This window comes from Caulobacter sp. CCNWLW153 (genome assembly GCF_036889365.1).
In the GTDB taxonomy this organism is placed as follows: Bacteria; Pseudomonadota; Alphaproteobacteria; order Caulobacterales; family Caulobacteraceae; genus Caulobacter; species Caulobacter radicis.
Map to the genome: position 1 here is coordinate 1 of NZ_JBAKFV010000013.1, position 55,379 is coordinate 55,379.

Sequence of the window (55,379 nt, forward strand, 5' to 3'; positions counted from 1 at the left end):
ACGGTCAGGAAGATCACCGGGGCGATGACCATCTTCACCAGCTTGATGAAGGCGTCGCCCAGCGGCTTCAGGTCGGCGCCGAACTTGGGCCAGAAGTGGCCGATCAGGGCCCCGGCCACGATGGCGACCAGCACCTGGACGTAGAGGTGGGTGTACCAAGGCCCCTGGCGAGGCGGCGCGCCTCCGGCGGGGTTCGTCTGCGGGATCATCGATGGCCTCCCCGGCCGTCGTCGCCGATCCCGACGCCGCTGCGGCCACGCTCTAGATGTCGCCGCCTCGCCAGGCGGGGCAAGCGTTTTCGGGCGTGGCCGGAGGAGGGCCTACGACTTGGGCTTCTTGGACTTCACGCTGGGCCAGGCGGCGGCGTATTCCTCGGGCGTCAGCTTGCGCATCGCCGAAACGCGATAGCTGCGCGAGGACCCCGTGACCTCGGGCACGATCACCGAGGCGTCGAGCGGCGAGCAGATCCACGAGCCGCCGCGCGACTTGATGCCGATGCGGTTGGCGACGTCCAGGTCGAAGGGCGTGTTCAGCAGGGTCAGCTGGAAGGCTTCCTTGCGGCCGAGATCGACATTGAGCGTGCGGTCGTCGACGACCTGGTAGCCGCGGATCTGGTCGGCGAAGAAGCAGCGGTCGGCTGTGCCGGACTTGGCCTTGCCGGCCGGAGCCGGGGTCTGCGCCAGGGCCGGCGCGGCGAGGCCGGCGGCCAGGCCAAGGGCGCAGGCGAGAAGAACGGAGCGTTGCATGTCGAAGGCCTCCTGATCGGACCGGCCACCACTATAGCGCGACGAGGTCTGCGCTGTATTTCCGTTTGTAGGCCGATTGCGGCGAAATCAGGCGGCCTGGCGCGACAGGTCCTCGATCCAGGCGTCGAGATCGGCCACGGCGCGGCGCACGCCCTGGCGCAGGCGTTCCAGGGGCGCGGCCAGGGGCCTGCCCTCGATGCAGGCGGTCTCCAACTCGGCGGCGTCGCGCGACAGGCGCATGAAGCCGAGGATGCCGGCCGAGCCGGCCAGCCTGTGGGCGTCCTCGCGCAGGGCCTCGGGGCTGTCGTCCAGGAAGCGTTCGACCAGCTGCTGGCGCAGCATGCCGGCCAGGCGCGCGACCCGGGCCGGGCCCATGGCCGCGGCCAGGGCGTCGCGGGCGGCGGCTTCGTCTTCGGCTTCGTCGCCGGGGGCGGCCATGGCGGCGGCGTTGGCCAGGTGCAGGGCCAGGGCCTGGTCGAGGTCGCGTTCGCTGAGCGGCTTCAGCAGGTGGCCGACCATGCCGGCCTCCAGGCAGGCGGCGATCTGCTGGGGCGCGCCGCTGGCGGTGAGGGCCACGATCGGGGCCGTGGTCAGGCCGCGCCGGCGGATCTCGCGCGTGGCCGTCAGGCCGTCGACCACCGGCATGTGCACGTCCATCAGGACGAGATCGAAACCGGCGCGCTCCAGCGCCTTGACCGCCTGGGCGCCGTCGTCGGCCGTCTCGACCACGCAGCCGCGGCGGCCCAGCAGTTCGCGGAACAGCTCGCGGTTCAGCTCGACGTCGTCGACCAGCAGGATCCGGCGGCCGGGGAAGGCGGCGCGTCCGGTCGTCTCGGCCGGCGCGACGGCGGTCGGGGACGCGGCCAGGGGAAGGGCGATCTCGAAGGCGAAGGTCGAACCTTCGCCAAGCTCGCTCTCCACCCAGATGCGGCCCTCCATCAGCTCGACCAGCTCGCGCGAGATCGCCAGTCCCAGTCCGGTGCCGCCGAAGGTGCGGGTGATCGAGCTGTCGGTCTGGGAGAAGCGCTTGAACAGGCGGTCCAGCTTGTCCGGCGAGATGCCGACGCCCTGGTCGACGACGCTGATGCGCAGGCTCGCGCGGCCGTCGGCCTGGCCGAGGACCTCGACCTGGGTGGTCACCGAGCCATGGCGCGTGAACTTCACGGCGTTGGACAGCAGGTTCAGCAGGATCTGGCGCAGGCGGTGGCGATCGCCGACGTACCAGCCGTCGAGGTCTCCGACCATGCGCAGGTCGACCTGGTGCTCGTCGGCCTGGGGCTCGACCATGGCCGTGGTCTCGACCAGCATCTCCTTCAGGGCGAAGGGCGCGCTTTCCAGGGTGACGGCGCGGGCCTCGAGCTTGGAGAAGTCGAGGATGTCGTTGATCAGGGCGTTGAGGGCCTCGCCGGCGCCGCGCACCCGTTCGGCCCGTCTACGGTCCTCGGCGGCGAGGTTCGGGCTCTCGGCCAGGAGGCGCGAGAAGCCGATCACCCCGTTCAGCGGCGTGCGCAGTTCGTGGCTCATATTGGCCAGGAACTCGGCCTTGGCGTGGTTGGCTTCCTCGGCGGCGTCGCGGGCGGAAGCCAGCTGGGTGGCCATGGCCGCCAGTTGCAGGGTCTGGTGCTCGAGGGCTTCCTGGGCCTCGACGCGGGCCGTCTGGTCCTGGACCTGCGCGATGAAGTGCTTGGGCGAGCCGTCGGGCGCGCGGACCAGCGACACCGAAAGGTGGACCCAGACGATGCGGCCCTCCTTGTGGATATAGCGCTTGTCCATGCCGTAGCTGGGGATCTCGCCGGCCAGTAGCTTGCCCAGCAGGGCCAGGTCCTTGTCGAGGTCGGCGGGGTAGGTGATCGTCTGGAAGTCGGTCACCAGCATCTCGGCCTCGTCGTAGCCGACGATGTCGCAGAAGGCGGCGTTGATCTTGTTGAACGCCCCGTCGAGCGTGACCAGGGCCATGCCCACCGAGGCGTGATGGAAGGCGGTCTCGAACTCCTCCATCTGCGCCTTGCGGGCGCTGATGTCGTGCATCAGGGCGGTGAACTGCCAGCCGTCGGCGCTGCGCGCGGCGCTGATCGCCAGTTCGACCGGAAAGACCTCGCCATCACGCCGTTGGGCCGAGATCTCGATGCGCTGGTCGAGCACGGCGCCGCGTCCGGTGGCGAGGAACTGGGTCAGGCCCTCGTCGTGGGCCTGGCGCAAGCCGGCGGGGATGATCAGGTCGGAGAGCCTTCGGCCCTGGGCCTCGGCGGCGGTCCAGCCGAAGGTGCGTTCGGCGAAACGGTTCCAGTCGGTGACCACGCCGGCCTCGTCCATGGTGACGATGGCCTGGTAGGCGTCGGCGATCACCCGCCGGGCGCGGGCCTCGCTGGCCTCCAGCTTGCGGCGCAGGGCGCGTTCGTCGGTGATGTCGCGCAGCACGCCGAAGACGGCGATCACGCGGCCGTCCTCGTCCAGTTCGCAGGTGGCGCGCGAATGACCCTGGCGCACCGAGCCGTCGGCCCGCAGCAGGCGCAGCTCGTGCTCGAGGACCGCGCGCTCGACCACCACCTGGCGGGCGCGGGCCTCGGCGGCCGCCCGATCGTCGGGGTGGTACATCTGCAGCCAGTTCCCGAAGGTCGGCGTGAAGGTCTCCGGGTCGCGGCCGTAGATCCGATAGACCTCGTCCGACCAGCTGATGGTCTGGTTGACGAGGTCGCAGCGCCAGTGCCCGACGCCCGAGATCGCCTCGGTCATGGCCAGCATGCGGCGCTGCTCTACCATGTGACGTTCGGCCCGGCCCTTCTCCATCCGGGCGACCACGGCGTCGGCCAGCATGCGCAGGCGGTCGAGGTCTTCCTCGGAGGGGCGGGGGCGGGGCGCGGTGTCGATGACGCACAGCGTGCCCAGGTTATGGCCGTCGCGGTCGCTGAGCACGGCGCCGGCGTAGAAGCGGATATCCGGCGCGCCGGTGACCAGCGGATTGGCGTTAAAGCGGGGATCGGCGGTGGCGTCCTCGACGACCATCACCGAATGCGGCTCCTGGCGCAGGGCGTGGGCGCAGAAGGCCATTTCGCGCGGAGTGGACTCCGCGGCCAGGCCGTATCGCGACTTGAACCACTGCCGGTGTTCGTCGACCAGCGAGATCAGGGCGATCGGCGCGTCGAACAGCTCGGCGGCGAAGCCGGTCAGCCGGTCGAAGGCCGGCTCGGGAGCCGTGTCGAGGATGCGGTAGGAGGCCAGGGCCGCCAGGCGATCGGTTTCGAGCATGTTCGGGACGCCGCTATCTCAGGTCGATAACCTGACCCGATACGCCTTCACATCTACTGAACGTTGGTATCCGCGCGCTGCGGCCTATTGAAGCAGAGGGTGGCGCACAAACGAAAACGCGCCTCTCCGCGAGGGATGAGGCGCGTGATCGGAAGATCGAAAGAGAAGAGGGCGGTCAGGCCGGTTCGTCGTCGACCATCGCCTTGACCAGGTCGACCACGCGGCGGCGCAGGCGCCGGTCGTTGAGGCGGGGGAACAGGTCGGCCAGTTCCAGGCCCTCGGGCGTGGCCACGAACTGGGTCATGCGCTGGGCGACGCCGTCGTCCTCGCCGTTGTCGGTCTCTTCCAGGCCGTCGAAGAAGTATGAGACGGGCGACTGCAGCAGGCGCGCCGCGTCGTACAGCTTGCTGGCGCTGATGCGATTGGCGCCGCGCTCGTACTTCTGGATCTGCTGGAAGGTGATGCCCAGGGCGTCGGCGAGCTGCGTCTGGCTCAAGCCGAGAACCTTGCGCCGAATCCGCATGCGGGCGCCGACATAGATATCGACGGGGTGAGCGACTTCGGCGGTGGGCTTCTGGGTCATGGTGTTCTCGTCCTCGGCTCCGGTCGGACCGTAGCGGTGCACGTGGCGCGGTTGTTTATGGTCGAGAATAGACCGCTGATCGTATTCCGTCACCTCGCCTCGACGTCGCATGTCGCTAAGACGACACAAATGCCGCACCCTTGCGTCGGTCCGCCGACAGAAAGGCATTCGGACTTGACCTTTCGGCCGCCGGGCGGTGTCTGCCGCCCATGATTTTGCAGTCAGGCGCGCGCGTCGCGATCGCCGGAGCCGGCGCTTTCGGCTCGGCGACGGCGCTGATTCTCTCGCGACTCGGGTTCGCGGTGACGGTGTTCGACCCCGCGCCGCCCGGTGAAAACGCCTCGGGCGTCGCCGCGGGCATGCTGGCGCCCGCCGCCGAGGCGGTGTTCGACAAGGTCTCGCGCAGCCACCTGCCGGTGCTGCGCCGGGCGCGCGAACGCTGGACGGCCTTCGCTCAGGACCTGGGGATCGCGATCGATCGTGGCGGTCTGGCCATCGAGGGAGACGCAGGCTTCCTGGCCGAGGTCGAGGCGGCGCTGGTCGAGGCCGGTGCGCGGTTCGAACGCACGCCGAGCGGCCTGTTCAGCGACGAGGACTGGCGCCTCGACGCGCGCCTGGCGCTGGCGACCCTGCGCGAGGCCGTGATCGCGTCCGGCGCGACGTTCGATGCCCGGGGCGTGGTCGGCTTCTCCGAAGGACGCGCGACCCTGGACGACGGCGAGGTTCTGGCCTTCGACACGCTGGTGGTCGCCACGGGTGGCGGCGGCCGGGGACTGGCGCCGGAGCTTTCGGCGCTGACGCCGATCAAGGGCCAGATCCTGCGCCTGGAGACGCCCATGGCCGGCGGCCCGGTGCTGCGCGGCAAGGGCGTCTATGTCGCGCCCGGTCCGAGACCGGCGGTGGGCGCGACGATGGAGGCGGGGCGCGACGATCGCGAGCCCGATCCAGACGTGGTCGAGCCGCTGCGGATCGCCGCCGAGGCGCTTCGGCCGGAACTGGCGGGCGCGCGGGCCGTGATCGAGGTCGGCGTGCGGGCCTCCACGTCCGATGGCCTGCCGCTGGTGGGCGAGAGCCGGGTTCCGGGCGTGATCCTGGCGGCCGGCGCTCGTCGCAACGGCTGGCTGCTCGCTCCGCTTGTGGCCGACATGGTCGCGGCGTATCTGACGGACGCCGATCCCGGAGAGGACGCGGCCGCCTTCGATCCACGGCGTTTCGAAGGCTAGATAAAGAACGACGAAGCGCAGGGAAGGGACGACATGGCCGGTTTCTGGCTGACCGACGAGCAGGAAGCGATCCGCGAAGGCGTGGCCAAGGTGTGCGCCGCCTTCGACGACGAATACTGGCGACGGACCGACGAGACCGGAAACTTCCCCGAGGAATTCGTCGCCGCCATCGCCGAAGGCGGCTGGCTGGGCGTGGCCATGCCCGAAAGCGTCGGCGGGGCGGGCCTTGGCCTGACCGAGGCGGCCGTGATGATGCAGACCGTGGCCCAGTCGGGCGCGGGCTTCTCCGGCGCCAGCGCCATCCACCTCAACATCTTCGGCCCGATGCCGCTGGTGAAGTTCGGGACCGACGAGCAGCGCGAGCGCCTGCTGCCGCGGATCATCTCGGGCGAGGACAAGATGTGCTTCGCCGTCACCGAGCCCAATTCGGGCCTGGACACCTCGAGCCTGGAGACGAAGGCCGAGAAGGTCGACGGCGGCTATCGCCTGAACGGCCGCAAGATCTGGACGACCGGCGCCCAGCGGGCCAACAAGATCCTGATCATCGCCCGCACCACGCCCAAGGACCAGTGCGCCAAGCCCACCGGGGGCCTGAGCCTGTTCTACACCGACCGCGAGCAGATCGAGGCCAAGCCGATCCCGAAGATGGGGCGCAAGGCGGTCGAGTGTAACATGCTCTTCATCGAGGACCTGTTCGTGCCCCAGGAGGACTTGGTGGGCGAGGAGGGCAAGGGTTTCCAGTACCTGCTGCATGGGCTCAACCCCGAGCGGGTGCTGTTCGCGGTCGAGGCCATCGGCCTGGGACGCGCGGCGCTGGCGAAGGCGGCGACCTACGCCAAGGAGCGCGTGGTGTTCGGCCGCCCGATCGGCCAGAACCAGGGCGTGGCCCATCCGTTGGCCAGGTCATGGGCGGAACTGGAGGCGGCCAACCTGATGGCCTTCAAGGCCGCCGCGCTCTACGACGCCGGCAAGGATTGCGGGGCCGAGGCCAACGCCGCCAAGTACCTGGGCGCTGAGGCCGGCTTCACGGCCTGCGAGGCCTCGGTGCTGGCCCATGGCGGCATGGGCTACGCCAAGGAATACGACGTCGAACGCTACTTCCGCGAGGCGATGATCGCCCGCATCGCGCCGGTCAGCCGCGAGATGATCCTCAACTTCATCGCCGAGCGCGTACTGGGCCTGCCCAAGAGCTACTAACCCCGACGCCCGCCCCCAAGGATACGCAGGGAGCGGGCGTCGGCGGCCGGGTCAGTCGGCGGCGTTGAAGCGGATGGGGATCCTTACCTGCGCGCCGTCGACCGCCTGGCCGTTCTCGAGTTGCGGCTTCATCTTGAAGAACCGCGACAGTTTCAGAGCCGCATTGCCGAAGCCTTCGCTGGCCGGGCTCTCGGCCGCCACCACGCAGTTCTCCACCGTGCCCTTGGCGGTGACCGCGCAGTTCAGCGTCGCCCCGCCCGAGACCCCGCGCCGCTGGGCGCTTTCGGGGTAGTAGCGCGACATGTCGTCGGCGCTGGGCATCCGCAGCCAGGTCGCCCGGGTGATGACCCGGGGCGCGACCGTCGGCGGCGCGGGCGGGGCCGGCGGGCCTTCGTCCAGCGTCACCGGCTCGCTCGGCTTGAACGGGCCGGGATCCTTGGGGATCGGCGTGACCAGCGGCTCGGTCTGCGTCTGGGTCGTGGGGACCGGTTGGCGGACCGGCAGCGGGTTGCTGGCCTTGGGCGGGACCCGTTCGGCCTTTTCCGGCGGCGGAGGAGGCGGGGGCTTGGGCGGGGTGTACGGCGGGCTGATGATGATGTTGCCCGGCTCGATCCGCTCGGGCAGGCCGCCGTACTTCTGAACCGCGACATAGGCCAGCACCGCCACGTGGGCCGCGCCCGACAGCGCCAGGGCGAAGACCAGGCCCTTGGAGAGCTTGCGCTTTTCGTCGCGGTCCAGGCCGGCGATGCGCGGGTTGAAGTCGGCGGGTTGGGCGATCATGGCGACCTCCGTGAAGCGGCGTCGATCGGTGTCGACGTCTTGACGCTGTCACGGAAAATGACGCTCGTAAACAGATAAAATGACGTTCGTAAAATCTACTGTGGTCGGCCGGTCTCCGGCAGCAGGTCGCCCAGGTCGCTCCAGGTCAGGACGGGATGGCGACGGACCTTGCGCATCAAGCCTGCAAGCCACTTCCACGCCGCCTCGTCGTGGTCGAGGTGGTGGGTCAGCAGGCCGATCGGCGCGTCCCAGGTCCCGGCCTTCCGGCGGCGCGCCAGTTGGCGGCGTAGCTGCGAGGTCAGGCGAGCCTTGCCCCTGAAGCGCGGAGCCGGGTTCCAGCGCAGCAGGTCCAGATGGGTGTCGATGCGCGGCGGGGCGGCTTCGGGGGCGACCTCCGACCAGGCGCTCCAGCCGACGTAACGCTCGTTGGCCAGGGCGTCGGTCAGGCGGGGGTGAACCGCGTTCCAGGGTGGGGTGAACAGTTTCAGCGCGCCGGGCAGGGGGGCGAGCCGGGTCCAGCCATCGCGCAGGGCGGCGGCGATCTCGTCGGCGGTGCGCTCGGGCGGAAACTCGAAGGCGCCGCCGCCGGCGCTGCGATCCACGTGGTCGGCGCCGTGCTGCACCACCCGTACGCCGCGCACGGTGGCGAGGCGTTCTGCGAGGTCGGCGCGGTCGCCGTCGGGAATGACCGCCAGGGTCAGGGGGGCGTCGAAGGCCAGGGCGTGGGCCAGCAGCCGCTCCAGCGCCGGGCCGGGCGTGCGGGCGTCGTCGTCGCGCCACCACAGGCGGGCGCGGCGCCCGGCCGCGCGCCAGCGGGCCAGTTCGCGCGACAGCAGCAGGGCTTGAAGCATCAGGCCAGCGGGGAGGTCGAGGCCACGGCCTCGGCGCAGACCGCCGTCGGGTCCTGGACCATCGAGGCCGTGCCGCGCACTTCCAGCTGCATGCGCAGCACCGACAGCAGCGGATAGATCGCCGCCATCAGCGCGATCAGGAAGCCCCAGCCGCCTTCGCGCCAGCCCTGGCGCGAGACGTAGCATTTGTAGAAACGCCGCACGCCGCGGAAGGCGTTGCGGCCCAGGCCCGGCCACTCGCCGGTCTCGGCCAGATCCTTGGCGCGCAGTTCGGTGTAGCGGTCGAGGCGGCGCAGCATGTCGGAGATGTTGTCGTCGACCTCATGGCGGATCGGCGTGCGCAGCGACGGACCGGCCTCGCCGACGAACTTCACCGATGGATGGACGCGCTGGGTTCCCCAGCTCTTGACGCCGCGTCGGAAGAGACGGGCCACCGAAGTGGTGCCGAACGAGCCGCCCCAGCCGTACTTCACCAGTCGCGGGCCGATATAGTTGTCGACGGGGATCTGCCGCCAGTCGCCTTGGCCGGACGCCACGGCGGCGCGCACTTCGGCGGCGAGCTCGGGGCTGACATATTCGTCGGCGTCGATCTCGAGGATCCAGTCGCCGGTTGCGGCGGCGGCGCCGGCCGCGCGGCGGGGGCCCTCCAGCGGAAACGCGCCTTCGACCAGCACCGCGCCGTACTGCTTGGCGATCGCCGCCGAGCCGTCGGTGCAGCGGTCGAGCACGACCACCAATTCATCGGCGAAGGCCAGACGCGACAGGCATTCGGCCAGTCGGGCTTCCTCGTTGTGTACGCAGATCAAGGCCGAGAGTCTGGCCATCGTTTCCCCCGAAAGTTGGCGCGCGGTAACATTGTTGCGTTATGGAAACAATGTTTCTCGCATAATTGGGGCAAGCTTCAGCGTGGCAGTTTGTCGCGGGCGCGAGAGAGGGGCGGGGCGACTTGTCGCGGGCCGGTCCGGCGAACGCGGAAACGTGGTTAAGCCGGCGTTAACCACGCTGGTTCAGACATTCAGGCCATGGCCGTCCAATCCATCCGCAACGTCGTCGAGTCGGCGATCCAGCGCGCGTCGAGCGCGACTGGTGTCGACTTCACGTTCCTGATGGGCACCGCCAAGCGCGAGAGCGGCTACAATCCGGCCGCCAAGGCGCGGACTTCGTCGGCCTCGGGCCTGTTCCAGTTCGTCGACCAGACCTGGCTGGCCACGCTGAAGAAGCACGGCGCCAAGTACGGCTACGCCCGTTATGCCGACCTGATCCAGCAGGGATCCGACGGCAAGTACCGTGTGGCCGGAGACGAGGCCCGCAAGGCCGTTCTGGGCCTCAAGCTCGACCCGCACGCCGCCTCGCTGATGGCCGGCGAGCTGGCGTCGGACCATGCCTCCTATCTTCGCGGCCGGGTGGGGCGCAGCCCGACCTCGGGCGAGCTCTACGCCGCCCACTTCCTGGGCCCGCAAGGCTCGGCTCGACTGATCGAGGCGGCCAACCGCAATCCGGGCGCCAGCGCCGCGTCGATGTTCCCCGAAGCCGCCGCCGCCAACCGCTCGATCTTCTATCGCGACGGTCGCGCCGCCACCGTGGGCGAGGTCTATGCGAACCTGACCAAGAGCGCCGGCGGCAATGGTGGCGTCCCGACCGTGCGCGAGCGTGAACCGGATACCAACGAGGGCTTCCTGCAGTACGCCTCGGGTCGGCGCCTCGACCGCATCGACCAGCAGAAGGCCGTGGTGGACCTCGTGCTGCGCGGGTCGCAGGGCTATGGGGGCGCCTTCAGCGGCACGCGTTCGGACGACGGCGGCGGCGTCAGCCGGGTGGCCAACAGCCTGTTCTCGGCAGAGATGCTGCGCATGCTGTCGGACGCCAACGCCGGTTCGGCCGGCGGCAAGGCGCGCTAGGTCCTCAGGGCCTCGATCTCTTCCTTGGAATAACCGAGCTCGGCCAGGACGGCGGCCGTGTCGGCGCCCAGCGCCGGCGCGGGCGTGCGCGGCGCCTCGTCGATGTCGGAAAAGCGGGCCGGCGCGGCCGGCGAGCGGCGGCCGTCCAATGTCTCGACGAAGCAGCCGGCGGCCTGCGCCTGCGGGTCCTCGACCAGGTCGCGCGGCGTCTGCCAGGGCGCCCAGGTGATGTCGCCCGCGTCGAGGGCGGCGGCGGCGGTTTCGTAGTCCATGGCGCCGAAGGCTTCGTCGAGGATGTCGACCAGGGCGGACGTGTTTTCACGCCGGGCCCGGGCGCCGGAGAAGCGCGGGTCGTCGACCAGTTCGGGCCGGCCGACGGCGGCGGCGATCCTGGGCCAGTCGGTCGCGCCCTGGCGGGCCAGCAGGCAGATCCAGCGGCCATCGCTCGTCTGGAAGAAGTTGGCCAGCGGCTGCACGGCTTCGCGGCGGGGGCGGGTCGAGGCCAGCTTGCCGAAGTGCAGCTGGATGGCGAGGTCCGAGCCGATGGCGTAGGCGCCGGTGCGCAGCAGCGAGGTCTCGACCAGCCGCCCGACGCCGGTGCGGTGACGCTCGTGAATGGCCGCCAGGATCGCCGAGACCGTGGCCAGCGAGGTGACGTGGTCGCCCATGCCAGTGCGGATCGGGAAGGGCTCGGCGCCCTTGGGCGCGGTCAGGGCGCCGACCCCGGCCCGCGACCAGAAGGCGGCGACGTCCATGCCCGGCTTGTCGGCGTCGGGACCGGTGAGGCCGTAGCCGGTGAGGCTGGCGTAGATCAGGCGGGGGAAGGCCGCGCGCAGGGTCTCGTGGTCGAGGCCGGCGCGGCGCAGAGCCGCGGGGCGCACGTTGGTCAGGAAGATGTCGGCGGTGGCGACGAGGCGTTTCAGGGCCTGCGCGCCGGCCGGGGTGCGGATGTCGAGGACGATCGAGCGCTTGCCCCGGTTGTCGAGCTCGAAGACGGGGTTGGCGGCGTGGTCGGAACCGATCGTCTCGAAGAAGCGGCGCATCGGGTCGCCTTCGGGAGACTCGACCTTGACCACGTCGGCGCCCCAGTCGGCCAGGATGCCGGCCGCGCCCGGAGCGGCGATATAGGTGGCCAGCTCGACGACCTTGAGGTCCCGCAGCATCCGCTTCCTCCGCTCTGTTCTTGTCGTTGGCGACAGGATGGGCGGTCAAACGAGCGTTGGGAAGCCTTCTCAGGCCGCGCCGCGCGAAGCCTCCGCGCGCGGTTGGCGGGTAAGGGCGGCGGCGTCGGCCACGGCGCGAGCCACGCCCGCCACGCTGACCGGCTTGCGCAGCACGGTGTCGGCGCCGGCCTCGGTGCACTCGCGGGCTTCGTCGGCGTCGCCGCCGATGACGGCGATGATCGGCATCTGGCCGCTGGCGCCGGGCAGGGCGCGCAGCTCGGCGGCGGTCTGCGGGCCGTCCAGCACCGGCATGCGGCCGTCGAGCATGACGAGGTCGAATTCGCAGACCTTGGCCAGATCGACCGCGCGGCGGCCGTTCTGGGCGTGGACCACCTGGTGGCCGAGTTGTTCGAGGATGGCGCGCAGCATGGCCGCGTTCAGGGCGTCGTCCTCGGCGATCAGCACGCGCAGGCTGCGCTGGACGTCGGGGGCCGGATCGGCGGCGGCCAGGGTCTCCTCGACCGGCTCCTGCGGGCAGGGGCAGGCGACGTCATAGGGCAGAAGCACGGTGAAGCAGCTGCCGACGCCCAGCGCGCTGCTGGTCTCCAGCGAGCCGCCCATCAGCCGGGCCAGCTGGCGCGACAACGACAGGCCAAGGCCCGCGCCGTTGACGCCCGCGCCGGTGCGCTCCACGCGGCGGAAGGGCTCGAAGGCCTGCTCCAGTTCCTCGGCCGACAGGCCAGGGCCTGTGTCGGCGACCTCGATGGCGATGCGGTCGTCGCCGCGCGGCTCGATCCGCACCTCGACCCGGCCGCGGACGGTGTACTTCACCGCGTTGCCGACGAGGTTGGCGATGATCTGGCGGGTGCGCATCGGGTCGGCCATGGCCGCGCCCAGCACCCGGTTCTCCAGCGACGCGTCGACGTGGACGGCCAGTTCCAGGCCCTTGGCCAGGGCGTGCGGGCGTTCCAGCAGGACGAGGTCGCGGACCAGGCGCACCGGCTCGAAGGCCTGGGTCTCGACCGCCAGGCGGCCGGACTCGGCAGTTTCGGCGTCGAGCGTGGCGTTGAGCACCGCGATCAGGTCCTGGGCCGCGTCGAGAGCGGCGTTCAGCTGTTCGCGGGAAGGCGCGGCGCGTCCGCCCTTGCCGGCGGCGGCGGCCAGCACGTGGGTGACGCCGGTCAGGCCGTTGCGGATCTCGTGGCTGAGAGTGGCGACGATGTCGGACTTGGAGCGGGCGGTGCGCTCGGCGCTCTCCAGCACGCGCATCCGTTCCTCGACCAGAGCCTCGTGGGCCACGGCCAGGGCGTGCTGGCGGCGCAGCATGCGGTTGAAGATCAGCGCCATGGCCAGCGCCAGGGCCAGGCCCCCGACGGCCATCAGGCCGGTCTGGCGGCTTTCGGGGCGGCTGAACAGCGCCCATAGCGGTCCCGCCGCCGCCACCGGGGCCACCACGACGAGGCACTGCGGCACGGGGGAGGCGAAGAAGATGCAGACCATGCCGGCGGCCGCGGCCAGCAGCAGCAGGGTCTCGCGGATCGGTCCGGCGGCGTCGGCGAAGGCCGACATCTGGACCACGCCCAGCGCCCACAGGAGGCCGCCCGCGACCTGAAGCCGCAGGCGCATGGTCAGGTCTTCGGCCTTCGGCGTCTTCAGCCAGTTGTTGATCCCGTAGAACACGCCCCAGTTGATGGCGAAGATCGCGAAGCTCAGCGTCATCCACACCGCGTTGCGGGCGAACGAGCCCGCCCAGACGAAGAAGGGCAGGCTTACGGCGAAGACGGCCAGGGCGTAGGGCAGCAGCGCCACCTGCACGCCGAGGGCGAGCGCGGTGTCGGCCCCGGGCCTTTTCACATCGTGGGTTCGGCGCTCAGCGAACAAGAATCGGATCCTCGGGCGTTCAGGCGAGGACGCTAGGCGAGCACGGTTTGCGGGTGGTTACGCGGTATCGTTAATGCACAGGGCTTTCCGGGCAAACAATCGTTAAGCCTAACCGCCCATCCTTTGATTCGACCGTCCATTCGCAGAAGGCCAGGCCCATGGCCACGACCCGCGCCGCGCTGACCAACGACGACATCCGCATGCTCGTGAAGGGCGCGACGCCTGACGAGCGCGCCCTGGCCGCGCACCGGCTGTGCCGCAAGATCGACCGCGCCGAACTTTCCGAGGAAGAGCGCCTGCAGGCCCAGGAAATCCTGCGGGTCATGGCCGCCGACGCCGCCGAGCTGGTGCGCCGGGCCCTGGCCGTGACGCTGAAGACCTCGCCGCTGCTGCCGCCGGACGTGGCCAACCGCCTGGCGCGCGACGTCGAGAGCGTGTCGCTGCCGGTAATCAGCTTCTCGCCGGTGTTCACCGATCACGACCTGGCCGAGATCATCCGCCTGGGCGGCCCGGTCCGCCAGATGGCGGTCGCCCGCCGGCCCAAGCTGTCGAGCAAGGTCACCGGCCTGCTGGTCGACCAGGCCCCTGAAGACGTCGTGGCCGCGGTCTGCGCCAACGACAACGCCCGCTTCTCGGATCTGGCCCTGCAGAAGGCGCTGGACCGCTTCGCCAAGTCCGAGAGCGTGCTTCAGGCCGTCGCGTACCGCGCGGTGCTGCCGCTGTCGGTGACCGAGCGCCTGATCGACATGGTCGGCGACCAGCTGCGCGAGCACATTCTCGACAACCACGCCCTGTCGGCCGAGCGGGCGCTGGAGATCATCGTCGGCGCCAAGGAGCGGGCGACCATCGACCTGGTCGACCAGGCCGGCCGCACCGCCGATCCGAAGGCCTTCGTCACCCACCTGAACCGCGTCGGCCGCCTGACGCCGTCGCTGCTGCTGCGGGCCCTGGCCCATGGCCACATGACCTTCGTCGAATGGGGGCTGGCCGAACTGGCCGGCGTGCCGCATCACCGCACCTGGCTGATGGTGCACGACGCCGGCGCGCTGGGCCTGAAGGCCGTCTACGAGCGGGCCGGCCTGCCATCGCGCCTGTTCCCGGCCTTCCGCGCCGGGGTCGACGCCTATCACGGCATGGAGTTCGACGGTCGTCCGGGCGAGCGCGAACGGTTCCAGGAACACATGCTGCAACGCTTCCTCACGTCCTCCCAGGCGGTGTCGCGCGAAGAGAGCGACTACCTGCTGGACAAGCTGGACCGCCTGGCGGGCTTCAAGGCCCGCGCGGCGGGGTAGGGGCTAGAGAGGCCTTTCCGGCCCTTCGTCCAAGATGCTCCCCCTGAAGGGGGAGCTGTCGCGGAGCGACTGAGGGGGAGGGGGCCTTGGCGTCGGCGGAAGAACTGACCTCAGCAGATACTTCCCCCTCAGGGCCACCTCCCCCTTAAGGGGGAGGGTTTCTGACGCCGCGCCTTACTCCTTCGGCAAACCGGCGCCCGCCGCGTTGATCCAGCCCACCAGGTCGCCGATGACCTTCGCGTTGGCCTGGTCGAAGGCGGCGACGATGGGGCCGACGCGGTTGTCGGCGGCCTTGACCTTGGCTTCGAAGACCTGGTCGCCGACCAGGGCGCGGTCGCCGGTGCGGCTGATGACGCCGCGGACCTGGACGATCACTTCGGGCGGGGCCTTGGGGCCGTCGACATAGGCGGCCTCGAAGGCCCGGACCTCGAGCCGCAGGACCATCTGGGCCTTGGCCACCTCGCCGCGGCCGATCAGGCGGGCGCGGCCGGGATCGGCGTCGAAGGCCCGCGACAGGGCCTCGTCGAACTGCACGCTGGCCGGGGCGATCCAGCGGGCGCCGGCGACATAGGCCGCCTCGCCGCCGGAGCCGGTGGTCAGGATGCGGTCGCCGGCCGAGGGGCGGGTGAAGACCGTCGGGGCCTTGAGCACGCCGAACATAGCGCCCGGCGGACCCTTGGTGGCGGCCGGCGACGTGGTTCCGAAGCGGTACATGCCCGAGGGCTCGGTCTTGGGGAACACGCTGATGCAGCCCGACAGGCTCAGCGCGAGACCGGCCAGGGCCAGGCCCGAGGCGTATTTCTTGAAGGACGCGCTCACGGCTTGATCTCCACTTCCTTGGCCGGGGCCTTGCCCACCAGGCCGCGCGGGTTCTGCTCCACCTCGCCGACCAGACGGTCGAGGGACTCGGCGGCCGACTGCAGCGTGACGATGGCCGAGGACAGCTGCGGCAGGCCGGTGGAGGCGAAGTCGCTGGTCGGGCCCTCGAGGCGGCTGACCATGGTGCGCACGTCCTTGGCGGCCAGCTTGATCTCGTCGGCGGCCGCGCCGAGGTCCTTGATGGCCTTGCGACCGTCGCCGTCGACCACGCCCTGCGTGGAGCGCGAGAGGTTGGCGATCTCCTGGGCGGTGGCGTCGATGCTCTGCAGCGCCTTCTGGGCGTCGGCGATGATCTCCTTGCGCTCGCGCAGTTCGGCGGTGACCGACTGGACGTCGGAGAGGCTGGCGCTGAAGGTCTTGATGTTGCGGTCGGACAGCACGCGGTTGACGCGGTCCAGCGCCTCGATGGTGCGGCTCAGCACCGTGCCGCCGCCTTCCAGCAGGTCGGACAGGGCGCTGCGCTGGCTGCGGATGATCGGCACCTCGCCGCTCTTGACGGTGTCCTTGAGCAGCGGCTTGGTCGAGGTGCCGGCGGTCAGCTGGATGTAGTTGACGCCGGTGATGCCCTGCGGCTCCAGCGTGGCGTAGCTGTCGACGCGGATCGGCACGTCCGAGGTCAGACGGGTGCGGGCGATGACGCGGTTGGGGTCGCTCTTGTCGAGCTCGATCTTGGTGACCTCGCCGACCTTGATGCCGTTGAAGTGCACCTCGCCGCCCTCCGACAGGCCGCGCACCGCCCCGACGAACAGCACGTCGTAGAGGTCGTAGTCCTTGTTGAATTGCAGCTTGGCCAGCCAGACGACGAACACCACCAGACCCATGAACAGGATCAGGCAGGCCGCCCCGACGAGGGCGTAGTTGGCGTTTCTTTCCATCAGCGGCTCCTCGCCGTAGCGGCTTTCCCGGCCGCGCGTCCGCGCGGGCCCAGGAAGTATTCCTTGATCCAGGGGTGGTCGGAGTGCTCGAGTTCCTCGACCGGGGCCTTGGCGATCACCTTCTTGTCGGCCAGCACGGCGACGCGGTCGGTGATGGTGTAGAGGCTGTCCAGGTCGTGGGTGATCATGAACACCGTGAGATCGAGGCTGTCGGACAGGTCCTTGATCAGCTCGTCGAAGGCCGCCGCGCCGATCGGGTCGAGGCCGGCGGTGGGTTCGTCGAGGAACAGAAGCTCGGGGTCCAGCGCCAGGGCGCGGGCCAGGCCCGCCCGCTTGCGCATGCCGCCCGACAGCTCGGCCGGCTTGAGGGCCCCCGCGCGCGGCGGCAGGCCGGTCAGGGCGATCTTCAGGTCGGCCAGTTCGAGGATCTCGCTCTTGGGCAGGCGGGTGTGCTCGAACAGGGGAGCGGCGACGTTCTCGCGCACGGTCAGGTTCGAGAACAGCGCCCCCTGCTGGAACAGCACGCCCCAGCGGCGCTCCAGCGCCGTCCACTTGCGGCGCGAGGCCTCCTGCATGTCCTCGCCAAACAGGCGGATGACGCCGCCGTCGGGGACCTTCAGGCCGATGATGCTGTTGAGCAGCACCGACTTGCCGGTGCCCGAGCCGCCGACCACGCCAAGCACCTCGCCACGCTCGACGGTGAGGTCGAGATTGTCGTGCACGACGTTGTCGCCGAAGCGCGAGACCAGGCCGTCGACCTGGATCGGCGGGGCGGATTCGGCCGGCTTGGGGGGCGGGGCGGGCGCGGGGGAGGCGGCCGTCTTCATACGTTCAGCTCCATGTAGAGCAGGGCGAAGACCGCATCGATCAGGATGATGGCGAAGATGGCGTGGACGACGGCGGCGGTGACGCGGCGGCCCAGCGACTCGACGTCGTTGCCGACCTCCATGCCCTGGCGGCAGCCGATCGCGGCGATGACCATGGCCATCACCGGGGCCTTGGACATGCCGATCCAGAAGTGGGTGGCGCCGACATAGTCGGTCATCCGCTGCAGGAAGAAGCCGGGCGACAGGTCCAGCACCACCCAGACCACGACGATGCCGCCGGCGAGACCGGCGAGCGTGGCCACGAAGGTCAGCAGCGGGATGGTGATCAGCAGGGCCGCGAAGCGGGGCAGCACCAGGGCCTCGTAGGGGTCGACGCCGATGACCTGCATGGCGTCGATCTCCTGGTTCATCTTCATCGAGCCGATCTCGGCCGCGAAGGCCGAGGCCGAGCGGCCGGCCAGCAGGATGGCGGTGATCAGGATGTTGAACTCGCGCAGCACCGACACGCCGATCAGCTCGACGCTGAACACCTGGGCCCCGAAGTCGGTCAGCAGGTTGGCGCCCAGCAGGGCCACGACCGCGCCGATGAAGAAGGTGGTGGTGGCCACGATCGGCATGGCGTCCAGGCCCGCCCGCTCGGACAGCGAGATGATCGGCGCCCAGCGAATCTTGCGCGGGTTGATCGCGCAGCGGGCCAGGGCGGTCAGCAGGTGGCCCAGGAAGATCAGCGTGCCGTAGCCGTCGCGCAGCAGGTCGAACAGGCCCCGGCCGATGCGGTCGAGCAGGGCGACAAAGCCGTGCAGGCGGTTGTCGGGCGGGCATTCGGCCTGGGTGGCCTCGCCGACCAGCTCCAGCAGGCGCAGGGTCTGGGGGCGCGCCTTGATGTTCCCGGCCGTCAGCCGGCCGTCGGCGGCGCGGATGATGGCGTAGGCGCCGGCCGTGTCGCAGCGGTTCATGCCGGTCAGGTCGAGGTCGAACGATTCCGAGCCCTTCATGGCCTCGGCGAGTCGCAGGCCGGCGTCGGCCATGCCGCGCGCCGTCCAGTCCCCGGAAAGCACGACGGACTTGCCGCCGTCCTTGTCGTCCAGGGTGAATTCCGCCGGCACGCCCATCTACTGCGCTTACCCCTCGTTACAACGCACGCCCAGACTAGCAGGGACTGTGTCGCCGGCTCAAACGCTTCAAGGCCCAGCTTGTTGCGTCATGATCATGGCCGAACACGGACGACCAAGCTTGCAGCTTTATGCGGCTCCGCCGCAAAGACGCCGTCAACAGGCGATAATCCAACGCTCGGTTTGTAGCGTCGCCCGGGCGCGCGGCATAGAAGGGCCGCATGGAATTTGCTTCTGTCAGCCGGCGCGGCGCGCTCGGTACGCTGTCTCTCGGAGCCCTGGTGGCCATGCTCCCCCGTCTTGTTGCGGCGCAACCGGCGCCTGTGGAAGGCGAGGCGTTCTCGCCCGACATCCTGCGCGGCCTGGCCGAAAACCTAGCCAAGAAACCCTATCGCGCGCCGGTCGCCAGCGGCGACAAGAGTGGTGGCGGGGGCCTGGCCGGCCTGTCCTACGACGAATATTTCCGCATCCGATTCCGCGGCGAGCACGCCCTGTGGGCCGACCGCGCCGCGCCGTTCCGCGCCGAGTTCTTCCCGCCGGCCTATCTCTATCCGCGCGTCTTCCCGATCTACGAGGTCGAGGGCGGCGTCGCGCGGCCGGTGCCGTTCGATCCGGAGATGTTCGACGTGCCCGGCGAGCACGCCGGCGCGGCCAAGGCCATCGGCGGCTTTTCGGGCCTGCGGCTGCTGTGGCCGCTGAACCGCGCCGACAAGCTGGACGAGATCGCTGTCTTCCAGGGCGCGAGCTATTTCCGCAGCCTGGGTCGAGACCAGTTCTACGGCCTCTCGTCGCGGGGCCTGGCCATCGGCGCGGGCGAGCCGAACGAAGAGTTCCCCAGTTTCGAGCGCTTCTGGCTGGAGCGTCCGGCCGACGGGGCCGAGACGGTGGTGGTCCACGCGCTGATGGACAGCCCAAGCTGCACGGGCGCCTACAGCTTCACGATCCGGCCGGGCCAGGCGGTGACCTTCGACGTCACGGCGACGATCTTCCCGCGCGTGAAGATGACGAAGATGGGCGTGGCCGCGCAGAGCAGCATGTTCCTGTTCAACGTCTCGGACGGGCCGCGGGGCGACGACTTCCGCACCGCCGTGCACGACAGCGACGGCCTGGCCATGCTGACCGGGACCGGCGAGCAGATCTGGCGGCCGCTGACCAACCCGACCGCCCACCGGCTGTCGTACTTCCAGGACGAGAACCCCAGGGGCTTCGGCCTCGTGCAGCGGGCGCGGCGGCTGGAGGACTACGGCGACCTGGAAGCCCGCTACGACCTGCGGCCCAGCCTGTGGGTCGAACCCCTGGGCGCCTGGGGCAAGGGCGCGGTGGTGCTGGCCGAGCTGGCGACCCGCAAGGAGAGCGACGACAACATCGCCGTCTTCTGGCGGCCGGAGCAGGCCTGGGAGGCCGGTTCGCGCGTGGACCTGTCCTACCGCCTGCATTGGGGCGGTGAACGCCTGGGCGACGGCGAGGCGAGGGTGGTGCGCACCCGCACCGGCGCCGATGCGCAGGACGGCCTTCGGATGTTCACCATCGACCTGTCGGGTCCGATGCTGGCCGACGGGCTGGACGGCGTGCGGCTCGACATCGAGGCCAAGGGCGGCGAGACCACCTGGAGCAACATCACGCCCTATCCGCGGGCGGCGACGGTGCGCGCGGCCTTCGGGCTGAAGCCGGTCGGCAAGCAGGCCGAGCTCAGCCTGCGCCTGACCCGCGACGGCAAGCCGATCTCGGAAACCTGGCGCTATCTCTGGACGGCGTGACGGGTCGTCGCAGGGCGGCGGCTTGTACGGCTTTTGCGTAAGAACCCGCCTGGGTTTCAATCTTGGTTAATGAATTGCCGTCACGGCTCTTCCGATCAGGATTCCAGTGACCAGGGGTGGCGGCATGAGCGCGCAGAACCAGCTCGACCAGCGCATGAGCTTCATGCGCTTCGACCACAAGGACCGCGCCGCCCTGCGGGCCGCCAAGCCGGTGATCGACGCCGAGATCAACGGCGCGCTGGACGCGTTCTACGCGCAGGTCCGGGCCTTCCCCGAGACGCGCAAGATGTTCTCCAGCGACGCCCACATCAGCAACGCCCAGGGCCGCCAGGCCTCGCACTGGCGTCGCCTGGCCACCGCCGAGTACGGCGCCGACTATCAGGGCGACGTCGCCCGCATCGGCAAGGCCCATGCCGTCATCGGGCTTGAGCCGCGCTGGTACATCGGCGGCTACGCCCTGGTGGCCGAGAAGCTGATCCGCGCCATGGTCGAAAAGCGCGCCAAGAGCCTGTTCGCCAGCGCCAAGAACGACGCCGAGCTGGCCGACGGCCTGGTGGCGCTGAACAAGGCCGTGATGCTGGACATGGACCTGGCCATCTCGACCTATCTGGAACTGCTGCAGGACGAGCGCGACCAGCTGGAAGCCGAGCGCGCCAGCGCCGAGCAGCGCCAGGCCGACGCCGTGCGCGCCGTGGGCGACGCGCTGTCGCGCCTGGCCGCCGGGGATCTCTCGGCCCGCGTCGACGGCGCCCTGTCGCCCGAGTTCGTCAGCCTGAAGTCCGACTTCGACCAGGCGGCAGCCGCCCTGGCCGAAGCCATGGGCGCGGTCGACCGCGCCACGCGCGGCATCCGCTCGGGCGCCGACGAGATCGCCTCGGCCGCCGACGACCTGGCGATGCGCAGCGAGCAGCAGGCCGCCACCCTGGAACAGACGGCCGCCGCCGTCGAACAGCTGACCTCGACCGTCGCCAAGACCGCCCAGAGCGCCCGCGAGGTCTCTTCGCGAGTCGGCGAGGCCGCCACCGAGGCTCAGCGTTCGGGCGCGGTCGTGACCCGCGCCGCCGAGGCCATGAGCCAGATCGAAAGCTCGTCCAACCAGGTCAACCATATCCTGGGCGTGATCGACGAGATCGCCTTCCAGACCAACCTGCTGGCCCTGAACGCGGGCGTCGAGGCGGCTCGCGCCGGCGACGCCGGCAAGGGCTTCGCGGTCGTGGCGCAGGAAGTGCGGGCCCTGGCCCAGCGCTCGGCCGAGGCCGCCAAGGAGATCAAGAGCCTGATCTCGGACTCCAGCCGCCAGGTGGGCGAGGGTGTCGAGCTGGTCCGCCAGACGGGCGACGCCCTGCGCGGCATCGTCGACAAGGTCGGCGCCATCGACAGCTTGGTCAACGAGATCGCCGCCTCGGCCAACGAGCAGGCCAGCGCCCTGACCGAGGTCAACAGCGCCGTCGGCCAGCTGGACCAGGTCACCCAGCGCAACACCGCCATGGCCCAGCGCTCAACCGACGCCACCCGCGCCCTGCGCGCCGAGGCCGCGGACCTGGCCAACCACGTCGGCGGCTTCCGCATCGGGTCGAGCCAAGCCGCGCCGACCCAGCGCTACGCCGAGCCGGAGCATCCGGTGCATGCTGCCCGGGCCAAGGTCGCCGCGTTCGCGCGGCCGGGCCGCTAAGGCCTTCAGGCTTTAAAGATCGAAAGGGGGCGCGGTCCGTGAGGGCCGCGCCCCTTTTTCGTTCAGTTCAGGCGGGTCAGGGCTTGGGCGCGTCCGAGGCGACGACATAGTCGGTGCTCGTGGGGCCGTAGCCGAAGATGTAGACGCTGGCTGGTCGTGGGTCTGGGCGAAGTGATCCACGCCCGCCGGCTCGGTGTAGAAGCTGCCCGGGGGCAGTTCCTTGACCAGCGGGACCTCGTTCCTGCGTCCGTAGCCGAATAACCAGGTCCCGGAGACCACCACGGCCGTGCGGTCGTCCTTGTGGCTGTGGGCGGCGATGCGGGTATGGGGCGGCACGCGGATCTCGATCGTGTAGGGACCGGCCTTGGTCGGATCGCCGTACAGGGTGGTCGTCCGGATCCCGGCGACGCCGGAGGTGCCGGCCCCCGCGCCGCCCTTGGCCAGGGCCGCGATCTCGGGCGGCGTCAGGCGCAGGTCCTGGGCGTGGAGCGGACCCGCCGCGGCGACGCCCGCCAGGCCCAGAAAGCCGATCGTCAGGCGACGCGCGCTCATGGCCTGGCCGCCGGCTTGGCGTCGAGGAAGTCGTGGACGATCTTCACCGTCGCGGCCGGGTTCTCCTCCATGATCCAGTGGCCGGAGGCGGGGATGACGCCTTCGGTGACGTCGCTGGCCGTGTAGCGCATCACCGCCGCCATGGTCAGGCCGAACGACTTCTCGCCGCCCAGGGCCAGGACCGGCATCGGAAGCTTGCCCTTCTCGGCGAGTATGGCCTTGTCGTCGATGGCGTCCTGGTCGAAGGCGGCGAACTGGGAGAAGCCGGCGTGCATGGCGCCGGGCTGGGCGTAGAGCTTGGCGTAGTGGACGCGGGCGCCTTCCGAGAACTTGGCCGGATCGGCCGAGAACTCGTTCCAGAAGCGGTCGAGATAGATCCGCTCGCGGCCGGCCACCAGCCGCTCCATGTCCGGGCCGCCGAAGCGGAAGTGCCAGAGCAGCGGGTTCTTGGTGATCTCGTCCCAGGGGCCGATCCCGGGCACGGGGGCGTCGATGAGGACGAAGCGGCCCACTCGCTCGGGGCTGCGCATGGCGAAGGCGTAGCCGACCATGTTGCCGATGTCGTGGGTGACGAGGTCGGCCTTGTCGACCTTCAGGGCGTCCAGCACCCCGGCCACGTCGCCGGCTTGGGTCTTCTTGTCGTAGCCGCCGGTCGGGCGCGACGACAGGCCAAGGCCGCGCAGGTCTGGCACGATGACCGTATGGTCGCGGGCCAGGTCGGCGGCCAGCGGCGCCCACATGTCGCCGGTCTCGCCATAGCCGTGCAGCAGCACGACCGCCGGTCCCTTGCCGCCGACCCGAACGTGGATCGTCGCGCCGTTGGTGGTGATCTGGCTGGTCTTGAAGCCGACGGGGAAGGGCGGGGGCTGGGCCAGGCTCGGCGAGGCCGAGGCCAGGCCGGCGGCAAGGACGGCGGCCATTGCGGCGCCGAGGAATGTACGGGTCATCGGTGTTTCTCCGGAGGCGTGCGGCCGGCGTTCGTCGACGCCTCCGCGATTTCCGATGACACTGTTCGTCCGGTGTGCTTGAGCCCTCAATGCCAACCGGGGAGCGAGTGTTTACCCGGATGGGTATGCGGGCGCGGCGCGGTTCGGCGCAGTGTGAGGCTCGGCTTCAGTCCGGCTTCAGGGGGACGCGATGATCGACTGTCGAGGTTCGCGGGCCGCCCTCGCGTTGGCGCTGCTGGCCGCCTTCCTGTTCGCCCCGACAGCGGCGCCGGCGCAGTCCGACGCCCTGTCGATCGCGCAGTTTCGCCATACCGCCTGGCGGGGCGCGGCCTCGGCCCCCGGACGGATCAACGACATCACCCAGACGCGCGACGGCTATCTGTGGATCTCGGGTTCGGACGGCCTGGCGCGGTTCGACGGCGTGACCTTCGACACCTTCTCGCCGGCGAGCGACGATCCCACCGTCTTCTATGGCGTCGCCCAGATGCTGGAGACCCGCACGGGCGAGCTGTGGGTCGGCCGGTTTCAGGGGGAGGGGGTGTCGGTCTTCCGGGATGGTCGGTTCGCCTCGACCGGCATGCCCGATCCCTCGCGCCAGATCACCGAACTGCTGCAGGATCAGGACGGCGTCATCTGGGCGGTCAACGCCAGGGCCACGAACTCGCTGTCGCGGTTCGTCGGCGGGCGCTGGGAGACGCTTGAGGAGAGCTGGGGCGCGCCCGACGGCTGGATCATGTCGGTGGTGGCGGCGCGCGACGGCGTGTTGTGGGTCGCCACGCTGGACAAATTGTTCTTCCTGCGCCGGGGCGCGCGCCGCTTCGAGCTGAGCAACGCCCGGGTCGGCGTGGGCGCGGGGCTGGCCGAGGACGCCGCCGGCCATATCTGGATCTCCGACCAGGAGGGAACGCGCCGGCTGCCCGACTACGCCGCGGGCCAGACCAGCGCGCGCGGCCTGCCCGACTATCCGGCGCCGGGGCGGCGCCTGCGCACCAAGATCGTCTTCGCGCCCGACGGCAGCCTGTGGGGCGCGACCGGTTCGGCCGGCCTGTTCCGCATCACCCATCCCGACGGGGCGGGCGTGATGACGACCTACGGCGTCAAGGACGGCCTGACCGACGACCAGGCGGCGTCGGTGTTCGTCGATCGCGAGGGCACGGTCTGGACCGGCGGCGACCGGGGCCTCAACGCCTTCGTGGCGCCCAGCATCGTCGAGGAGGCGGCGATCCCCGCCGGGGCGGACGAATACTTCGTCGCCGAGGACGGTCGCGGCCTCGTCTATGTCAGCGACAGCGCGGGCCTCTTCGTGATCCGCCCCTACAAGCCGCCCGTCCGGATCCGTGAGGGGCTGACGCGCGACATCGTCCTGTGCGGCGGCGAGGGCGTCGTGTTCCTGCTGCACGACGGCGTCGTGGACGAGATCCGGGACGGCCGCACGGTCCGGTCCTTCGCGATGGACAAGCGCCGGACGCTGTTCCGATGCGCGGTCGGAGCCGGCGGGACGCTCTGGGTCTCGTCCAACGACCACAAGCTGGCGATGCACGACGGCGCCGGCTGGCATGACCGGCGGGCGCTGACCAGCGGCGTCGACGAGCAGTTCGCCATCGACCGCCAGGGGCGACCGATCGTCATCAGCGGCTTTTCCAGCCTGACCCGCATCGAGGGCGGCAAGACCACGACCTGGAGCGGCGCGCAGCTGCGGCTGGGGCGCCTGACCTTCGTCAACGACGGCGCGGCCGGCCTGGTCGTCGGCGGAGCGGCGGGCCTGGCGCGGCTGTCGCCTGGCCGCATCGAGCACATCGACCTGCGTCGCCATCCCTGGCTGCGCAACGTGCGCTACATGCTGGAGACGCCCGACGGCGAGGTCTGGCTGTTCACCTTCTCCAGCATCGTGCGGCTGTCGGCGGCCGACCTGAACCGGGCCTTCGCCCATCCCGACGATCCGATCCCGCATCGCGTCTTCGACGAACTGGACGGCCTGACCAGCGGTTCGGCGCGCTATGACGGCGTGCGCACGGCGCGAGGCGGCGACGGGCGGTTGTGGTTCCTGGGCACGGCCAGCGTCATGCGCATCACGCCCGGCGGCCTGATGCGCAACGACGCGCCGCCGCCGATCCTGATCCGGGCCGCGACGGCGGGCGGGCGGGCGCTGCCGGCGACCGGGGCCGTCACCCTGCCGGTCGGGGTCTCGCGGTTGCAGATCGACTATGTGGCGCTGAGCCTGCGCACGCCGGGACGAGTACGTTTCCGCTATCGGCTGGCGGGGATCGACGAGAGCTGGGTGGAGGCCGGATCGCGCCGCACGGCCTTCTACAACAACCTGCCGCCGGGCCAGTATCGTTTCACGGTGATGGCCGCGAACGACGACGGGGTCTGGAACACCACGGGCGCGTCGCTCGACGTAACCGTGCCGCCGACCTTCTGGCAGTCACGGCTGTTCCTGGTGCTGTGCTTGCTGGTCTTCGCGGCCATGATCTGGGGGCTCTACCGCGTCCGGCTGCGGGCGGTGACAGCGAGAATCCGTACACGGATGAACGAGCGGATCGCCGAGCGCGAACGGATCGCCCGCGAACTGCACGACACGCTGTTGCAGGGCGTGCAGGGGCTGATCCTGCGCTTCCAGCTGATCGTCGAGGACCTGCCGCGCGAGCAGCCCCAGCGGGCGCCGCTGGAACGGGCGCTCGACGCCGCCGACGAGGCGCTGGGCCAGGCCCGCGACCGGGTGCTGGACCTGCGCGCGGCCGATCGCGCCGAAGACCTCGAGGCGGCGCTCTCCAAGCTGACCCAGGCCCGTGGCGGCGAGGGCGGGCCGCCGGTGGGCGTCTTTGTCGAAGGCGCGCCCCGGGCGCTGGACGAGATCGCCGCCGACGAGGTGCTGGCGATCGTCGGCGAGGCCGTGGCCAACGCGCGGGCCCACGCCGGCGCCGGCTGCATCGAGGTTCGCGTCGCGTTCGGATCGCGCCGACTGACCGTGGCGGTCGTCGACGACGGCAGGGGCATGGCGCCCGACATCCTGCGCGAGGGCGGCCGCCACCGCCATTTCGGACTGGCGGGCATGCGCGAGCGGGCGCGCACCCTCAGCGGCAGGCTGGCCATCGAAAGTCCGCCGGGCGGAGGCACGCGCATCGTCGTCACCATTCCGGCGCGGACGGCCTATAGTCCCCGACCTTGGCCGTCGTGGCGCGAGCCGCTCTCGCGGCTTTGGAAGGGGAGGCCCTGGCATGGATGATCCGAGCGTCTCCGCCGGGCTCATCCGGATCCTGGTGGTCGACGACCATCCGATGCTGCGGGACGGCATCGTCGGGCTCGTCGACCGGCAGGCCGACATGCGGGTGGTGGGCGAAGCGGCCGACGGGATCCAGGCGCTGGAGGCCTTCGCCGCGCTGCGGCCGGACGTCACCCTGATGGACATCCAGATGCCGGGCCTGGACGGCGTGGCGGCGATCGAGCGCATCCGGGGCCTGGATCCGCGGGCGGCGGTCATCGTCCTGACCACCTATCCCGGCGACACCCTGGCCCTGCGCGCCCTGAGGGCGGGGGCCAGCGGCTATCTGCTGAAGAACTGCATCCGCAAGGAGCTCTTGGAGACCATCCGCAACGTCCATGCCGGGCGACGGGTGCTGGCGCCGGAGATCGCCCAGGAGATCGCCCTGCACGCGCTGGAGGAGCCGCTGACCGACCGCGAGCGGGTGATCCTGCTGCAGGTGGCCGAGGGGCGGGCCAACAAGGAGATCGCCCGGCGCATGTCGGTGTCGCCCGACACGATCAAGGCCTGCCTCAAGACCATCTACCTCAAGCTGGACGTCGGCGACCGCACCCAGGCCGTCGTCGCCGCCGTGCGCCGGGGCTACATCGGGCTCTAGATTGAGCGCGCCCGGGCGGGTGAGCCGCGCGCACCTAACCCTGGCGCGCTCTAGGGCGCCGGCGGCGGGGCCGTGGACGCGCGGTGGATCAGCTCGAACGGCAAGAGCTCGTCGATCGGCGCGGCCATGGCGCCGGCCGCGCCGCCTTTCACTTGGCCCTTGATCAGCAGCCGCGTGGCCAGTTCGGCCATCTCCACGACCGGCTGGCGCACGGTGGTCAGCTGCGGGCGCGAGAAGCGGGCGCTGGGGCTGTCGTCGAAGCCGGCGACCGAGACCTCGCCGGGCACCAGCACGCCGGCCTCGGCGGCGGCGGCCAGCACGCCCAGCGCCATGTCGTCATTGGAGGCGAAGATGGCGGTGGGGCGGTCGGGCAGGGCCAAGAGGGCCTTGGCCGCGTCGTGGCCCGACTGGAAGGTGAAGTCGCCCTGGCGGATCCAGGCCTCGTCGACGGAGAGGCCGCGGGCCTCCATGGCCGCCAGATAGCCTTGGCGGCGGGCCTGGCTGGCGCCGTGGCGCGGCTCGCCGACCACGAAGCCGATACGCTTGTGGCCAAGGCCTGCCAGGTGCTCGGTGACGTCGCGGGCGGCGGCGAAATTGTCCATGTGGACGCGCGGGCCGGGACCGTCGGTCTCTTCCGGACCCAGGCGCACATAGGGCGTGCCGGACTTGTTCAAAAGCTCCAGCACGATCTCGTTGTCGGAGCTGGGCGGGGTCAGGATCACGCCGTCGGGCTTGAGCGCGGCCAGCAGGGCGCCGACCTCCTGGCGGATCTGCGGGGCCTCGTGGTCGATCAGCTCGACCAGCAGGTGGTAGCCGGCGTCGCGGCACTGCAGCGTGGCGCCCAGCTGGATGCGCGACAGGTAGTCGGCGCCGCGCTCGCTGCGCCAGTGGTCGATGGTCAGGGCCGCGTCGACGAAGACGGCGATGACGAAGCTCTTGGAGCCGGCCAGGCTGCGGGCCGACAGGTTGGGGCTGTAGCCGAGCGCCTGCGCGGCCTCGAGCACGCGCTCGCGCATCATCGGCCGCACGTTAGGCTCGTTGTTCATGACCCGCGAGACGGTCTTGATCGAAACCTCGGCGCGCGCCGCCACGTCGTAGATCGTCACCGAGGCCATCGGTCTGCCGTTTCCCCCGCTACCGGACTCAACCCTTTGTCCGAGCCTAGAGCATTTGTCGTGCCTAGGGCGACCCCGCCAGCGACGAAAAAACTCGGGGACAGGCCTGAAGGCCCCTTGCCGGGGGCTGAAGGCGCGGCGAAGGTCGCCGGGCAGGCGAACGCGGCGGCTTTAATGACCGCGTCGGTTACAGGGAGCAGCCATGTCGCGGAGCGGCGCCAGCCGGCCGGTCGAACCGGTTCGGCCCAGTTTCATCGCCGCCTTCACCTTCGCCCAGATCGGCGCGTTCATCAGCTTCATGCCGCTGATCCAGGTGCTGCTGCCGCTGAAGGCCGCCGCGCTGGATCCCGCCCAGAAGGCCCTGGTTCTCAGCCAGACGGCGTTCTGGGGCGCGCTGACCGCCAGCGTCGCCAACCTGCTGGCCGGGGCGATCAGCGACCGGACGACCTCGCGCTTCGGCCGCCGGCGGCCCTGGCTGCTGATCGGCCTCGTGGGCACGCTCATGGCCTATGTGGCGATCATGCTGGCCGACAGCCGCCTGGAGCTGATCCTGGGCGTCATCGGCTTCCAGCTGGCCTTCAACATGCTGTTCGCCGCTCTGCTGGCCCTGCTGCCCGACCGCGTGCCCGACGCCCAGAAGGGCCGGGTGGCGGCGTTCCTGAGTCTGGGCCACCCCATCGGCGCCGTGGCCGGGGCGGTGCTGGTCGGCGGGCTGCTGGCCTCGGAGGCCTCGCGCTACGCGGCCATCGGCGTCGTGCTGGTGCTGGCCATCGCGCCCTTCGCCCTGCGCCTGAAGGATCCGCCGATCACCGCCGACGCGACCGAGCGCTTCAGCCTGGTGGCGTTCCTGAAAGGACTGTGGGTCGATCCGCGCAAGCATCCGGATTTCGCCCTGGCCTGGGTCAGCCGGTTCATGGTGCTGGTCGCGATCACCCTGACCCAGTGCTACATGCTCTACTACCTTCAGGACGCGCTGAACTATCCGGCGCTGTTCCCCGGCCGGCGGGCCGAGCAGGGGCTGGCCCTGCTGACCACCGTGGCGACCGTGGCCAATGTGGGCTGCGCGATGATCTTCGGCATGCTGAGCGACCGGCTGGGACGGCGGAAGCTGTTCGCGGCGGGCGCGGCGATGATCCTGGCGGCGGCCATGGTGACCTTCTCGCTGACCCCGGGCTGGACGGTGGTGCTGGCCGGCTTCGTGGTCTTCGGCTGCGGGGCGGGCTGCTACTACGCCGTCGACATCGCTCTTGTCAGCCAGGTGCTGCCCTCGCAGGACGACGCGGGCAAGGACCTGGGGGTCATCAACCTGGCCAACACGCTGCCCCAGGCCCTGGCCCCGGTGCTGGCGGTGTGGTTCCTGGGGCCCAGCCGCACGGACTATCATTCGCTGTTCCTGGTGGCGGCGGGGCTGGCCATGGCTGGCGGTCTGGCGATCCTTCCGATACGGGGCGTGCGGTAGAGTCCCAAGCGGAGCCCCCGTGCCGCAGTTCGTCACCATCACCGATCCCGCCGACCCGCGCGTGGCCGCGTATCGCGACATCAAGGAGCGCGACCTGGTCGGCCGGGAAGGGCGGTTCATCGCCGAGGGCGAGACGGTGCTACGGGCGTTCGTGCGAGATGCGCCGGGGCGGGTGGAATCGCTGCTGATCGATCCCAAGCGACGGGACAAGCTGTCGGAGGTGTTCGACGGCCTGCCCGGCGAGACGCCCGTCTATCTGGTCGAGCAGGCGGTGCTGGACGCGCTGGCCGGCTTCCACCTGCATCGCGGCGTACTGGCCGTGGGTCGCAAGCCCGATGCGATCCCGGCCGCCGACCTCTTGGCGGGGCTGCCCGAGCGGGCGGTGGTGGTGGCGCTGTTCGGCATCGCCAACCACGACAATCTGGGCGGCATCTTCCGCAACGCCGCCGCCTTCGGGGCCGACGCGGTGCTGCTGGACGCCGACTGCTGCGATCCGTTCTATCGCAAGGCCATCCGGGTTTCGGTGGGGGCGACGCTGAGCGTGCCTACGGGCTGGATCGGCCGCGACGAGGACGCCGTCGACCTGCTGCGGGGAGCGGGCTTCACGCCGCTGGCCCTGACGCCGTCGGCGGAGCGGACCCTGGCGGAGCTGGAGCCGCCGGCCCGGGCGGCGGCGCTGCTGGGCGCGGAGGGGCCGGGGCTGTCGGCCGACGTCATCGCGCGCGCCGAGGGGATCGGCATACCGATGGCGGGCGGCTTCGACTCGCTGAACGTGGCGACCACCAGCGGGATCGTTCTGCATCACCTGAGGTTCGGCGGCCGCTGAGCTTGTCCACCGGTTACCGGGCGCTCTAAGGTCCGGCCCAACTTGAGTTGGCGCGTGATGGCCGCCGAAACCGCTGACACTTTCGGCTATCACGCTTGCAGTAGAGTTCGGGAGAAACGTCATGCCGCAACTGAACCGCCGGAGCGCCTTCGCCCTGCTGGCAGGGATCACCGCCCTGTCGACCGCGAGCATGGCCAGCGCCGCGCGCAAGCCGGCCGTGCCCGAGCCCAGCGAGGTGCGGCCGCTGTGGCCCAATGACCCGCCGGGCTCGAGCGGCGTGACGGCCCAGGAGACAGTGATCGAGCGCAGCGACGGCAAGGGGCCGCGCGACCGGGCCGTGACCCACACCCGCAAGCCGACGCTGAGCCTTTTCCGCCCGCGCAAGCCCAATGGTGCGGCGGTGATCCTGATCCCCGGCGGCGGCTATGAGCGCGTCGTCATGGACAAGGAAGGCTTCGAGACCGCCCAATGGCTGGCCGACCGCGGCTACACCTGCTTCGTGCTGCTCTATCGCCTGCCGGGCGACGGCTGGGGGGCGGGGCCGGACGCGCCGCTGCAGGACGCCCAGCGGGCGCTGCGCCTGGTGCGTTCGTGGGCGCCGGGCATGAAGTTCGCGCAGAACCGCATCGCCATCATGGGCTTCTCGGCCGGCGGACACCTGGCGGCCAGCCTGACCACCCGCTTCGAGGCCCAGGTCTACGATCGCGTCGACGCCGCCGATGATCTTTCCGCGCGCCCGGACCTGTCGGCCCTGATCTATCCGGTGATCACCATGACAGCCGGGACCACCCACGCCGGCTCGCGCAAGCAACTGCTGGGCGCGTCTCCGTCTTTCGAAGCGGTGCAGGCCTATTCGGCCGAGACCGGCGTTGGCGGCCGCACGCCGCCGGTGTTCCTGGTCCACGCCGCCGACGACAAGGCCGTGCCGGTCGAGAACAGCCTGATGATGTTCGCCGCCTTGAAGGCCAAGGCCATCCCGGCAGAACTGCACGTCTTCGAGGAAGGCGGCCACGGTTTCGGCCTGCGCTCGATCGAAGGCAAGCCGGTGGCGGCCTGGCCGACGCTGTTCGAGACCTATGCGAAGAAGAAGGGGATCTGAGTTCCTTGGCCCTCTCTCTGAGAGAGAGGGAGGGCCCACGCCGTAGGCGTGGGAGGGTGAGAGGTGACAAACTCACCGACTGAGGCAGGGCCGTTCAGCCGCGGGCGGTGGCGGGATGGATCGAGGTTTGCCGACCAGTGGTGAAACCTCTCACCCTCCCACCGCTGCGCGGCGGGCCCCTCCCTCTCTCAAAGAGAGAGGGATTTTACCTACCGCCCCCCGATCGGCGCCATGGTTCCCGAGGCCGGGGCGTAGCTGTAGCCGCCGCGCTTGAGGTCGGCCGAGAGGGTGAGGGGGGCGACGCCGCCGTTGAGGCGTGCGCGGTAGACCATGGTCGTCTCCAGGGTGCGCATCACGTAGTTGCGGGTCTCGCTGAACGGGATGCACTCGATGAAGTCGAGCGGATCTGTGCTGGCGCCGCGCGGGTCGCCGCACAGGGCCGTCCACTGCGGCGGACGGCCGGGGCCGGCGTTATAGGCCGCGGCGGCCATGATGTAGGAGCCGCTGAAGCGGTTGATCATGTCGCCCAGGTACACCGAGCCCAGGCGCATGTTGTAGTCGGGCTCGAACAGGCGATCGACGCTGTGGCTCTCGCCCAGCTTGCGGGCCACGCCGGCGGCGGTGGGCGGCATCAGCTGCATCATGCCGCGCGCCCCGACCGACGAGCGGGCGCGGGGGTCGAAATTGCTCTCCTGGCGCGAAATCGAATAGACGAAGGCCGTCTCGGCCGCGCCCGGAATGGGCGTGAAGTGGTGGTCGAGCAGGGGATAGCCGCGCTCGGGCAGGATGAAGCCGCGCTGGGCGGCGGTGCGGACCGCGCGCATGGCCAGGTCCTGGTCGCCGGTGTTGCGGGCGAAGTCGACCAGCAGGGCCTGCTCCTGGGCCGTCGGCAGCTGGTCGTCGATATAGAGGACCAGGGCGCGGAAGGCGTCGTTGGCGCCGACGTCGCGCAGCAGCTTGGCGGCGCGGATCAGCTCGCGGCTCTCGAAGCGGGCGCGGTCGGCCTGGGTGACCACCGGGTCTTTCTCCAGGCGGATTTCCTTGATCCCGGCCTTCTCGGCGGCCAGCTGGCCGTAGAAGGTGGTGATGTGGCGCGCGCCCTCGGCGTAGAAGGCCTGGGCGGCGATGACGTCGCCCTGCGCCTCGGCCGCGCGGCCCTGCCAGTAGAGGGCGCGGCCGCGGGTGATCGGCGAGGCGCCGATCTCGTTGATGCGGCCAAAGTGGGCGGCCGCCGCGTTGGCGTCCTTCAGGCGCGACAGCGCGATCCAGCCGGCGAAGAACTCGGCCTCGGCCGCGTCGGCGCCGCCAGGCAGGCCGGCGTTGGCGGCGGCGTAGGCGCCGCGGCTGTCGCCGTTCTTGATGGCCGACATGACCAGCTGCTTGCGTTCGCGCCAGATGGGGCCGGCGGTGTCGTCCGACGGCGGGGCGGCGGGGAAGTAGCGCACGAGGTCGAGCGCCATCACGTCCATGCCCTTGCGGCGCAGGTAGGCGGCGCGCTCGAAGGCGACGCCCGGCGAGACCTGCTGAGCCGGGGTGAGGGCGGCCACCAGGTCGTTGGCGTTGCCGGCGTTGGCGCGCAGGGCGATGCGGGCCTGGGCGGTCGCCTGCTGGTCGTAGGGCAGCATGGCGACCATGTCGCGCGCGGCCGGCCCCTGCGGGCCGTACAGCAGCATGTCGGCGCGCTGGGCGTAGTCGTCGGCGGTGAGTATCGCGCCGAAGCGTGCCTGCATGGCGCGCTGGGCGTCGGCCTCGAAGGTCTTGCCGCGCCAGAAGCGACGGATCAGGTTCGTGGCGTCCTGGGCCCGGCCGCTGGCCTGGTAGGCGCCGGCCAGGGCCATGGCGCCCTCGGCCGTCTGCGGCTCGGAGCCGCCGAACCAGGCGATGGTCTGGACCGGGGTGAGGCCGGAGGTCGACAGGGCCTTCTCGGCCGGCAGGTCGCGGCGCGAGCTGCGCGGCCAGCCGTTGAGGTCGCGCCGGGCCTGGTCCAGCTCGAAGAAGCTCATGCTCTCGGCGCCGACGTCGGCCAGGGCCCACAGGGCGATCTTGCGGGCCAGGGGATCGGAGATGCCCATCATCGCCGCGCGCACGGTCGAGGCCGAGCGCTGGCCCATCACCGCCGCGCGCAGGTTGGCCGCGTCGGTGTCCGACAGCGTGCCGGCATAGGCGGTGGGCGGGGTGCTGACGAGGCCGGGACGGGCCGAACCGGTATAGGGCTGGGGCGCGCTCGGCAGGCCTTCCTCGTCCAGCTGCTCTGTCTGGGCGTCGGCGACGCTCGCGACCAGGGTCAGGCTGACGCAACCAAGAAGAAGCCGACGAATCCCAAAAGCCAAAACGCGGTCTCCTTCAGTACCGAGGCGGTGGTCCGAGCCCTTGATGAGGGCGTCTGGCGGCCGATTTTGGGCCGCATGAGCCGTATAGCCCGGTTCGCCGCTTGATCGACCCGCCTTTCAACACCGCAGAGTGACGAAAAGGTCGGAACGACCAGTTGCGGTCGATGGGGGCGGAGACATATTGTCCGCCCCCACGTTTCAGCCGCAACTCTCGCGGCGTCTGCTCACGGCAAATTGCAAGTCATGGTCCATTCCCCTTTCAAGGGCGTCATCCCGGCCCTGGTCACCCCGTTCCTGAACGGCGAGGTCGACGAGAAAGGGTTCGTCGCCCTGGTCGAGCGCCAGATCGCCGGCGGCGTGCACGGCCTGGTGCCGGTCGGCACGACGGGCGAGACCTCGACCCTGTCGCATGACGAGCACAAGCGCGTCGTCGAGCTGTGCGTGAAGACCGCCCGCGGCCGCGTGCCGGTGATCGCCGGCGCGGGGTCGAACTCGACCGACGAGGCCATCGACCTGGCGCGCCACGCCAAGACCGTCGGCGCCGACGCGGCCCTGGTGGTCACGCCGTACTACAATCGTCCGAGCCAGGAAGGCATGTACCAGCACTACAAGGCGATCAACGACGCCGTGGAGCTGCCGGTGTTCGTCTACAACGTGCCGGGCCGCAGCGGCGTCGACATCTCCAACGAAACGCTGGTGCGCCTGTCGAAGCTGCCCAACATCGTCGGCATCAAGGACGCCACCGGCGACCTGACCCGCATCAGCATGCAGCGCATCACCTGCGGCCCGGACTGGGTCATGCTGTCGGGCGATGATCCGACCGCGCTCGGCTACATGGCCCACGGCGGCCACGGCGTGATCTCGGTGACCTCGAACGTCGCGCCGGACGCCTGCGCCACCTTCATGAACGCCTGCGTCGGCAACGACTGGGAGACGGCCCGCTACTGGCAGGACCGCCTGATCAAGCTGCACAAGGCCCTGTTCCTCGACTCGTCGCCGGGTCCGACCAAGTTCGCCCTGGCCCAGCTGGGCCTGTCGACGGAAGACGTGCGCCTGCCGATCACGCCGTGCAGCGAGGCCGTGCGTCCGGCGATCGTGGAAGCCATGCGCGAGGCGGGTCTGGTCTGATGACCAAGCCGATCGCGGAAAACCGGCGCGCCCGGTACGACTACTTCATCGAAGAGACCTTCGAGGCCGGCATCATGCTGACCGGCACCGAGGTTAAGTCGCTGCGCGTCGGCCGGGCCAATATCGCCGAGTCCTATGCATCGGTCGAAGGGCGGGAGATCAAGCTGATCAACGCCGATATCCCGCCCTACGGCCACGCCAACCGCTTCAACCACGAGCCGCGCCGTCACCGGAAGCTGCTGCTGCACCGCAAGCAGATCGAGAAGCTGATCGGAGCGGTGCAGCGCGACGGCCGCACCCTGATCCCGCTCAAGCTCTATTGGAACGAGAAGGGCCTGGCCAAGCTGGAGATCGGCCTGGCCAAGGGCAAGAAGAACCACGACAAGCGCGAGACCGAAGCCGCGCGTGACTGGGCGCGAGACAAGGCCCGCCTGATGAAGGGCGACCGCGGGGACTGATCTGGTCGTTCAGAGAACCTCCCCCCTTGGGGGAGGTGATCGCGAAGCGATCGGTGGGGGCTGACTTCCCATCGCCCCGAAAGCTGAAAACGTCCCCCCACCGGCCTTCGGCCGCCTCCCCCAGGGGGGGAGGATCTTCGTCACAGACGCTCTCCCTGAAGGGGGAGCTGTCGCGGAGCGACTGAGGGGGAAGGGGCTGCGACGGTGGCGGATCTACCGACCTCATCAGGAACTTCCCCCTCCGGCCCTTCGGGCCACCTCCCCCTTCAGGGGGAGGATCTTGACCCTGGCGCCGCTTTTGCTCCTTCCTTTCCGAAGGAGTCCGCCATGTCCGATACTGGTGCAAACACGGCCAAGGTCGCGCGTCCGCTGTCCCGCGGCGGGCCGCTGGATGCGCTGCGGTTCTTCGCGGCCTTCTTCATCGTGGTCTATCACTACGCCGAGCAGGCGCCGGTCTCGCTGTTTTCGATCCACCCGGCGTTCGGGCGGGGCTACCTGGCTACCGACTTCTTCCTGCTGCTGTCGGGCTACGTGCTGGGCCGGGCCTATGGCTCGCGCGTGTCGGACGGCCGGATCCACGACGGCGCCTTCCTGATCAAGCGCATCGGCCGGGTGTGGCCCGCGCACCTGGTCATGATCGCCGCCTTCGTGGCCCTGGTGCTGGGCACCACGGCGCTGGGCATGCAGCCGCGCAATCCGCAATGGTACCAGTGGGACCAGCTGCCCCAGCAGGTGTTCCTCATTCAGACGTGGGGGTTCCAGGGGCCGTCGGGTTGGAACATGCCGACCTGGACCCTTTCGGCGCTGCTGGTCTGCTACGCCCTGTTCCCGACCATGTGGCGGCTGTTCGGCAGGATCGGCTCGCCGTGGATGGCGCTGCTGGTCGGCTGCGCCGTGTTCGTGGCCGTGGACGTGTTCTCGCGCCAGGTGTTCGGCCTGCCGTCGTTCCACCTGCACCTGAAGAACGGCCTTTATCGCGCCATCCCGCTGTTCCTGATGGGCGTGCTGATCGCCCGGCTGGCCCGCGAGGTGGTGATCGGCCCGAAGCTGGCCGACGCCCTGGCCGTGTTCGCGGTGGTCGGCTTCGTGGTGCTGAACGTGATCGGCGAGTTCGCCTATCCGAGCCTGGCCCTGCTGGGCCTGCTGATCTTCGCCGCCAGCGGCTCGGCCCAGAACGGCTGGGGCTGGGCCAAGACCGGCGGTCGGCTGTCGTTCTCGCTCTACCTGACCAACCAGTTCGTCGGCGCGGTGTGGTTCGCCATGCAGCGCCTGCTGGACCAGAAGGTCGCGCTGCCCGAGGCCGCCCACTGGGCGATCTGGGCCATGGCCTTCCCGGCCGCCCTGGTGTTCGCCTGGCTGTTCGAGCGCCTGGTCGACGCGCCGCTTCAGGACTGGCTCAAGCCGCGCCTGGAGAAGGCCACCGCCGGCTGGGGCGGCAAGCGCGAGCGGAACCAGGCGGCTCAGGCGATGGTTACGACCCTGCGCTGAACGGCGCCCCGAAATCGCCTTGCCGATCACGGCGAGATAGGCGACGAGGGATAAAACGCGCGTTCCAAACGCAACGCGCCAAGGGAGTCTAAACCGAATGCTCAGGACCGCCATTCTCGCCGCCGTCGCCAGCGCCGCCTTCGTTGCGCCGGCCATGGCCGCCGACATCTCGGGTCTGTGGCAGACCGAGACCAACGGCGGCCAGGTCGAGATCAGCCGCTGCGGCAACAGCCTGTGCGGCAAGCTGCTGACCTCGGACAACATCAAGAAGAACCCGGCCCTCAAGGACGAGAAGAACAAGGATCCGTCGCTGCGCACGCGCCCGCTGAAGGGCCTGCAACTTCTGTGGGGCTTCAGCGGCGGCCCGACCGAATGGACCGGCGGCAAGGTCTACAAGGCCGACGACGGCAAGACCTATTCGGGCACCATCACCATGACCAACGCCGATACCCTGAAGCTGAAGGGCTGCGTGGTCGCGCCGCTGTGCAAGACCCAGACCTGGACCCGGGTGAAGTAGCTTCTCTCAAAAGCAAGACGCCGCGGCAGCCGACCAGCTGCCGCGGCGTTTTTCGTGGGTGCGACCCCTCATCCGTCAGCTGCGCTGACACCTTCTCCCGCAAGGGGAGAAGGATTAAAGCGGCGCGCACACCCCTTCCAGCCAGGCGCGGACCTCCGGCTCGACGCGCGGGCCGATCTCTTTCAGCACTCGGGCGTGGTAGGCGTCGAACTGGGCGACTTCCTCGGCGGTGAGCAGCGCCTTGTCGACCAGGCGGCGGTCGATGGGGGCCAGGGTCAGGGCCTCGAAGCGGTGCATCGGGCGGTCGCCGCCGGCCACGGGTTCGGCCGGCATGACGACTTCCAGGTTCTCGATGCGGATGCCGTATTCGCCGTCCTTGTAGTAGCCGGGCTCGTTGGAGACGATCATGCCAGGCTGCAGGGCGATGGTGTTGGGCGCCTTGGAGATCCGCTGCGGACCCTCGTGAACGCCCAGATAGACGCCGACGCCGTGGCCGGTGCCGTGGTCGTAGTCCAGCCCGTGGGCCCAAAGCGCCATGCGCGCCAGCGCATCGATGGCCGAGCCGGTGGTGCCGGCCGGGAAGCGCAGGCGGGCGATGGCCAGGTGGCCCTTCAGGACCAGCGTGTTGCGCGTGACCATCTCGGCCGAGGGCTCGCCGATGGCCACGGTGCGGGTGACGTCGGTGGTGCCGTCCAGGTACTGGCCGCCGCTGTCGACCAGCAGCAGCGAGCCCAGCGCCGCACGCTCGTTGGAGCGTTCGGTCGGGCGGTAGTGGGGCAGGGCGCCGTGGCCGTTGGCCGCGCCGATGGTGTCGAAGCTGAGGTCCTTCAGCACGCCGGTGGCTTCGCGGAAGCCCTCCAGCTTGGCGACGGCCTCCTTCTCGTCCGGCGGGCTCGTCTGGCCCTCGGTGGCCAGCCAGTGCAGGAAGCGGGTCAGGGCGGCGCCGTCGCGGCGGTGGGCTTCGCGCGTGCCGTCCAGTTCGACGCCGTTCTTGCAGGCGCGGGGCAGGGTGCAGGGGTCCATGCCCCGCACGACCTTGGCACCGGCGGCGACCAGGGTGTCGAAGTACCAGGCCGACGACTGGGCCGGGTCGACCAGCACGCTCTTGCCGGAGAGCTCGGCCAGGGCGCCTTCCAGCGCTTCGGGCGCTTCGAGCGAGACCTCGTTACCGAGCCAGGCGGGCAGGTCCTCGGTGACCTTGGCCGGGTCGAGGAACAGGCGGGCGCTGCCGTCGGCGCGCAGGACGGCCTGGGCCAGCGGCAGGGGCGTGCGGATGACGTCGCCGCCGCGGATGTTGAACAGCCAGGCGATCGAGGAGGGGGCGGTGATCACCGCCGCATCGGCGCCCAAGGTCGAGGCGAGGCCCGAACCGACGCGGGCGCGCTTGGCCGAGCTTTCCTCGCCGGCGTATTGCACCGGATGCGGCACGACCGGCGCCTGCGGTTGGGCCGGACGCTGAGCGCCCCAGGCCTCGTCCAGCGGGTTGGCGGCGACGGGCTTGAGCGTCGCGCCGGCGCGGGCGGCGGCGGCTTTCAGCACGTCCAGCGCCGCGGGGCTGTGCAGGCGGGCGTCGTAGCCGATCACCGCGCCCTTGCTGGCGGTCTCCAGATAGGCCGGCACGCCGCCCTCGACGAGGTCGCGGATCTCGAACACGCCCTGGTCGACCTGCTCGCGGACTTGAAGCGTATAGCGGCCGTCGACGAAGACGGCGGCGCGGTCGCTCATGATGACGCCGGCCCCGGCCGAGCCGGTGAAGCCGCTGGCCCAGGCCAGGCGGTCGTTGGCGGCGGGCAGGTACTCGTTCTGGTGCTCGTCCTCGTGCGGCACGAGGAAGCCGTCGAGACCCTGGCGGGCCATGGCCTCGCGGATCAGCGGAACGTGGCGCGGGCCAAAGCCCGGATCGGTGGATTCATCGAAGGTCTGGCGCATGACGACCGATGTATGCCGCATGCGCCCGACTTGGAAGGGAGTTATCGCGGCTGATCGGCCTGGGGCGACGGGGCCGTGCCGTCGGTCGCAGCCGGAGCGGTGGCGGCGGCGTCCTGCGCCGCGTCGGCGGCGGTCTGGGCCTGGGTCTCGGTCTGGCGCCGCACGCTCTCGGCGGCGGAGGCGGCTTCGCGGGCCGAAGCCTCGGCGGCCTGGCGGGCCTGGTCGGCGCCGGTCTGCAGGCCCACCTGCGCACCCTCGACGAGGCCGGCGGCGCGGCCCTGTTCCTGGGCCTGGGCGAGTTGGTCGGAACTGGCGTCCATCGGACGCGAGGTCAGCATGAAGGCCACGGCGATCACCGCCACGATGGCCACGACGCCGGCGACCAGCCAGCCCAGGGGGCTGGACTCGCGGCGGACTTCCACCACGCGCTCGGGCTGTCGCGGGGCCTCGGGGTGAAGCGAAGGGTCGGTGTAGGTCATGGTCGTTTCCTCGAACGATGTTGTCCGAGAGAACGTGGAGGCAAGCGGGGGCGTTCCGCCCCTCGTCGTCGAGGGGCGGCGCCGAGAGTCTACGGCCGTTGCAGCACCAGGGTCGCCCAGGCGTCGCGGTGGATGCAGCTGACCACCTTGAAGCCGCGCGACAGGTAGGCGGCCTTGACCATCCGCTCCTGGGTGCGCAGCAGGCCCGACAGGATGACCGTGCCGCCGGGGACGAGGGCGCGCTTGATGTCCTGGGCCAGGCTGATCAGCGGGCGGGCCAGGATGTTGGCGAACACCAGGTCGTAGGGGGCGTTTTCGGCCACCAGCTTGTTGGACAGGCCCGAGGCGTGGACGAAGCGGGCGTTGGCCATGTTGACCTTGGCGTTCTCCTTTGAGATCCGCACGCTGGGCTTGTCGATGTCGGTGCCGACGGCCAGCTTGCTGCCCGTGCGGGCGGCGGCGATGGCCAGCAGGCCCGTGCCGGCGCCGACGTCGAGCACCTTGTTGAACTTCCTGGCCTTGATCAGGCGGTCATAGGCCTGGAGGCAGCCGACCGTCGTGCCGTGGTGACCGGTGCCGAACGCCGCGCCGGCCTCGATGCGCAGGTTGACGGTGCTGGCCGGCAGGCGACCGCGATCGTGCATGCCGTAGACGAAGAAGCGGCCGGCGCGCACGGGCGGCAGGCCCGACAGCGCCATGGCCAGCCAGTCGGCGTCGGCCAGGGCCTCGCGCTCGACCTTCAGCGGATAGCCGCCCAGCAGTTCCAGTAGGGCCGCGTCCTCGTCCTCGGTGGTCGGGAAGGCGTCGATGCGCCAGATGCCCTTGTCCTCGTCCTCTTCCAGGATCGAGTAGGTGGCGCCTTCCAGGCCGGGCATGTTGTCGATGGCGTCGGCGGCGGCTTCGGCGTCGGCGCGCGCGCCGCGGGCGACGATCTGCTGGTGGGTGTAGTCGGTCATGCCGCTCCAATAGTCGGACGCGCGACCAAAGGCGAGACCGTCCGGCGTCCGAAAGCGGGGGCGGGGCTCCAAATTTCGGGCGCGGGGTCGGGCGGCGCCAGTCGCCAGGTCAGCGGCGGCTCCTCGCGCGGGCGCCGTTCGCGGGCCGGCTGCAGCGCACCGGCCCGGCCGAAGACGGGCCCCAGAAGGCGCGTGGCGGCCGCGCAGGCCAGGGCCCAGGCGATGCCGTTGCGCTCCAGGATGAAGCTCTCCGAGAAGGTGGTGATCAGGAAGATGACCAGGAACAGCGTGGCCCAGTAGCCGTCGCGCACCTTGTCGAAGCGGAACAGGGCGACCAGCAGCGGCAGGCCCAGGACCAGGGCCGAGAGCCCGACGCCGATCCAGCCCAACTGGGCCAGCACGTCCAGCCAGCCGTTGTGGGCGGTGGGCACGTTCCAGCCGGTTTCCTTGCGGATGAACAGGGCCGGCACGGAGTCGTCGCGCCAGAACACCGCATAGCCGTAGCCGGTCAGCGGGGCCTTGGCCGACTGGCGCATCAGGGCGTCCCAGATCTCGGTGCGGCCGGTTAGGGTGGGGTCCTTGCCCAGGGCCTTGAACAGCAGCTCCGGCGCCAGCCACATGACGATGGCCGCGCCGCCGATCACCGTGACACCCAGCCAGACCATCGTGATCGCCGTCGCCGGCCCGCGCCGCATCATGCCCAGCAGGCCCGAGCCGACGAGCCCGATCAGCAGCACCATCAACGAGGTCTTGGACTTGCTCATCACGATCATGAAGGCGCACAGCACGATGGCGCCGATGAACAGCCTGCGATGGCGCGTGCCGGCCAGGATGGCGGCCATGGCGCCCAGGGCGCCGTAGACCATCATCGCGCCCATCTGGTTCTTCTCGAACCACAGGCCGCGCCAGTCGCCGGCGTTGATGTCGTGCTGCACGCCCATCTTCGGATAGGCGATCGCGGCCAGCAGGCCGCCGGCGCCGAGCACCAGGAAGGTGGTCGCCAGGATCTCGGCCATGCGGCGACCGTCGAAGCTGGCGGCGAAGTAGAAGCCGAACAGGGTGGTGAAGGCCGCCGCCAGGGCGCGGCGGTTGGTGGTGCCCGGGTCGAACGACCACGAGGCCGAGGCGAACACCCAGAACACCAAGAGGCTCAGAAGGCTGGCCGGCAGCCAGAACTTCATCAGGCGGGGCGCGCGCCACAGCACCAGGGCCAGGATCAGCGCATAGACCGGCAGCCACATCAGGCGGAGGATCGGCATGTCCTCGCCGCCGGCCTGTTCCGGATCGAGAAACGGCCCGATCAGGGCGTTGGACAGCATGAACAGCACGAAGCCGCAGGCCCAGGCCTCCAGCGTGCGCAAGAGCCCGCCTTCCTCCTCGATCCTGTCCGGCGCCGCAGCGTCCATGGTCGTTCCCGTGTGGCGCGAAACGGCACAGTTACCGGTCGCATGAACGGGAGGCTGCAAGGGGGAGGCCGGAGTCGGCTGTGATGGCTTTGCACATGCAATCACGCCTTCCTGGGCCTCGCGCCCAGGACCCATCGGTCAACCTGCTCAAACCTTTCAAGGTCGTTCGCAGTCTGAGCAGCGGCCGCCATGGGCCCTCGCCACAAGGGCGAGGGAGGCGGCTTTTATCGCACAGGCCTGCTTGCTGATGAGTTCGTGAAACCTAGTACCGCAGAGCCACTTCCGTCGGGACGGGGGTCTGGGCCGGCGGGCCGGCCACCACTTCCTCGGGCAGGCGCTTGTCGAGGATGTCGCCGCTGGTCGAGGCGAAGCTGCGGGGCGGGGCGTCGGCGGGTTCCGTGGGGACGGCCGGCTGGTCGTCCAGCGCCGCGGTGGTGGCGCCCGAGGCCGAGACGATGTCGGCGTCGGCGGGATCGGGCTCGTAGCTGGCGGGCTCGATCAGGCCCATCTGCGCCATGTCGGCGGAGGTCAGCACGACCGGCGTTTCGTCGATCGGCGGGCGCAGGAAGTCCTGGCCGATGACGTAGTCTGGAACCTTGCCAGCGGGCCAGGCCATGGGGGCGGCCTCGGCGTACTGGCTGCCCTGGATCTCGGCGTAGGGCTGGGGCTCAGGCTCCTGCGGGCCGATCTGCATGGCGACGCCGGCGATCGCGCCGAGGGTCAGGGCGACGGGAAGGCCGACGATGGCGGCCCGGGTCTTCAAGAGGTCGAGCGGCTTCATGTCCACATAGCGTCCGAGCCGGAGATTCGTTCTAGGCTGAGGTTCGATTCCGGGCGGAAAGGCGCGAGCGATCATGAGCAAGACCAGGGGCGGGGGCCTGCTGCGTATTCGCGAGGGCGGCCACGCGCGGGTGACCTATGTCGAGCTGTTCTTCGACCTGGTGTTCGTGTTCGCGATCACCCAGCTGTCGCATGGGCTGATCGGCCACCCCAGCCTGCTGGGCGTGGTCGAGACGGGCCTCTTGCTGATGGCCGTCTGGTGGGCCTGGATCTATACCGCCTGGGTCACCAACTGGCTGGATCCCGAGCGGCCGCCGGTCCAGATCATGCTGTTCCTGGTGATGGCCGCGGGCATGGTGATGACCATGTCGATCCCCACGGCCTTCGAGGGCAGGGGACTGCTGTTCGCCCTGGCCTATGTGGGCATCCAGGTGGGGCGCAGCCTGTTCACCGCCTGGAGCGTGCGCCACGACCGGGGACTGAAGCTCAACTTCCTGCGCATCACCGCCTGGCTCGCGGTGTCGGGCGTGCTGTGGATCGCCGGAGGTCTGGCCCATGACGGCCTGCGCCTGGCCTGCTGGGCGGCGGCGATCGCCATCGAATACGCCTCGCCGGCCGCCGGCTTCTGGACCCCGGGCCTGGGCCGCAGCAGGACCGCCGACTGGACGGTGGAGGGGGCGCACCTGGCCGAGCGCTGCGCCCTGTTCACGATCATCGCCCTGGGCGAGTCGATCCTGGTCATGGGCGCGACCGCCGCCGGCATGGACTGGACGCCGGTGGTGGCGGCCTCGTTCGCCTCGGCCTTCGTGGCCAGCATCGCCATGTGGTGGATCTATTTCTCGTTCACCGCCGAGGCGGCCAGCGAGGCGATCAGCCATTCCGACGATCCGGGCCGGGTGGCGCGCATCGCCTACACCTACAGCCACCTCCTGCCGGTGGCGGGGATCATCGTGGCGGCCGTCGGCGACGAGTGGGTGATCCACCATCCGGTGGGCCATGCCGATCCGAAGATCTCGGCCGCCCTGATCGGTGGGCCGCTGCTCTTCCTGCTGGGCGGGGTGCTGTTCAAGAAGGCGGTGTTCCGCATCTGGTCGCCGTCGCGCAGCGCGGGGATGGCGGCGCTGCTGCTGCTGATCCCGGTCTCGCCGCTGGTCTCGCCCCTGGTGCTGTCGCTGCTGACCACGGCCGTGCTGGTGCTGGTCGGGGCCTGGGAGAGCCTGGCGATCCGGCGGCGCGGGCATCAGCTGCGCGGCTGACATGGCGCCGCAACGGCGCCGCAAGACTCGTCTATAGGGTCGCGCCAGAAGCGCCGCCTTCCTCCCCCGCGCGGCCGCAACCGGGACATCCAGTGATCAAAGAGCGTTTCCCCGACACCAAGGCCCTGATCTTCGACTGCGACGGCACCCTGGTCGACAGCCTGGGCCTCTATGCCGTCGCCTGGCCAGCGGGCTTGCGGTCCACGGGCCATGCGATGGAGGCGTCCTGGTACCTGGAGCGCGGCGGCTTTTCCGGCGACATGCTGATGGACGCCTTCGAGCGTGAGGTCGGCCAGACCCTCGACCGGGCCCAGGTGATGAAAGCGGTGTGGGCAGCCTACAGCGCGGGGATCGACAGCCTGGCCGAGATCACGGCCGTCACCGCCATCGCCCGCGCGTTCCACGGCCGCCTGCCCATGGCGGTAGCCTCCAGCGGTCCATCGGACTTCGTGCGGCTGAGCCTGAAGTCGCGGGGGCTGGACGTATTGTTCGACACCATCGTCACGGTCGAGGACGTGGCTGCTGCCAAGCCGGCCCCGGACCTCTACCTGGAAGCCGCCCGCCGGCTGGGCGTGCCGCCACGCGACTGCCTGGTGTTCGAGGACAGCATCCAGGGCCTGCAGGCGGCCGCGGCGGCCGGCTGCAACGCGATCGACGTGCGCGAACTGATGGAAGAGGCGGCTTAGCTACCGCCCGTAGGCGGCCTCGGTGGCGCGGATCAGGCCGTCGATGACGCCGGGTTCGGTCGAGGCGTGGCCGGCGTCCCAGACGATCTCGAAATGGGCCGAGGGCCAGGCGCGGTGCAGGGCCCAGGCGCTGGCCAGCGGCGTGACCACGTCGAAGCGGCCCTGGACGATCCAGGCGGGGATGTGCCGGATCGTCTCGATATTGTTGAGGATCCAGCCGTCCTGCGGGAAGAAGCCGCGATTGACGAAGAAGTGGCTCTCGATCCGCGCGAAGGCGATGGCGAAGTCCTCCTCGTTGAACTTCGGCGGCCGGGCCTCTGGGCCGCGCAGCGAGATGGTGTCGCCCTCCCACTGGCTCCAGGCGTTGGCGGCCTCGGCCTGGACGCGGCGGTCGGCGTGGACGAGGCGCTTGTGATAGGCGGCCATCAGGTCGCCGCGCTCCTCGGGCGGGATCGGCGCCAGGAATCTTTCCCAGGCGTCGGGGAACAGCATCGAGGCGCCGTCCTGGTAGAACCAGGCCAGCTCCTTGTCGGTCAGCAGGAAGACCCCCCGCAGCACCAGGCCCTCGACCCGGTCGGGGTGCTTGATGGCGTAGGCGAGGGCCAGGGTGGAGCCCCAGGAGCCGCCGAACACGGTCCACTTCTCGATGCCCAGGTGCTCGCGCAGCCGCTCGATGTCGGCGATCAGGCTCCAGGTGGTGTTGTCGTCGAGGCTGGCGTTGGGTCGCGAGCGGCCGCAGCCGCGCTGGTCGAACAGGGTCATGCGCCAGCGCGACGGGTCGAAGAACCGCCGCATGGTGGGGTTGATCGCCCCGCCGGGGCCGCCGTGCAGGATCACCGCCGGCTTGCCGCGCGGCGCGCCGCACTCCTCGTAATAGATCTCGTGGGCGCTTCCGGTGGGCAGCCAGCCGAAGGAGAATGGCTCGACCTCGCGATAGAGGCCGCGACGGCCGATGGAGGACATGGCTGCGAGTGAAGCGTGACGGTCCATGGCGCGAGCCTAGGCGCTTTGCTCGCCCGTGTGAACGGCGCTTCGTTCGTCGGCGGAAGGCCGTGAGCAAGCTTGACCGCCGGCAACCTGGGCGATAACGCGCTGGAGGGCTGATATTCGGGGGCGAGCGACATGCGGCGGCGGGAACTGATGGCGGGCGGACTGGTCGCGGGACTGGCCGCGCCGAGCCTTGTGCTGGCCAAGCCCAAGCACGCGGTCGCCGGCGACGTCGCCCCGGAGTTCTCGATCTCCACGGTCAACAGCGGCGTCCATCGCCTGGCCGACATGCGCGGCGACGTCGTGGTCATCAACTACTGGGCGTCGTGGTGCGCGCCGTGCCGGGCCGAGATGCTGGCGCTGGACCAGTTCATGCGCGAGAAGGCCGGCAAGGGCCTGCGGATCTACGCCGTCAACATCGAGAGCTCGCCGCCGGAGAAGGCCATGCGCGACCTTTCGGGCGCGCTGTCGTTCCCGGTCGGGCGGCGCCTGGCGGGCAAGGGCTACGGCAAGATCGACAACGCCGTGCCGACCAATTTCGTCATCGACCGCAAGGGCGTGGTGCGCCACGCCAAGGCCGGCGCCTTCTCGTACGACAGCTTCGCGCGCCTCCTGAACCCGCTGCTGGCCGAGGCCCGTCCCGTCGAGGTCGCCTAGAGGCCACGATTCCCGTTATGGTGCGTGCGCATGAGCACCACGCCCGAAGACCTGACCGACGACGACCTCTTGAACCTGCTGACCGACGATCAGCTGGCCGAGCTCGACAACTCCATCGCCGAGATGTTCGGCGCCGAGGGTCTGGACCGCGCCGAGGCCCTGCTGGTGCTGGCCCGGGTCTATTCGATGCGCGCGGCCGAGCGCGACGAGGCCTCGGCCCTGGCCCTGCTGCAACTGGCCGCCGCCATGCGCCGGCGGGCCGAGCGGCTGATGCAGCGGCCGCAGTAATGGAACCCTCCCTCTCCCTATGGAAGAAGGGACGAAGAGCCGCTCACCCCACCCTCAGCGTGCCGGCGTCGATCGCCTGGGTGATCCTCACCTGGCCCTTTTCGTCGCGGATCTCGATCGTGACCTTGGGGGCGGGCGGCGACCAGTCGATGGTGATCAGGCCGAAATTGCGTTCGCGCAGCACCGCCGAGGCGCGCAGGGCGTTGGGCGGGGTGACCGGCCAGACTTCCGTCAGGCCCGACGAGGTGGCGTCCCACATCGGATAGGGGACGTTGAGGTCGAGCTTGCTGACCTCGGCGTAATGGGTGTCGCCGCTGACGAAGAACAATCGCTCGGCGCGCTGGCGGCGGATGGCGTCGAACAGGCGCTGGTGGTCGCGGGCGTAGTTGATCCAGCTTTCCCAGCCGGCGAAGTCGGCCAGCACCTGCAGGCTGGAGCCGAAGATCCGCAGGTCGGCGGGTTGGGCCAACTGGGCCTCCAGCCAGGTCCACTGCGGCTCGCCGATCATGGTGGCGTCGTGGTCGGCGATGCGGTCGTAGGGGCCGGGCGTCTCCTTGCCTTGCAAGCCGCGGGCGACGGCCCAGGCCTTGTAGCCGCCCTTGAAGGTCTTTTCGGCCAGCGGCGTGCGGTTCCAGCGCAGGTCGGGCAGCAGGATCTGCACCCGGCGTCCTTCTGGACCAAAGACGTAGGCGGCATAGACGCCGTCGCGCGTGCGGCGGGGAGAGTTTTCCGGCTCGCCCCAGAAGTCGCAGAACTGGCGGCGGCTCTCGGCCTTCATCGGATAGTCGCCGCCGGCGTCGTTCTCGCCGAAGTCGTGGTCGTCCCAGATGGCGACGACGGGGATCTCGTCGCGCAGTCGCTTGAAGTGCGGCTTGGCGGCCAGCATCGCGTACTTGGCGGCCATCACCTTGGGATCGCGGGTGTCGGCGTAGATGTTGTCGCCCAGGAACATGAAGAGGTCGGGCTTGGCCGCGAAGATCGCCTCCCAGATCGGCTGGTCCTTGTCCTGCTTGGCGCAGGAGCCAAAGGCGATGCGGGTCAGCGGCTTGTCGAGGGTCGGGTGGGGCGCATCGACGACAGCCTGCGCGGCGGCCGGCGCGAGCGCCAGGGCGGCGGCCGACAGGCCGAGCGCCGAGCGGCGGGAGAGGTCGGTCACGGGCGTGAGCCTCCACGAAAAAGCCCTTCCCCCTCGATGGGGGAAGGGTTGGGATGGGGGTGTCCTGCGGAAGGAGAGGGTGAAGCAGCGCTTGTTGTCCAGCGCCGCGTCACCCCCAACCCCGGCCCTTCCCCCCATCGAGGGGGAAGGGGGAATGGGGAAGGCTTGATCAGAACGCCTTCTTGATGGTCACGAAGCCCTGGCGCGGCGGGGCCGGCAGCAGGGTCATGGTCGTGCCGGCGGTGTCGCGGTTGACGAAGCCGCCCGAGCCGACGGTCGAGATGTAGTCCTCGTCGGTCAGGTTGGTGATGTTGGCCTGGATCTCCAGGCCCTTGCTCCAGCCCTCGCCGTCGAAGCGATAGCCGAAGGTCAGGTCGGCCACGGTGTAGCCGTCGACCTCGCCGCCGACGTTCTCGTAGGTGTAGTAGCGCTCGCCGGTGTAGCTGACGCCGAGGCGGGCGAAGAAGCCGCCCTGCTCGAACTTCACCTCGCCCTTGAACAGGTTCTTGGGCGTGTTGACGACGGTCTTGCCGGCGGTGCGGGCGGCGATGGTGCCGTCGCCGTTCATGACGTCGTCTTCGTATTCGGAGCTGTTGTAGGTGTAGGAGCCGTAGACCGACCAGGCGTCGGTGAGGCGGAACTCGCCGGCCAGCTCGACGCCTTGGGTCTTCACCGAGCCGACGTTCGACAGCACGGCGGGCAGACCCAGGATCGGCGAGGCGGTCGAGGCGCTGAGCAGGCGGTTCTCGAAGGTCACGTCATAGAGCGCCGCGACGCCCTGGAAGCGGCCGTTGCGATAGCGGACGCCGCCTTCCCAGGTCTTGGAGCTTTCCGGCTCCAGGGTCTTGGCGACGTAGTCGACCACCGTCTGGCTCTGCGAGGCGAACGGACCGGCGGTGGCGGCCGAGACGTAGGCGGCCACGTTCTCGGTATAGCCGCCGAAGACTTCCAGGCCGCTGTCGAAGGCGTAGACCGCGCCGACCTGCGGCAGGAAGGTTTCCTCGCTCTTGATCGTGCCGGCCAGCGGGTTGCCGACCACGGTCTCGACGCTGTTCTCGACCTTCATGGCCTTGAAGCCGAAATTGACCTTGAAGGCGTCGGTGATCGCCCAGCTGTCCTCGATGTAGCCGGTCAGGGTCTGCGTCTTGAACCGGTACTGCCACTGGGTGGCGAAGGGGTTCTGCTGGAAGTCGAGCGGATCGCGCGACGGGCGCGAGACCGTCTCGGCGTAGAAGCGGCGGGCCTGGTTGAAGTGGTTGGTCTCGGTCCAGAAGCCGCCGCTCAGCTTGTGGGCGCCCAGGTCGACCGACAGGCTGGCGGTCAGGCCGCCGCGGTCGATGTCGTACTCGGTGGTGCGGATCGACAGCGGGGCGGCGTCAGAGCCGGCCGTGCCGAAGCCGGGGCTGGCCAGGTAGGGTGTGTACCACAGGCCCTGGCCCTTGTTCTTGTGCTGGTAGGCGGTGGCCTTGAAGTCGACGCGGTCGCCGAAGGGCAGGGCCAGGGTCGCGCCGTAGAGGTCGTCGTCACGCACGCCGGCGCCGGCGTAGTAGGCGTCGTCGACCGTGGCGAACGGGGCGGGTAGGGCCGTGCCGGTCTGGTAGGCGCGGGCCGCGGCGATGGCCAGGTTCCAGTTGGGGATCAGGTTGTCCCAGTCGCGGCCGAGACGCTTGATCATCTCGAACGACATGTCCTGGTAGTCCTGCTCGCGGCGTTCCGAGCGGGTGTAGAAGCCGGTCAGCGAGCCCTCGCCCAGCGGCAGGACGGCCTTGGCGTCGTATTGGCGCTGCTTCTGCTCGCTGCCGCCCTTCCACTTGTCGGTCTTCTGGTCGGCGACCGAGATGAAGGCGCGCAGGCCGCCCAGCTGTTCCAGGGCGCCCGTTTCGAAGCGGGCGAACACGCGATGCATGTTCTGCGAGCCGCCGGTCAGGTTGACCTGGCCGCCCATCACTTCCGACGGATCCCGCGAATAGAATTGCAGCGTGCCGCCTAGGTTCGAGGTCGAGGCGGTGCCCAGCGAGCCGGCGCCCTGGGCCAGCTCGACCTTGCCGATGTTCTCGCTGGCGATGGCGCGGCTGATGTGCAGGCCGTTGTGGTTGCCGTAGCTCATGTCGCCCAGCGGCACGCCGTCGCGGGTGAAGCCCAGCTGGTTCTGGTTGAAGCCGCGGATCGACAGGCTGGTCGACCACTCGTAGGCGCCGAACGGGTCGGCCGACTGGAACGAGACGCCCGGCAGTTTGTCGATGGCCTTCAGCGGGCTCGTGCCGGCGGCCTGGGTGGCGATGCTTTCCTCGTTGAGGACCTGGACCTGGCGGCTCTGGCCCTGGCCGATGACCACGACGGCCTCGACTTCGGCGGCGGCGTCGGGCGCGGGTTCCGGCGCGGGGTTTTCGGCGGCCAGGACAGGCGCGGCGAACAGGAGGGCGCCGAGGGCGGCGCTGAGCAGGAGGGCGGACTTCATTGGACTATCCCCTAGTGCGCCGAGGGCGGGGAGGCCGCCGGGCGCGTCTGGGGCTGTTCGCCTAACGTGGATCGGCGACGTGGCTGCGACGGTTCTTTGTCGCCTCGCCGACAGTCCGGCGACGAACCTGTGAAGGGGCCGCGATTGCGCAAACCGGCCTCAGCCGCTATTTGAGCGGCCGATCCCCGAACCCGACCCGAGAGACGAAAAGCCCCTCATGGCGCAGCAATACATTTTCCAGATGCAGGGCCTGACCAAGGCCTATCCCGGCGGCAAGAAGGTCTTCGAGAACATCTGGCTGTCGTTCTATTCCGACGCCAAGATCGGCGTGGTCGGCGTCAACGGCTCGGGTAAGTCGACCCTGCTGAAGGTGATGGCCGGCCTCGACAAGGAATTCTCGGGCGAGGCCAAGGCCGCCGACGGGATCAAGCGCGGCTACCTCCCGCAGGAGCCGCAGCTGGATCCGACCCTGGACGTCTGGGGCAACGTCATCGCCGACTGCGAGGACAAGAAGGTCTTCGACAAGTACAACGAACTCGCGGCCCAGCTCGGTGAGGAATACACCGACGAGCTGATGGAGGAGATGACCAAGCTTCAGGAGGTCATCGACGCCAAGGATCTGTGGGACATCGATTCCAAGATCGAAATGGCGATCGACGCCCTGCGCTGCCCGCCCAACGACGCCAACATCGAAAGCCTGTCGGGTGGTGAAAAGCGCCGCATCGCGCTGGCCCGCCTGCTGCTCAGCAAGCCCGACATCCTGCTGCTCGACGAACCGACCAACCACCTGGACGCCGAGTCGGTGGCCTGGCTGCAACACCACCTGGAAGAGTTCCCGGGCTGCGTGATCCTGGTCACCCACGATCGCTACTTCCTCGACCAGGTCACCAAGTGGACCCTGGAACTCGACCGCGGCAAGGGCATCCCCTACGAGGGCAACTACTCGGGCTGGCTCGAGCAGAAGCAGAAGCGCGTCGTCCAGGAGCAGTCGGAATCGGAAGCCCGCCAGCGCGCGCTCACCCGCGAACTGGAATGGGTGCGCAGCTCGCCCAAGGCCCGTCAGTCCAAGTCGAAGGCCCGCCTGGCCTCGTACGAGGAAATGGTCGCCGCGCAGGAAAACGCCCGCGCCGCCCAGACCCAGGCCCACATCCAGATCCCGCCCGGCCCGCGTCTCGGCAACGTGGTCCTGGAAGTCACGGGCCTGGAGAAGGAGTACGGCGACAAGGTGCTGTTCAAGGACCTGTCGTTCCGCCTGCCGCCGAACGGCATCGTCGGCGTCATCGGCCCCAACGGCGCCGGCAAGTCGACGCTGTTCAAGCTGATCACCGGCCGCGAGACCCCCGACCAGGGCACCGTCAAGGTCGGCGAGACCGTGAAGCTGGCCTATGTCGACCAGTCGCGCGACGCCCTCGACCCGAACAAGACGGTCTGGGAAGAAGTCAGCGGCGGCACCGACGTGATGGTCGTCGGCAAGCGCGAGATCAACAGCCGCGCCTATGTCGGCAGCTTCAACTTCAAGGGCGGCGACCAGCAGAAGAAGGTCGGCCTGCTGTCGGGCGGTGAGCGCAACCGCGTCCACCTGGCCAAGACCCTGGCCACCGGCGGCAACCTGATCCTGCTCGACGAACCGACCAACGACCTGGACATCGAAACCCTGCAGGCCCTGGAAGAGGCGCTCGAAGAGTTCGCCGGCTGCGCCGTGGTCATCAGCCACGATCGCTGGTTCCTGGACCGCCTGGCGACGCACATCCTGGCCTTCGAGGGCGACAGCCACGTCGAATGGTTCGAAGGCAACTTCGAGATGTACGAGGAAGACAAGAAGCGCCGCCTGGGCGCCGACAGCCTGATCCCCAAGCGGATCAAGTTCCAGAAGTTCGCCCGCTAAGAGCGAGCTTCGGTCGAAGACGAAATGAGAGGGGCGGCTCCATCGGGGCCGCCCCTTTTTGCTTGTGCGCCTACTTGGGTTCCTTCGGCGGCAGGACGGGATCCGAGCCGGGCAGGTTCGAGCCCGGGTTCGGGGCCATCATGTCGTCGGGCGGGGTGTTGGTCGGCGGCGTGACCGGCATCGAGGGCGGGGCGTCGGTGGTCGGCGGATTGACCTGGGTGCTGGCGGCCGCGTCGCCCGACATCGAGCCGGTGGTCGAGGCCGGCGGCAGGGTCGCGGAGGTGTCGGTCGACGTGCCGACCGCGGCTTCGCCGGCCCACCAGTCCTTGGTCGCGCGCTGCTTGGCCGAGGCCTTGGAATAGGCTTCGAGCTGGCCGTAGGGGATCGGCTGCTTGGGCGAGGCCACGGCGGCTGAGGCCTTGATCTTCGGATTGGCGACGGCCGCGCCGCAGACGGCCCCGGAGGCGATCAGGGCGAGCGTCGCGCCCGCCAGGAGGGTTTTCGTGAACATGGGAGCTCTCCCTAAAGCGCCGTTCTCGGCGCCAGTCGATAAAACCCCTTCGGGGCCAAGGCGTTCACAGCTTCGCCGCGAACGGAACCGTCGGCGCCCATGACGGGTTGAGAGCGGCGCTTCAGATGTTCGTGCGTCGCGTGTTGAGTGCTGGCGCGCGGGCGTCAGAGGAGTAGCCTGTCCCCTGCAAGAACGATCGTCCCGCGGATCGGCGGCGGAGGCAGTCCGCCGCGCGCCGGGACCGGAGAAGCCGTATGTCGCAGACCCCCGTCGTGAAGCCCCACATCGTCCTGTCCCACGAGATGCTCCTGCCGATGCAGCCGCTGCTCGAGGGCGCCTACGAGGTGCATCGCCTGTGGGACTATCCTGATCGCCTGGCCTTCCTGGAGGGGCCGGGCAAGCAGGTGCAGGCCATCGTCCACGCCGGCGAGATGGTGCTGCCGCGCGACCTGCTGGCGGAGATGCCGCGCCTCGGTTTGATCGCCTGTGTCAGCGCCGGCTATGACGGCGTCGATGTGCCCTGGTGCCGGGCCCACGGCCTGGCGGTGACCCACTCGGTGGGCCTCAACGCCGGCGATGTGGCCGACCATGCCCTGGGCCTGCTGCTGAGCGCCTGGCGCGGCATCGCCGAGGGCGACCGCCGGGTGCGCGCCGGCCGCTGGACCTCGATGGACCGCATGGGGGCTCGCCATGGCCTGCGCGGCCGCAAGGCCGGGATCATCGGCCTGGGCCACATCGGCGAGGCCGTCGCCCGTCGCCTCGAAGCCTTCGACATCAAGGTCGCCTGGTGGGGGCCGCGTCCCAAGGAGGCCAACTGGCCGCGCGCCGAAGGCCTGCTGGCCCTGGCGCGCGACAGCGACATCCTGGTGGTCTGCGCGCGGCCGGACGCCAGCAACCGCCACATGGTCAACGCCGGGGTGATCGACGCCCTGGGGCCGCACGGCCTGCTGGTCAACGTCTCGCGCGGGTCGCTGGTCGACGAGGACGCCCTGGTCGCCGCGCTGAAGGACGGCCGCCTGGGCATGGCCGCCCTGGACGTTTTCGAGCAGGAGCCGACGCCGCCGGCGCGCTGGGCCGACGTGCCCCACACCGTGCTGACCCCGCACATGGCGGGCGCGACGCTCGACAGCATCCCGGCCATGGTCAACCTGACCCTGGAGAACCTGCGCCGCTATTTTCTCGGCGAGCCGCTGGCCAGCCCGGTGGCGGCCTGACAGGGTCGGTCGTCGGCAAGAGGGAAGGGATCGCATGGCCAAGGTGCTGGGTCTGGGCGGCGTGTTCTTCAAGGCGGAGGACCCCAAGGGGCTGGCCGCCTGGTACGCGCGGGTGCTGGGGATCAAGGTCGAGGACTGGGGCGGGGCGATGTTCCCGCACCCGAAGGTCGGCATGACCAACTGGTCGCCGTTTCCGGCCGACACCCGCTATTTCGAGCCGTCGACCGCGCCGTTCATGATCAACCTGATCGTCGACGACATCGACGGCGTGCTGGCCAAGGCCGCCGCCGAGGGCGTCGAGCCCACGGGGCGGCAGGACGAGGAGTACGGCCGCTTCGCCTGGCTGGTCGATCCGGCCGGTTTCAAGGTCGAGCTGTGGCAACCGGCCGCCGGAGGCTAAGGATTGGAAGATTTATCCCCGATCGCGCCGCCACGGTCGCGCCAAGGGGCTTTTTGATCTCCGCGCGGCGGGATATGGAGCGCCGCGCCGTCACAGAATTCGCTTGCCAAATCGGACATAAAGATATCTTTATATCCCTATGGCGCTATCGAGCGAACAGGTTGTCGACGTACTGCGGGCGGCGGGCGAAAGCACCCGTCTGCGCATCCTCGCGCTGCTGGCCGTCGAGGAGCTTTCCGTGCTCGAGCTGTGCCGGATTCTCGACCAGAGCCAGCCGCGCGTCTCCCGTCACCTGAAGCTCCTGGCCGAGGCTGGGCTGGTCGAGCGCTTTCCCGACGGCGCGTGGGTCTTCTATCGCCTGGCCGGCACGTCCGGCGGCGGGGCGGTGGTCGCCGCGGCCCTGGCGCTGATCCAGGCCGACGACGCCGTCGTGCAGGGCGACGCGGGCCAGCTGGCCGCCGTGCGAGCCGAGCGCTCGGCCGGGGCCCAGGCCTATTTCGCCCGCAACGCCGCGCGCTGGAACGAGATCCGCTCGCTCTATGTCGACGAGAACGAGGTCGAGGCGGCCAT

General features: G+C 70.0%; 49 protein-coding genes (1 of these 49 running past the window's edge). 23 read left to right on the forward strand and 26 right to left on the reverse strand.

All coding sequences use genetic code 11. From position 1 onward, the window contains the following. From V6S85_RS18910 to V6S85_RS18925, 4 genes are all read right to left on the reverse strand, one after another. A partial coding sequence (locus V6S85_RS18910; RefSeq protein WP_334348564.1) for a cation:dicarboxylate symporter family transporter occupies positions 1-209 on the reverse strand: 209 nt, incomplete at its 3' end. A 111-nt stretch (positions 210-320) separates the two neighbouring features. Further along, the gene (locus tag V6S85_RS18915) at positions 321-746 is read right to left on the reverse strand and encodes a DUF6491 family protein (RefSeq protein WP_116567211.1); all 426 of its coding nucleotides are present in this window, start codon (positions 744-746) and stop codon (positions 321-323) included. A gap of 87 nt (positions 747-833) precedes the next feature. Then, positions 834-3,992 carry a PAS domain S-box protein gene (locus V6S85_RS18920; protein ID WP_334349905.1) on the reverse strand — a complete coding sequence of 1,053 codons (3,159 nt, stop codon included), beginning with the start codon at positions 3,990-3,992 and terminating at the stop codon, positions 834-836. A 175-nt stretch (positions 3,993-4,167) separates the two neighbouring features. Continuing rightward, positions 4,168-4,575, reverse strand: a complete 408-nt coding sequence (locus tag V6S85_RS18925; RefSeq protein WP_058350643.1) for a helix-turn-helix domain-containing protein — start codon at positions 4,573-4,575, stop codon at positions 4,168-4,170. A gap of 209 nt (positions 4,576-4,784) precedes the next feature. Here V6S85_RS18925 and V6S85_RS18930 point away from each other — a divergent pair, with 209 nt between their 5' ends. Together V6S85_RS18930 and V6S85_RS18935 are read left to right on the forward strand one after the other, a co-directional pair. Beyond that, the gene (locus tag V6S85_RS18930; RefSeq protein WP_334349906.1) at positions 4,785-5,798 is read left to right on the forward strand and encodes an NAD(P)/FAD-dependent oxidoreductase; all 1,014 of its coding nucleotides are present in this window, start codon (positions 4,785-4,787) and stop codon (positions 5,796-5,798) included. 33 nt (positions 5,799-5,831) lie between these two features. Further along, positions 5,832-6,995 carry an acyl-CoA dehydrogenase family protein gene (locus V6S85_RS18935; protein ID WP_116567217.1) on the forward strand — a complete coding sequence of 388 codons (1,164 nt, stop codon included), beginning with the start codon at positions 5,832-5,834 and terminating at the stop codon, positions 6,993-6,995. 51 nt (positions 6,996-7,046) lie between these two features. Here V6S85_RS18935 and V6S85_RS18940 read toward each other — a convergent pair whose 3' ends face one another. The 3 genes from V6S85_RS18940 to V6S85_RS18950 form a co-directional block, all read right to left on the reverse strand. After that, positions 7,047-7,775, reverse strand: a complete 729-nt coding sequence (locus V6S85_RS18940; protein WP_334349907.1) for an energy transducer TonB — start codon at positions 7,773-7,775, stop codon at positions 7,047-7,049. Between the two features lie 95 nt (positions 7,776-7,870). Beyond that, positions 7,871-8,626, reverse strand: coding sequence for a polysaccharide deacetylase (locus tag V6S85_RS18945; protein ID WP_334349908.1), 756 nt, complete (start codon positions 8,624-8,626; stop codon positions 7,871-7,873). Further along, entirely contained in the window at positions 8,626-9,450 is an 825-nt protein-coding gene (locus V6S85_RS18950; protein ID WP_334349909.1) for a glycosyltransferase family 2 protein, read from the reverse strand. The genes V6S85_RS18945 and V6S85_RS18950 overlap by 1 nt, the downstream gene beginning before the upstream one ends. 198 nt (positions 9,451-9,648) lie before the next feature. Here V6S85_RS18950 and V6S85_RS18955 point away from each other — a divergent pair, with 198 nt between their 5' ends. After that, complete coding sequence (locus tag V6S85_RS18955) at positions 9,649-10,524, forward strand: lytic transglycosylase domain-containing protein (protein ID WP_334349910.1); 876 nt, start codon at positions 9,649-9,651, stop codon at positions 10,522-10,524. Here the strand turns inward: V6S85_RS18955 and V6S85_RS18960 are convergent. Together V6S85_RS18960 and V6S85_RS18965 are read right to left on the reverse strand one after the other, a co-directional pair. Next, entirely contained in the window at positions 10,521-11,687 is a 1,167-nt protein-coding gene (locus V6S85_RS18960) for a CaiB/BaiF CoA transferase family protein (RefSeq protein WP_334349911.1), read from the reverse strand. The genes V6S85_RS18955 and V6S85_RS18960 overlap by 4 nt on opposite strands. Positions 11,688-11,756: 69 nt before the next feature. Continuing rightward, the gene (locus tag V6S85_RS18965) at positions 11,757-13,568 is read right to left on the reverse strand and encodes an ATP-binding protein (RefSeq protein WP_116567229.1); all 1,812 of its coding nucleotides are present in this window, start codon (positions 13,566-13,568) and stop codon (positions 11,757-11,759) included. A gap of 158 nt (positions 13,569-13,726) precedes the next feature. On the opposite strand from V6S85_RS18965, the gene spbR reads away from it, so the two are divergent. After that, a complete protein-coding gene (gene spbR / locus V6S85_RS18970; protein ID WP_334349912.1) occupies positions 13,727-14,860 on the forward strand; it encodes a pole-localized protein SpbR in 1,134 nt (377 codons plus the stop codon). 174 nt (positions 14,861-15,034) lie between these two features. On the opposite strand, the gene V6S85_RS18975 is transcribed toward spbR, so the two are convergent. From V6S85_RS18975 to V6S85_RS18990, 4 genes are read right to left on the reverse strand one after another with little or no spacing between them, the layout of a single operon-like run. Next, entirely contained in the window at positions 15,035-15,679 is a 645-nt protein-coding gene (locus V6S85_RS18975; protein WP_334349913.1) for an ABC-type transport auxiliary lipoprotein family protein, read from the reverse strand. Beyond that, a complete protein-coding gene (locus V6S85_RS18980; protein WP_116567234.1) occupies positions 15,676-16,614 on the reverse strand; it encodes an MlaD family protein in 939 nt (312 codons plus the stop codon). Before V6S85_RS18980 ends, V6S85_RS18975 begins: the two co-directional genes overlap by 4 nt. Next, positions 16,614-17,441 carry an ABC transporter ATP-binding protein gene (locus V6S85_RS18985; protein ID WP_334349914.1) on the reverse strand — a complete coding sequence of 276 codons (828 nt, stop codon included), beginning with the start codon at positions 17,439-17,441 and terminating at the stop codon, positions 16,614-16,616. Before V6S85_RS18985 ends, V6S85_RS18980 begins: the two co-directional genes overlap by 1 nt. Continuing rightward, on the reverse strand, positions 17,438-18,553 hold the full coding sequence (locus V6S85_RS18990) for an MlaE family ABC transporter permease (protein ID WP_116567237.1): 1,116 nt from the start codon (positions 18,551-18,553) through the stop codon (positions 17,438-17,440). Before V6S85_RS18990 ends, V6S85_RS18985 begins: the two co-directional genes overlap by 4 nt. A gap of 221 nt (positions 18,554-18,774) precedes the next feature. On the opposite strand from V6S85_RS18990, the gene V6S85_RS18995 reads away from it, so the two are divergent. Together V6S85_RS18995 and V6S85_RS19000 are read left to right on the forward strand one after the other, a co-directional pair. Then, on the forward strand, positions 18,775-20,310 hold the full coding sequence (locus V6S85_RS18995) for a glucan biosynthesis protein (protein ID WP_334349915.1): 1,536 nt from the start codon (positions 18,775-18,777) through the stop codon (positions 20,308-20,310). Between the two features lie 124 nt (positions 20,311-20,434). Continuing rightward, positions 20,435-21,982 carry a globin-coupled sensor protein gene (locus V6S85_RS19000; RefSeq protein WP_334349916.1) on the forward strand — a complete coding sequence of 516 codons (1,548 nt, stop codon included), beginning with the start codon at positions 20,435-20,437 and terminating at the stop codon, positions 21,980-21,982. Positions 21,983-21,994: 12 nt separating this feature from the next. Here V6S85_RS19000 and V6S85_RS19005 read toward each other — a convergent pair whose 3' ends face one another. After that, positions 21,995-22,534, reverse strand: coding sequence for a cupin domain-containing protein (locus tag V6S85_RS19005; RefSeq protein ID WP_334349917.1), 540 nt, complete (start codon positions 22,532-22,534; stop codon positions 21,995-21,997). Next, positions 22,531-23,481 (reverse strand): alpha/beta fold hydrolase, encoded by a 951-nt coding sequence (locus V6S85_RS19010; RefSeq protein WP_334349918.1) that lies wholly within the window; start codon positions 23,479-23,481, stop codon positions 22,531-22,533. Before V6S85_RS19010 ends, V6S85_RS19005 begins: the two co-directional genes overlap by 4 nt. A 190-nt stretch (positions 23,482-23,671) precedes the next feature. Between V6S85_RS19010 and V6S85_RS19015 the strand changes: the two genes are divergently transcribed. Then, positions 23,672-26,707 carry a sensor histidine kinase gene (locus tag V6S85_RS19015; RefSeq protein ID WP_334349919.1) on the forward strand — a complete coding sequence of 1,012 codons (3,036 nt, stop codon included), beginning with the start codon at positions 23,672-23,674 and terminating at the stop codon, positions 26,705-26,707. Continuing rightward, a complete protein-coding gene (locus V6S85_RS19020; protein WP_116567250.1) occupies positions 26,700-27,341 on the forward strand; it encodes a response regulator in 642 nt (213 codons plus the stop codon). The genes V6S85_RS19015 and V6S85_RS19020 overlap by 8 nt, the downstream gene beginning before the upstream one ends. A 50-nt stretch (positions 27,342-27,391) precedes the next feature. On the opposite strand, the gene V6S85_RS19025 is transcribed toward V6S85_RS19020, so the two are convergent. Then, on the reverse strand, positions 27,392-28,456 hold the full coding sequence (locus V6S85_RS19025; RefSeq protein ID WP_116567252.1) for a LacI family DNA-binding transcriptional regulator: 1,065 nt from the start codon (positions 28,454-28,456) through the stop codon (positions 27,392-27,394). A 202-nt stretch (positions 28,457-28,658) separates the two neighbouring features. Here V6S85_RS19025 and V6S85_RS19030 point away from each other — a divergent pair, with 202 nt between their 5' ends. The 3 genes from V6S85_RS19030 to V6S85_RS19040 all read left to right on the forward strand — a co-directional run bounded on the left by V6S85_RS19030 (position 28,659) and on the right by V6S85_RS19040 (position 31,840). Beyond that, positions 28,659-29,915, forward strand: coding sequence for an MFS transporter (locus tag V6S85_RS19030; protein WP_334349920.1), 1,257 nt, complete (start codon positions 28,659-28,661; stop codon positions 29,913-29,915). A 19-nt stretch (positions 29,916-29,934) separates the two neighbouring features. Next, the gene (locus V6S85_RS19035; RefSeq protein WP_334349921.1) at positions 29,935-30,741 is read left to right on the forward strand and encodes a TrmH family RNA methyltransferase; all 807 of its coding nucleotides are present in this window, start codon (positions 29,935-29,937) and stop codon (positions 30,739-30,741) included. Between the two features lie 121 nt (positions 30,742-30,862). Continuing rightward, complete coding sequence (locus V6S85_RS19040) at positions 30,863-31,840, forward strand: alpha/beta hydrolase (RefSeq protein ID WP_334349922.1); 978 nt, start codon at positions 30,863-30,865, stop codon at positions 31,838-31,840. 209 nt (positions 31,841-32,049) lie between these two features. On the opposite strand, the gene V6S85_RS19045 is transcribed toward V6S85_RS19040, so the two are convergent. Then, complete coding sequence (locus V6S85_RS19045) at positions 32,050-34,170, reverse strand: lytic transglycosylase domain-containing protein (RefSeq protein WP_334349923.1); 2,121 nt, start codon at positions 34,168-34,170, stop codon at positions 32,050-32,052. Positions 34,171-34,413: 243 nt separating this feature from the next. Here V6S85_RS19045 and dapA point away from each other — a divergent pair, with 243 nt between their 5' ends. From dapA to V6S85_RS19065, 4 genes are all read left to right on the forward strand, one after another. After that, complete coding sequence (gene dapA / locus V6S85_RS19050) at positions 34,414-35,298, forward strand: 4-hydroxy-tetrahydrodipicolinate synthase (RefSeq protein ID WP_116567260.1); 885 nt, start codon at positions 34,414-34,416, stop codon at positions 35,296-35,298. Continuing rightward, positions 35,298-35,756: an SsrA-binding protein SmpB gene (gene smpB, locus V6S85_RS19055; RefSeq protein WP_058349779.1), complete on the forward strand. Its 459-nt coding sequence runs from the start codon at positions 35,298-35,300 to the stop codon at positions 35,754-35,756. Before dapA ends, smpB begins: the two co-directional genes overlap by 1 nt. A gap of 327 nt (positions 35,757-36,083) precedes the next feature. Next, the gene (locus V6S85_RS19060; RefSeq protein ID WP_334349924.1) at positions 36,084-37,244 is read left to right on the forward strand and encodes an acyltransferase family protein; all 1,161 of its coding nucleotides are present in this window, start codon (positions 36,084-36,086) and stop codon (positions 37,242-37,244) included. A gap of 97 nt (positions 37,245-37,341) precedes the next feature. Continuing rightward, positions 37,342-37,761, forward strand: a complete 420-nt coding sequence (locus tag V6S85_RS19065; protein WP_101713653.1) for a DUF2147 domain-containing protein — start codon at positions 37,342-37,344, stop codon at positions 37,759-37,761. A 114-nt stretch (positions 37,762-37,875) separates the two neighbouring features. Here V6S85_RS19065 and V6S85_RS19070 read toward each other — a convergent pair whose 3' ends face one another. From V6S85_RS19070 to V6S85_RS19090, 5 genes are all read right to left on the reverse strand, one after another. After that, positions 37,876-39,690 (reverse strand): aminopeptidase P family protein, encoded by a 1,815-nt coding sequence (locus tag V6S85_RS19070; RefSeq protein ID WP_334350018.1) that lies wholly within the window; start codon positions 39,688-39,690, stop codon positions 37,876-37,878. 41 nt (positions 39,691-39,731) lie between these two features. Then, a complete protein-coding gene (locus V6S85_RS19075; RefSeq protein ID WP_116567268.1) occupies positions 39,732-40,169 on the reverse strand; it encodes a hypothetical protein in 438 nt (145 codons plus the stop codon). A gap of 89 nt (positions 40,170-40,258) precedes the next feature. After that, a complete protein-coding gene (locus V6S85_RS19080) occupies positions 40,259-41,125 on the reverse strand; it encodes a 50S ribosomal protein L11 methyltransferase (protein WP_334349925.1) in 867 nt (288 codons plus the stop codon). Next, complete coding sequence (locus tag V6S85_RS19085) at positions 41,122-42,531, reverse strand: O-antigen ligase family protein (RefSeq protein WP_116567272.1); 1,410 nt, start codon at positions 42,529-42,531, stop codon at positions 41,122-41,124. The genes V6S85_RS19080 and V6S85_RS19085 overlap by 4 nt, the downstream gene beginning before the upstream one ends. A 262-nt stretch (positions 42,532-42,793) precedes the next feature. Continuing rightward, the gene (locus V6S85_RS19090; RefSeq protein ID WP_334349926.1) at positions 42,794-43,312 is read right to left on the reverse strand and encodes a hypothetical protein; all 519 of its coding nucleotides are present in this window, start codon (positions 43,310-43,312) and stop codon (positions 42,794-42,796) included. A 73-nt stretch (positions 43,313-43,385) separates the two neighbouring features. On the opposite strand from V6S85_RS19090, the gene V6S85_RS19095 reads away from it, so the two are divergent. Continuing rightward, positions 43,386-44,567 (forward strand): low temperature requirement protein A, encoded by a 1,182-nt coding sequence (locus tag V6S85_RS19095; RefSeq protein WP_334349927.1) that lies wholly within the window; start codon positions 43,386-43,388, stop codon positions 44,565-44,567. A gap of 92 nt (positions 44,568-44,659) precedes the next feature. Then, on the forward strand, positions 44,660-45,253 hold the full coding sequence (locus V6S85_RS19100) for an HAD family hydrolase (protein WP_334349928.1): 594 nt from the start codon (positions 44,660-44,662) through the stop codon (positions 45,251-45,253). Here V6S85_RS19100 and pip read toward each other — a convergent pair whose 3' ends face one another. Then, positions 45,254-46,243 (reverse strand): prolyl aminopeptidase, encoded by a 990-nt coding sequence (pip, locus tag V6S85_RS19105; protein ID WP_116567280.1) that lies wholly within the window; start codon positions 46,241-46,243, stop codon positions 45,254-45,256. Between the two features lie 132 nt (positions 46,244-46,375). Between pip and V6S85_RS19110 the strand changes: the two genes are divergently transcribed. Together V6S85_RS19110 and V6S85_RS19115 are read left to right on the forward strand one after the other, a co-directional pair. Then, a complete protein-coding gene (locus V6S85_RS19110; RefSeq protein WP_116567282.1) occupies positions 46,376-46,897 on the forward strand; it encodes a TlpA family protein disulfide reductase in 522 nt (173 codons plus the stop codon). Between the two features lie 30 nt (positions 46,898-46,927). Beyond that, the gene (locus tag V6S85_RS19115) at positions 46,928-47,185 is read left to right on the forward strand and encodes a low temperature requirement protein A (protein WP_101716585.1); all 258 of its coding nucleotides are present in this window, start codon (positions 46,928-46,930) and stop codon (positions 47,183-47,185) included. Positions 47,186-47,228: 43 nt separating this feature from the next. Here V6S85_RS19115 and V6S85_RS19120 read toward each other — a convergent pair whose 3' ends face one another. Next, positions 47,229-48,341 (reverse strand): alkaline phosphatase D family protein, encoded by a 1,113-nt coding sequence (locus V6S85_RS19120; RefSeq protein ID WP_334349929.1) that lies wholly within the window; start codon positions 48,339-48,341, stop codon positions 47,229-47,231. A gap of 169 nt (positions 48,342-48,510) precedes the next feature. Beyond that, positions 48,511-50,799: a TonB-dependent receptor gene (locus V6S85_RS19125; protein WP_334349930.1), complete on the reverse strand. Its 2,289-nt coding sequence runs from the start codon at positions 50,797-50,799 to the stop codon at positions 48,511-48,513. Between the two features lie 217 nt (positions 50,800-51,016). Here V6S85_RS19125 and ettA point away from each other — a divergent pair, with 217 nt between their 5' ends. Further along, the gene (gene ettA / locus V6S85_RS19130; RefSeq protein WP_116567288.1) at positions 51,017-52,684 is read left to right on the forward strand and encodes an energy-dependent translational throttle protein EttA; all 1,668 of its coding nucleotides are present in this window, start codon (positions 51,017-51,019) and stop codon (positions 52,682-52,684) included. 70 nt (positions 52,685-52,754) lie between these two features. On the opposite strand, the gene V6S85_RS19135 is transcribed toward ettA, so the two are convergent. After that, positions 52,755-53,195 carry a hypothetical protein gene (locus V6S85_RS19135; RefSeq protein WP_116567290.1) on the reverse strand — a complete coding sequence of 147 codons (441 nt, stop codon included), beginning with the start codon at positions 53,193-53,195 and terminating at the stop codon, positions 52,755-52,757. A gap of 254 nt (positions 53,196-53,449) precedes the next feature. Between V6S85_RS19135 and V6S85_RS19140 the strand changes: the two genes are divergently transcribed. The 3 genes from V6S85_RS19140 to V6S85_RS19150 all read left to right on the forward strand — a co-directional run. Next, positions 53,450-54,409: a 2-hydroxyacid dehydrogenase gene (locus tag V6S85_RS19140; RefSeq protein ID WP_116567292.1), complete on the forward strand. Its 960-nt coding sequence runs from the start codon at positions 53,450-53,452 to the stop codon at positions 54,407-54,409. A 34-nt stretch (positions 54,410-54,443) separates the two neighbouring features. After that, positions 54,444-54,809, forward strand: a complete 366-nt coding sequence (locus V6S85_RS19145) for a VOC family protein (RefSeq protein WP_116567294.1) — start codon at positions 54,444-54,446, stop codon at positions 54,807-54,809. Positions 54,810-54,948: 139 nt separating this feature from the next. Continuing rightward, positions 54,949-55,379, forward strand: the beginning of a protein-coding gene (locus V6S85_RS19150; protein WP_334349931.1) for an ArsR/SmtB family transcription factor. The gene runs 547 nt beyond the window's last position; only the first 431 of its 978 coding nucleotides appear in the window; its start codon is at positions 54,949-54,951; the stop codon falls past the right edge of the window.

What these genes read in the sequence shown, in the direction of transcription:
- V6S85_RS18915 (WP_116567211.1), bottom strand. Translation starts at nt 746, where the DNA reads ATGCAACGCTCCGTTCTTCTCGCCTGCGCCCTTGGCCTGGCCGCCGGC.
- V6S85_RS18920 (WP_334349905.1), bottom strand. Translation starts at nt 3,992, where the DNA reads ATGCTCGAAACCGATCGCCTGGCGGCCCTGGCCTCCTACCGCATCCTC.
- V6S85_RS18925 (WP_058350643.1), bottom strand. Translation starts at nt 4,575, where the DNA reads ATGACCCAGAAGCCCACCGCCGAAGTCGCTCACCCCGTCGATATCTAT.
- V6S85_RS18930 (WP_334349906.1), top strand. Translation starts at nt 4,785, where the DNA reads ATGATTTTGCAGTCAGGCGCGCGCGTCGCGATCGCCGGAGCCGGCGCT.
- V6S85_RS18935 (WP_116567217.1), top strand. Translation starts at nt 5,832, where the DNA reads ATGGCCGGTTTCTGGCTGACCGACGAGCAGGAAGCGATCCGCGAAGGC.
- V6S85_RS18940 (WP_334349907.1), bottom strand. Translation starts at nt 7,775, where the DNA reads ATGATCGCCCAACCCGCCGACTTCAACCCGCGCATCGCCGGCCTGGAC.
- V6S85_RS18945 (WP_334349908.1), bottom strand. Translation starts at nt 8,626, where the DNA reads ATGCTTCAAGCCCTGCTGCTGTCGCGCGAACTGGCCCGCTGGCGCGCG.
- V6S85_RS18950 (WP_334349909.1), bottom strand. Translation starts at nt 9,450, where the DNA reads ATGGCCAGACTCTCGGCCTTGATCTGCGTACACAACGAGGAAGCCCGA.
- V6S85_RS18955 (WP_334349910.1), top strand. Translation starts at nt 9,649, where the DNA reads ATGGCCGTCCAATCCATCCGCAACGTCGTCGAGTCGGCGATCCAGCGC.
- V6S85_RS18960 (WP_334349911.1), bottom strand. Translation starts at nt 11,687, where the DNA reads ATGCTGCGGGACCTCAAGGTCGTCGAGCTGGCCACCTATATCGCCGCT.
- spbR (WP_334349912.1), top strand. Translation starts at nt 13,727, where the DNA reads ATGGCCACGACCCGCGCCGCGCTGACCAACGACGACATCCGCATGCTC.
- V6S85_RS18980 (WP_116567234.1), bottom strand. Translation starts at nt 16,614, where the DNA reads ATGGAAAGAAACGCCAACTACGCCCTCGTCGGGGCGGCCTGCCTGATC.
- V6S85_RS18985 (WP_334349914.1), bottom strand. Translation starts at nt 17,441, where the DNA reads ATGAAGACGGCCGCCTCCCCCGCGCCCGCCCCGCCCCCCAAGCCGGCC.
- V6S85_RS18990 (WP_116567237.1), bottom strand. Translation starts at nt 18,553, where the DNA reads ATGGGCGTGCCGGCGGAATTCACCCTGGACGACAAGGACGGCGGCAAG.
- V6S85_RS18995 (WP_334349915.1), top strand. Translation starts at nt 18,775, where the DNA reads ATGGAATTTGCTTCTGTCAGCCGGCGCGGCGCGCTCGGTACGCTGTCT.
- V6S85_RS19000 (WP_334349916.1), top strand. Translation starts at nt 20,435, where the DNA reads ATGAGCGCGCAGAACCAGCTCGACCAGCGCATGAGCTTCATGCGCTTC.
- V6S85_RS19005 (WP_334349917.1), bottom strand. Translation starts at nt 22,534, where the DNA reads ATGAGCGCGCGTCGCCTGACGATCGGCTTTCTGGGCCTGGCGGGCGTC.
- V6S85_RS19010 (WP_334349918.1), bottom strand. Translation starts at nt 23,481, where the DNA reads ATGACCCGTACATTCCTCGGCGCCGCAATGGCCGCCGTCCTTGCCGCC.
- V6S85_RS19015 (WP_334349919.1), top strand. Translation starts at nt 23,672, where the DNA reads ATGATCGACTGTCGAGGTTCGCGGGCCGCCCTCGCGTTGGCGCTGCTG.
- V6S85_RS19020 (WP_116567250.1), top strand. Translation starts at nt 26,700, where the DNA reads ATGGATGATCCGAGCGTCTCCGCCGGGCTCATCCGGATCCTGGTGGTC.
- V6S85_RS19025 (WP_116567252.1), bottom strand. Translation starts at nt 28,456, where the DNA reads ATGGCCTCGGTGACGATCTACGACGTGGCGGCGCGCGCCGAGGTTTCG.
- V6S85_RS19030 (WP_334349920.1), top strand. Translation starts at nt 28,659, where the DNA reads ATGTCGCGGAGCGGCGCCAGCCGGCCGGTCGAACCGGTTCGGCCCAGT.
- V6S85_RS19040 (WP_334349922.1), top strand. Translation starts at nt 30,863, where the DNA reads ATGCCGCAACTGAACCGCCGGAGCGCCTTCGCCCTGCTGGCAGGGATC.
- dapA (WP_116567260.1), top strand. Translation starts at nt 34,414, where the DNA reads ATGGTCCATTCCCCTTTCAAGGGCGTCATCCCGGCCCTGGTCACCCCG.
- smpB (WP_058349779.1), top strand. Translation starts at nt 35,298, where the DNA reads ATGACCAAGCCGATCGCGGAAAACCGGCGCGCCCGGTACGACTACTTC.
- V6S85_RS19060 (WP_334349924.1), top strand. Translation starts at nt 36,084, where the DNA reads ATGTCCGATACTGGTGCAAACACGGCCAAGGTCGCGCGTCCGCTGTCC.
- V6S85_RS19065 (WP_101713653.1), top strand. Translation starts at nt 37,342, where the DNA reads ATGCTCAGGACCGCCATTCTCGCCGCCGTCGCCAGCGCCGCCTTCGTT.
- V6S85_RS19070 (WP_334350018.1), bottom strand. Translation starts at nt 39,690, where the DNA reads ATGCGCCAGACCTTCGATGAATCCACCGATCCGGGCTTTGGCCCGCGC.
- V6S85_RS19075 (WP_116567268.1), bottom strand. Translation starts at nt 40,169, where the DNA reads ATGACCTACACCGACCCTTCGCTTCACCCCGAGGCCCCGCGACAGCCC.
- V6S85_RS19080 (WP_334349925.1), bottom strand. Translation starts at nt 41,125, where the DNA reads ATGACCGACTACACCCACCAGCAGATCGTCGCCCGCGGCGCGCGCGCC.
- V6S85_RS19085 (WP_116567272.1), bottom strand. Translation starts at nt 42,531, where the DNA reads ATGGACGCTGCGGCGCCGGACAGGATCGAGGAGGAAGGCGGGCTCTTG.
- V6S85_RS19090 (WP_334349926.1), bottom strand. Translation starts at nt 43,312, where the DNA reads ATGAAGCCGCTCGACCTCTTGAAGACCCGGGCCGCCATCGTCGGCCTT.
- V6S85_RS19095 (WP_334349927.1), top strand. Translation starts at nt 43,386, where the DNA reads ATGAGCAAGACCAGGGGCGGGGGCCTGCTGCGTATTCGCGAGGGCGGC.
- pip (WP_116567280.1), bottom strand. Translation starts at nt 46,243, where the DNA reads ATGGACCGTCACGCTTCACTCGCAGCCATGTCCTCCATCGGCCGTCGC.
- V6S85_RS19110 (WP_116567282.1), top strand. Translation starts at nt 46,376, where the DNA reads ATGCGGCGGCGGGAACTGATGGCGGGCGGACTGGTCGCGGGACTGGCC.
- V6S85_RS19115 (WP_101716585.1), top strand. Translation starts at nt 46,928, where the DNA reads ATGAGCACCACGCCCGAAGACCTGACCGACGACGACCTCTTGAACCTG.
- V6S85_RS19125 (WP_334349930.1), bottom strand. Translation starts at nt 50,799, where the DNA reads ATGAAGTCCGCCCTCCTGCTCAGCGCCGCCCTCGGCGCCCTCCTGTTC.
- ettA (WP_116567288.1), top strand. Translation starts at nt 51,017, where the DNA reads ATGGCGCAGCAATACATTTTCCAGATGCAGGGCCTGACCAAGGCCTAT.
- V6S85_RS19135 (WP_116567290.1), bottom strand. Translation starts at nt 53,195, where the DNA reads ATGTTCACGAAAACCCTCCTGGCGGGCGCGACGCTCGCCCTGATCGCC.
- V6S85_RS19140 (WP_116567292.1), top strand. Translation starts at nt 53,450, where the DNA reads ATGTCGCAGACCCCCGTCGTGAAGCCCCACATCGTCCTGTCCCACGAG.
- V6S85_RS19145 (WP_116567294.1), top strand. Translation starts at nt 54,444, where the DNA reads ATGGCCAAGGTGCTGGGTCTGGGCGGCGTGTTCTTCAAGGCGGAGGAC.